Origin of the sequence: Pseudoduganella buxea, from assembly GCF_009720835.1 — a bacterium.
Lineage (GTDB): Bacteria > Pseudomonadota > Gammaproteobacteria > Burkholderiales > Burkholderiaceae_D > Rugamonas > Rugamonas buxea.
Genome location: NZ_WNKZ01000042.1, coordinates 1 through 49,497 on the forward strand (window position 1 = coordinate 1; position 49,497 = coordinate 49,497).

The 49,497-nt window shown below is 66.2% G+C and carries 46 protein-coding genes and 1 pseudogene; 22 read left to right on the forward strand and 25 right to left on the reverse strand.

Annotated elements, in window-relative coordinates; all coding sequences use genetic code 11:
- Positions 1-144 precede the first annotated feature (144 nt).
- The 4 genes from GM672_RS15140 to GM672_RS15155 are packed head-to-tail and all read right to left on the reverse strand — an operon-like array spanning position 145 to position 3,122.
- On the reverse strand, positions 145-624 hold the full coding sequence (locus tag GM672_RS15140; RefSeq protein ID WP_155471370.1) for a hypothetical protein: 480 nt from the start codon (positions 622-624) through the stop codon (positions 145-147).
- 42 nt (positions 625-666) lie between these two features.
- Positions 667-951 (reverse strand): DUF6587 family protein, encoded by a 285-nt coding sequence (locus GM672_RS15145; RefSeq protein WP_155471371.1) that lies wholly within the window; start codon positions 949-951, stop codon positions 667-669.
- Positions 952-961: 10 nt separating this feature from the next.
- A complete protein-coding gene (feoB, locus tag GM672_RS15150) occupies positions 962-2,851 on the reverse strand; it encodes a ferrous iron transporter B (protein ID WP_155471372.1) in 1,890 nt (629 codons plus the stop codon).
- 4 nt (positions 2,852-2,855) lie between these two features.
- A complete protein-coding gene (locus GM672_RS15155) occupies positions 2,856-3,122 on the reverse strand; it encodes a FeoA family protein (RefSeq protein WP_155471373.1) in 267 nt (88 codons plus the stop codon).
- Between the two features lie 203 nt (positions 3,123-3,325).
- On the opposite strand from GM672_RS15155, the gene GM672_RS15160 reads away from it, so the two are divergent.
- Positions 3,326-3,547: a (2Fe-2S)-binding protein gene (locus GM672_RS15160; protein ID WP_155471374.1), complete on the forward strand. Its 222-nt coding sequence runs from the start codon at positions 3,326-3,328 to the stop codon at positions 3,545-3,547.
- Positions 3,548-3,718: 171 nt separating this feature from the next.
- Here GM672_RS15160 and GM672_RS15165 read toward each other — a convergent pair whose 3' ends face one another.
- Positions 3,719-4,399, reverse strand: coding sequence for a Fe2+-dependent dioxygenase (locus tag GM672_RS15165; protein WP_155471375.1), 681 nt, complete (start codon positions 4,397-4,399; stop codon positions 3,719-3,721).
- A 139-nt stretch (positions 4,400-4,538) separates the two neighbouring features.
- Between GM672_RS15165 and bfr the strand changes: the two genes are divergently transcribed.
- Entirely contained in the window at positions 4,539-5,015 is a 477-nt protein-coding gene (gene bfr, locus GM672_RS15170; RefSeq protein WP_155471376.1) for a bacterioferritin, read from the forward strand.
- A gap of 30 nt (positions 5,016-5,045) precedes the next feature.
- Here the strand turns inward: bfr and GM672_RS15175 are convergent, their stop codons facing one another.
- Positions 5,046-6,002: a PfkB family carbohydrate kinase gene (locus GM672_RS15175; RefSeq protein WP_155471377.1), complete on the reverse strand. Its 957-nt coding sequence runs from the start codon at positions 6,000-6,002 to the stop codon at positions 5,046-5,048.
- Positions 6,003-6,088: 86 nt separating this feature from the next.
- Positions 6,089-6,700: a glutathione S-transferase family protein gene (locus GM672_RS15180; protein WP_155471378.1), complete on the reverse strand. Its 612-nt coding sequence runs from the start codon at positions 6,698-6,700 to the stop codon at positions 6,089-6,091.
- A 154-nt stretch (positions 6,701-6,854) separates the two neighbouring features.
- Between GM672_RS15180 and purB the strand changes: the two genes are divergently transcribed.
- The 4 genes from purB (at position 6,855) to GM672_RS15200 (ending at position 10,084) form a co-directional block, all read left to right on the forward strand.
- Positions 6,855-8,228, forward strand: coding sequence for an adenylosuccinate lyase (gene purB / locus GM672_RS15185; protein WP_155471379.1), 1,374 nt, complete (start codon positions 6,855-6,857; stop codon positions 8,226-8,228).
- Between the two features lie 169 nt (positions 8,229-8,397).
- Positions 8,398-8,949, forward strand: a complete 552-nt coding sequence (locus GM672_RS15190; protein WP_170300083.1) for a cytochrome b — start codon at positions 8,398-8,400, stop codon at positions 8,947-8,949.
- Positions 8,946-9,497: a YceI family protein gene (locus GM672_RS15195; RefSeq protein ID WP_155471381.1), complete on the forward strand. Its 552-nt coding sequence runs from the start codon at positions 8,946-8,948 to the stop codon at positions 9,495-9,497. Before GM672_RS15190 ends, GM672_RS15195 begins: the two co-directional genes overlap by 4 nt.
- A gap of 26 nt (positions 9,498-9,523) precedes the next feature.
- Positions 9,524-10,084: a YceI family protein gene (locus GM672_RS15200; protein ID WP_155471382.1), complete on the forward strand. Its 561-nt coding sequence runs from the start codon at positions 9,524-9,526 to the stop codon at positions 10,082-10,084.
- A 71-nt stretch (positions 10,085-10,155) separates the two neighbouring features.
- On the opposite strand, the gene GM672_RS15205 is transcribed toward GM672_RS15200, so the two are convergent.
- Entirely contained in the window at positions 10,156-10,353 is a 198-nt protein-coding gene (locus GM672_RS15205) for a hypothetical protein (RefSeq protein ID WP_155471383.1), read from the reverse strand.
- Positions 10,354-10,494: 141 nt separating this feature from the next.
- Between GM672_RS15205 and GM672_RS15210 the strand changes: the two genes are divergently transcribed.
- A complete protein-coding gene (locus GM672_RS15210) occupies positions 10,495-10,704 on the forward strand; it encodes a helix-turn-helix domain-containing protein (protein WP_155471384.1) in 210 nt (69 codons plus the stop codon).
- An 8-nt stretch (positions 10,705-10,712) separates the two neighbouring features.
- The gene (locus tag GM672_RS15215; protein ID WP_155471385.1) at positions 10,713-11,237 is read left to right on the forward strand and encodes a Clp protease N-terminal domain-containing protein; all 525 of its coding nucleotides are present in this window, start codon (positions 10,713-10,715) and stop codon (positions 11,235-11,237) included.
- Here the strand turns inward: GM672_RS15215 and GM672_RS15220 are convergent.
- Positions 11,234-11,983: an SDR family NAD(P)-dependent oxidoreductase gene (locus GM672_RS15220; protein WP_155471386.1), complete on the reverse strand. Its 750-nt coding sequence runs from the start codon at positions 11,981-11,983 to the stop codon at positions 11,234-11,236. The genes GM672_RS15215 and GM672_RS15220 overlap by 4 nt on opposite strands.
- A 67-nt stretch (positions 11,984-12,050) precedes the next feature.
- Entirely contained in the window at positions 12,051-13,184 is a 1,134-nt protein-coding gene (locus GM672_RS15225) for a hypothetical protein (RefSeq protein WP_155471387.1), read from the reverse strand.
- A 246-nt stretch (positions 13,185-13,430) separates the two neighbouring features.
- Here GM672_RS15225 and GM672_RS15230 point away from each other — a divergent pair, with 246 nt between their 5' ends.
- From GM672_RS15230 to GM672_RS15245, 4 genes are all read left to right on the forward strand, one after another.
- Positions 13,431-13,700 carry a GlsB/YeaQ/YmgE family stress response membrane protein gene (locus tag GM672_RS15230; protein WP_155471388.1) on the forward strand — a complete coding sequence of 90 codons (270 nt, stop codon included), beginning with the start codon at positions 13,431-13,433 and terminating at the stop codon, positions 13,698-13,700.
- A gap of 228 nt (positions 13,701-13,928) precedes the next feature.
- Positions 13,929-16,085: a S46 family peptidase gene (locus GM672_RS15235; protein WP_155471389.1), complete on the forward strand. Its 2,157-nt coding sequence runs from the start codon at positions 13,929-13,931 to the stop codon at positions 16,083-16,085.
- A 192-nt stretch (positions 16,086-16,277) separates the two neighbouring features.
- The gene (locus GM672_RS15240) at positions 16,278-17,651 is read left to right on the forward strand and encodes a ComEC/Rec2 family competence protein (RefSeq protein WP_155471390.1); all 1,374 of its coding nucleotides are present in this window, start codon (positions 16,278-16,280) and stop codon (positions 17,649-17,651) included.
- Between the two features lie 78 nt (positions 17,652-17,729).
- Complete coding sequence (locus GM672_RS15245; RefSeq protein ID WP_155471391.1) at positions 17,730-18,290, forward strand: NADPH-dependent FMN reductase; 561 nt, start codon at positions 17,730-17,732, stop codon at positions 18,288-18,290.
- 2 nt (positions 18,291-18,292) lie between these two features.
- Here GM672_RS15245 and GM672_RS15250 read toward each other — a convergent pair whose 3' ends face one another.
- Positions 18,293-18,952, reverse strand: a complete 660-nt coding sequence (locus tag GM672_RS15250) for a hypothetical protein (RefSeq protein ID WP_155471392.1) — start codon at positions 18,950-18,952, stop codon at positions 18,293-18,295.
- A gap of 222 nt (positions 18,953-19,174) precedes the next feature.
- Between GM672_RS15250 and GM672_RS15255 the strand changes: the two genes are divergently transcribed.
- The 3 genes from GM672_RS15255 to GM672_RS15265 all read left to right on the forward strand — a co-directional run bounded on the left by GM672_RS15255 (position 19,175) and on the right by GM672_RS15265 (position 24,066).
- Positions 19,175-20,863, forward strand: coding sequence for a M14 family zinc carboxypeptidase (locus tag GM672_RS15255; RefSeq protein ID WP_155471393.1), 1,689 nt, complete (start codon positions 19,175-19,177; stop codon positions 20,861-20,863).
- Positions 20,864-20,882: 19 nt separating this feature from the next.
- Positions 20,883-23,048: an FUSC family protein gene (locus GM672_RS15260; protein WP_155471394.1), complete on the forward strand. Its 2,166-nt coding sequence runs from the start codon at positions 20,883-20,885 to the stop codon at positions 23,046-23,048.
- Positions 23,049-23,139: 91 nt separating this feature from the next.
- Entirely contained in the window at positions 23,140-24,066 is a 927-nt protein-coding gene (locus tag GM672_RS15265) for an EamA family transporter (RefSeq protein WP_155471395.1), read from the forward strand.
- Here the strand turns inward: GM672_RS15265 and GM672_RS15270 are convergent.
- Together GM672_RS15270 and GM672_RS28940 are read right to left on the reverse strand one after the other, a co-directional pair.
- Entirely contained in the window at positions 24,053-24,967 is a 915-nt protein-coding gene (locus tag GM672_RS15270; protein ID WP_155471396.1) for a delta(1)-pyrroline-2-carboxylate reductase family protein, read from the reverse strand. The genes GM672_RS15265 and GM672_RS15270 overlap by 14 nt on opposite strands.
- Positions 24,968-25,016: 49 nt before the next feature.
- The gene (locus tag GM672_RS28940) at positions 25,017-25,868 is read right to left on the reverse strand and encodes a PEP-CTERM sorting domain-containing protein (protein ID WP_211517372.1); all 852 of its coding nucleotides are present in this window, start codon (positions 25,866-25,868) and stop codon (positions 25,017-25,019) included.
- Positions 25,869-26,159: 291 nt separating this feature from the next.
- Between GM672_RS28940 and GM672_RS15280 the strand changes: the two genes are divergently transcribed.
- On the forward strand, positions 26,160-26,402 hold the full coding sequence (locus tag GM672_RS15280; RefSeq protein WP_155471397.1) for a hypothetical protein: 243 nt from the start codon (positions 26,160-26,162) through the stop codon (positions 26,400-26,402).
- A gap of 92 nt (positions 26,403-26,494) precedes the next feature.
- Here GM672_RS15280 and GM672_RS15285 read toward each other — a convergent pair whose 3' ends face one another.
- The 4 genes from GM672_RS15285 to GM672_RS15300 form a co-directional block, all read right to left on the reverse strand.
- Entirely contained in the window at positions 26,495-28,429 is a 1,935-nt protein-coding gene (locus GM672_RS15285; RefSeq protein ID WP_155471398.1) for a S9 family peptidase, read from the reverse strand.
- A 1-nt stretch (position 28,430) separates the two neighbouring features.
- The gene (locus tag GM672_RS15290) at positions 28,431-29,915 is read right to left on the reverse strand and encodes an APC family permease (protein ID WP_170300082.1); all 1,485 of its coding nucleotides are present in this window, start codon (positions 29,913-29,915) and stop codon (positions 28,431-28,433) included.
- A gap of 149 nt (positions 29,916-30,064) precedes the next feature.
- The gene (locus GM672_RS15295) at positions 30,065-30,754 is read right to left on the reverse strand and encodes an HAD hydrolase-like protein (protein ID WP_155471400.1); all 690 of its coding nucleotides are present in this window, start codon (positions 30,752-30,754) and stop codon (positions 30,065-30,067) included.
- 10 nt (positions 30,755-30,764) lie between these two features.
- On the reverse strand, positions 30,765-31,877 hold the full coding sequence (locus tag GM672_RS15300) for an NADH:flavin oxidoreductase/NADH oxidase (protein WP_155471401.1): 1,113 nt from the start codon (positions 31,875-31,877) through the stop codon (positions 30,765-30,767).
- A gap of 173 nt (positions 31,878-32,050) precedes the next feature.
- Here GM672_RS15300 and GM672_RS15305 point away from each other — a divergent pair, with 173 nt between their 5' ends.
- Positions 32,051-32,422, forward strand: coding sequence for a hypothetical protein (locus GM672_RS15305; protein ID WP_155471402.1), 372 nt, complete (start codon positions 32,051-32,053; stop codon positions 32,420-32,422).
- Positions 32,423-32,555: 133 nt separating this feature from the next.
- On the opposite strand, the gene GM672_RS15310 is transcribed toward GM672_RS15305, so the two are convergent.
- From GM672_RS15310 to GM672_RS15345, 8 genes are all read right to left on the reverse strand, one after another.
- Positions 32,556-33,557, reverse strand: coding sequence for a succinylglutamate desuccinylase (locus GM672_RS15310; RefSeq protein ID WP_155471403.1), 1,002 nt, complete (start codon positions 33,555-33,557; stop codon positions 32,556-32,558).
- A 1-nt stretch (position 33,558) separates the two neighbouring features.
- Positions 33,559-38,289 carry an NAD-glutamate dehydrogenase domain-containing protein gene (locus tag GM672_RS15315; RefSeq protein ID WP_155471404.1) on the reverse strand — a complete coding sequence of 1,577 codons (4,731 nt, stop codon included), beginning with the start codon at positions 38,287-38,289 and terminating at the stop codon, positions 33,559-33,561.
- 121 nt (positions 38,290-38,410) lie between these two features.
- On the reverse strand, positions 38,411-39,748 hold the full coding sequence (gene astB, locus GM672_RS15320) for an N-succinylarginine dihydrolase (RefSeq protein WP_155471405.1): 1,338 nt from the start codon (positions 39,746-39,748) through the stop codon (positions 38,411-38,413).
- A gap of 9 nt (positions 39,749-39,757) precedes the next feature.
- Positions 39,758-41,233, reverse strand: a complete 1,476-nt coding sequence (astD, locus tag GM672_RS15325; protein ID WP_155471406.1) for a succinylglutamate-semialdehyde dehydrogenase — start codon at positions 41,231-41,233, stop codon at positions 39,758-39,760.
- Positions 41,226-42,275: an arginine N-succinyltransferase gene (gene astA / locus GM672_RS15330; RefSeq protein ID WP_155471407.1), complete on the reverse strand. Its 1,050-nt coding sequence runs from the start codon at positions 42,273-42,275 to the stop codon at positions 41,226-41,228. Before astA ends, astD begins: the two co-directional genes overlap by 8 nt.
- A 34-nt stretch (positions 42,276-42,309) precedes the next feature.
- Positions 42,310-43,344: an arginine N-succinyltransferase gene (locus GM672_RS15335; RefSeq protein WP_155471408.1), complete on the reverse strand. Its 1,035-nt coding sequence runs from the start codon at positions 43,342-43,344 to the stop codon at positions 42,310-42,312.
- Positions 43,345-43,438: 94 nt separating this feature from the next.
- Positions 43,439-44,683 carry an acetylornithine/succinylornithine family transaminase gene (astC, locus tag GM672_RS15340; protein WP_155471409.1) on the reverse strand — a complete coding sequence of 415 codons (1,245 nt, stop codon included), beginning with the start codon at positions 44,681-44,683 and terminating at the stop codon, positions 43,439-43,441.
- Between the two features lie 213 nt (positions 44,684-44,896).
- Positions 44,897-45,838, reverse strand: coding sequence for a GlxA family transcriptional regulator (locus GM672_RS15345; RefSeq protein WP_155471410.1), 942 nt, complete (start codon positions 45,836-45,838; stop codon positions 44,897-44,899).
- Positions 45,839-46,125: 287 nt separating this feature from the next.
- Here GM672_RS15345 and GM672_RS15350 point away from each other — a divergent pair, with 287 nt between their 5' ends.
- From GM672_RS15350 to GM672_RS15370, 5 genes and pseudogenes are all read left to right on the forward strand, one after another.
- A complete protein-coding gene (locus GM672_RS15350) occupies positions 46,126-46,410 on the forward strand; it encodes a hypothetical protein (protein WP_308807443.1) in 285 nt (94 codons plus the stop codon).
- A 97-nt stretch (positions 46,411-46,507) separates the two neighbouring features.
- Complete coding sequence (locus GM672_RS15355) at positions 46,508-47,344, forward strand: HDOD domain-containing protein (protein WP_155471411.1); 837 nt, start codon at positions 46,508-46,510, stop codon at positions 47,342-47,344.
- 57 nt (positions 47,345-47,401) lie between these two features.
- On the forward strand, positions 47,402-48,337 hold the full coding sequence (locus GM672_RS15360) for an alpha/beta hydrolase (protein ID WP_229417751.1): 936 nt from the start codon (positions 47,402-47,404) through the stop codon (positions 48,335-48,337).
- An 80-nt stretch (positions 48,338-48,417) separates the two neighbouring features.
- Positions 48,418-49,089 (forward strand): heavy metal response regulator transcription factor, encoded by a 672-nt coding sequence (locus tag GM672_RS15365; RefSeq protein WP_155471412.1) that lies wholly within the window; start codon positions 48,418-48,420, stop codon positions 49,087-49,089.
- Positions 49,089-49,497, forward strand: a pseudogene (locus tag GM672_RS15370) (heavy metal sensor histidine kinase); the annotation flags it as partial. The gene GM672_RS15365 and the pseudogene GM672_RS15370, both read left to right, overlap by 1 nt.

Genomic DNA, 49,497 nt, shown 5'->3' on the forward strand with positions numbered 1-49,497 from the left:
CTGGGCTGGATACACGGGCTCGACTGTCGTCACCTGAGCACGCCGCAGCAATTTTTACGGGCTGCATTATTCCCGGCAGGAAGTTGAATGCTGAGTGGATAGTTCACTGCGACCGGGTGACAGCGCCTTTTTTTGGGCGTCGCTTCAGTCGGGGTCGATGCCGCCGGCACGCAGCAGGTCAAGATTGTCGTTGCCGAGGATACCGTCGCCAGTGCCACCCTGGCAGGCGATGCGTGCCACCCGCTGGCCATTCCTATCGACGTAGATGCTGTTCATGCCGCCCGCGGTTTCACCGATCGCGTACGTGTACCCGCCGTTGGTGAAAACCAGCGATATCGCGCCAGCGGTGTGGTGCTCCAGCCGGAAACGGCCGGCGGGCGGCTCACGCCTGGCCGGATACGCGAACTCGATACCGGCGGCGGTGCCGGCACGGTACTGCAGGTAGCCACTGGCCGGCGTCAGCGTGGCAGAGGCACACAGCGCATACGTCTTGCCCTTTGCATGGCAGGCCATGATGATTTTTTCCTGCGGTTCGCACAGGGTCGCCTTGCCGGCGCCCTGGGCGCCTCCGGCAAGGCTGGCCAAGACCATAGCGGCAGCAATCTGCATCGATTCTTCGGACATTAAAAAGCCCGCACGCGGCGGGCCTGAAGGTGGACGATCAGCTCAGCGCTGCACATGCAGCTGTATCACCCGCCGGGTCGTTCCCGTATCCCGCGGCGCGTCCGCATCGGCGCCTGCCTTGGCCGGCGTCTCGCACGAGCCGCAGCTGCCGCAGCCGTCGCCGCAGCTGGACTGGGTCTTGAACAGCCTTGCCAGCTTGTCCTGGTTGAAGCCTCGCCGCGACAGGGCGTGGACGATCTGGCGGCGCCATGCCGCCGGCAGGTACTTGGTGCATGCGTGCAGCACGCAGGCCGCGACGATCATTCCGACGATCAGTTCCTGCCACATGGCGCTCTCCTTATGCCCCCAGCAGGCGGGCGGTGTGATACGTGATGAACGAGGCGCCGTAGGCCAGCGCGAACATGTAGCCGGCCATGATGAAGGCGTAGCGCGACTTGCCCGTTTCGCGGCGTACCACGGACAGGGTCGACAGGCACTGGGGCGCGAACACATACCAGGCCAGCAGCGACAGGGCCGTCGCCATCGACCACGATGCGGCCAGCACGGGCGTCAGCGACGTGGCCAGCTCGTCGCCCGTCTGCGACAGCGCGTACACGGTACCCAGGGCGCCGACGGCCACCTCGCGGGCGGCCATGCCCGGCACCAGCGCGATGCAGATTTCCCAGCCGAAGCCGATCGGCGCGAACACCACTTCCAGCGCGCGGCCCAGCATGCCGGCGATGCTGTAGTAGATCGGCGGATGGGTGGCGCCTTCCGGCGCGCCGGGGAAGCTCGACAGGGCCCACAGCAGCACCATCAAGGTGAGGATGACGGTACCGACGCGCATCAGGAAGATCTTGGCGCGTTCCCACAGGCCGATGGCCAGGTTGCGCAGGTGCGGCCAGTGGTAGCGCGGCAGCTCCATCATCAGGGCCTGCTGCGTCTTGGTGCCGGCGGCACGCTTCATGACCCAGGCCACGGCCATCGCCGAGATGATGCCGGCGAAGTACAGCACGAACAGGATCAGGCCCTGCAGGCTGACGGTGCCCCACACTTCGCGCTCCGGGATGAAGGCGGCGATCACCAGCGCATACACGGGCAGGCGCGCCGAACACGTCATCAGCGGCGCGATCATGATCGTCACGAGGCGGTCGCGCGGGTTCTGGATCGTGCGGGCCGCCATCACCCCGGGAATGGCGCAGGCAAAGCTGGACAGCAGCGGAATGAAGGCGCGGCCGGACAGGCCCACGCCGCCCATCAGGCGGTCCAGCAGGAAGGCCGCGCGCGGCAGGTAGCCGACATCTTCCAGCACCAGGATGAAGAAGAACAGGATCAGGATCTGCGGCAGGAACACGAGCACGCTGCCGACGCCGCCCAGGATGCCTTCCACCAGCAGGCTGCGCAGCACGCCTTCGCCCATATAGGTGCCCAGCAGCGCGCCCAGGCTTTCCACGCCGCCGGAGATCATCTCCATCGGCACGGCTGCCCACGTAAACACGGCCTGGAAAATCAGGAACATCAGCACGGCCAGGATCGCCGGGCCCACCACCGGGTGCAGCACGACATTGTCGATCTTCTCGGACAGGTCGTCGGTACGCGCTGCTTCCTTCGATACCAATGCCAGGATGCGGCGCACCTCGCGCTGCGTTTCCTCGACGGAGACGGCATCGATCGCCGCCAGCGCCTTGGGCTTGACGGGCACCACGGGCCACATATCGTCCAGCGCGCGCAGCAGCGACTTCTCGCCGCCGCCCTGCACCGCCACCGTTTCGACGACGGTCATGTGCAGTTCCTGGGCCAACTTCGCCGCATCGATCTCGATGCCGCGCTTCCTGGCCATGTCGACCATGTTCAGGCACAGCACCATCGGCAGGCCGAGGCGCTGGATCTCCAGCACCAGGCGCAGGTTCAGGCGCAGGTTGGTGGCATCGACGACGCAGACGACGACATCGGGCGAACCGTCGCCGGCACGCAGGCCCGCCACCACGTCGCGCGTGATGGCTTCATCCGGCGTTTGCGCCGTCAGGCTGTAGGCACCGGGCAGGTCCAGCACGCGGTAGGGGTGGCCGGCCGGCGAGACGAAATGGCCTTCCTTGCGCTCGATGGTGACGCCGGCGTAGTTGGCCACTTTCTGGCGCGCACCCGTCAGGCGGTTGAACAGTGCCGTCTTGCCGCAGTTGGGATTTCCCAACAAGGCGATCATCGGCGCGTGCGAAACCACCTGCGCCACTTTTTCCGTTACACCCATGTTCTTATTCCGGCTGAATCGCGACCATGGCCGCTTCGTAGCGGCGCAGCGCGAATGTGCTGTTGCCGACCTTGATTGCCAGCGGCTCGCCGCCCGGCATCCCGCGCTTTAACATGCGGATTTTCTCGCCCGGCACGAAGCCCAGCTCCATCAGGCGGCGCACCAGGTCCGCCCCCTCTTCGGTGCCGCCGGCGGGCGTCACATGCACGACCGTGCCGATCTTTCCCACCGCCAGCGTGTCGAGATTGATGAGGGATGGCGCGAGGGTCATGGCAGTTCTTTGAGGAAAGTCAATCTGGTCATTATAAAGGCAATGCGAATGGTTTGTATTTGCAGGATACGCTTGCATTGTACGCTTTGTTGCGTCAGAATAGGAAACGTAATGATAATGATTCTCATTAAGAAACCCTTAAGATTATCGAAAAGATCAACGGGTTTTTGACCGGAATCGCTACCTGCCAGAGGGTGCTTGAAATGATCGTTTGTGTTTGCAACAACATCTCCGACCGTGAAATCCGCCAGGCCATCGACCTGGGTATCAGTTCCATGGACGAGCTGCGCGAAACGCTGGGCGTTGCCACCTGCTGCGGCAACTGCCTGACCTATGCGGTCGAGGTACTGGACAAGCATGTCGCCGCCAACAGCGACGTGCAGATCACGGAAACGGTGCTGAAGCGTCCGACGCTGGCAAGCTGAACTTCCACAGCGCCGCCATGGCGCTGCATGTTGCACCACCATTCAAAGGCTGGGGTCGATTCCGACTCCGGCTTTTTTGCATTCGTATGGCGTACAAAACCGGGGACAGTCCCCTGTTTCCAGGCAACGTTGCTCAGAAACAGGGGACTGTCCCCGGTTTCTGGCCAGTCGTCAGGTCTCCGCCCACATGCGCAGCAGGTTGTGATAGTGCCCCGTCAGGCCGACGGTGGCTTCGTTGTCGCCATGTTCGCCGCGCAGCTTCTGGATGTTCTGGTCCAGGTCCAGCAGCATCGTCCGCTTCCAGTCGTCACGCACCATGCTCTGCGTCCACAGGAACGACGCGACCCGCTCGCCCGCCGTGACGGGATTGACGCGGTGCACGCTCGACGACGGATACACGATGGCGTCGCCGGCCGGCAGCTTCACTTCATGGGCGCCGTACGCGTCCATGACGACCAGCTCGCCCCCTTCGTACTCGTCCGGCTCGCTGAGGAAGACCGTCGTCGACACGTCGGCGCGCAAGGTCGGGCCGTTGCCGGCCGGCGTGCGGATGGCACCGTCGATGTGCAGGCCGTAGTTCTCGCCGCCGGCATAGCTGTTGAAGTACGGCGGCAGGATGCGCAGCGGCAGCGCGGCCGCGAAGAACAGCGGGTTGGCAGTAAGTGCGCGCGCGATGATGCTGCCCAGTTCCACGGCCAGCGGCGAGCCTTCGGCCAGCTGGCGGTTGCGCTTGACCTGGGCCCCTTGCGTGCCCACGCTGGCGCGCCCGTCGACCCAGTCGGCGCCGGCCAGCGCCGCGCGCATCCGGCCCACCTGCTCTGGCGTCAACACGCCGGGAATATGCAGCATCATGGTTTCAACTCACGTTAAGAAGGACACAAATGATAATGGTATTCATTCGTAGTATCAATCGACAGTGCGTCCCTTCTTATGTGCGCCCCTTCGTGGCAGAATGGCGGGACTTTTCATCACAACGAACAAAGGTACACCCATGAAGGGCGATAAAGACGTGCTGCGTCTGCTGAACGCACAGCTGACGAACGAACTCACCGCGATCAACCAGTATTTCCTGCATGCCCGCATGTACCGTCACTGGGGCCTGGAGAAAATCGCCAAGAAGGAATACGAGGAATCGATCGGCGAGATGAAGCACGCCGACAAGCTGATCGACCGCATCCTGATGCTGGACGGCCTGCCGAACCTGCAGGCGCTGCACAAGATCCTGATCGGCGAATCGACCCCGGAAATGCTGGAGGCGGACCTGACCCTGGAACGGGGCGCCCACGTCACCGTCAAGGAAGGCATTGCCCAGGCGGAAAAAGTGGGCGACTACGTGTCGCGCGACCTGCTGCTGGAAATCCTGGAAGACACGGAAGAGCACATCGACTGGCTGGAAACCCAGCTGGACCTGATCGGCAAGATCGGCATCCAGAACTACCTGCAATCGCAGATGTCCACCGACGACTGATGCATCACCGCGACCGCGCGGCCCCGTCGTTCAGGGGCCGCTGAAGGTCGTGCTGCTGTCCTGCTGCCATGGTGTCAGCCATTCCTGGTAGCAGGACAGATCGGCGGGCACCGCACCGGCGTGTCCGCAGGTCGATGCCGCAAAGGCGTTGGCCCGCGCCAAGGTCTGCTCCATCGTCCAGCCCCGCAGGCGCCCCAGCAGGAACACGGCGTTGAACGCATCCCCCGCTCCCACCGCATCGACGAACGAAGTGCCCAGCCCGGTACCGTGATCGGCCACATGTGCGCCATCGGCCGACAGGTACAGCGCGCCGCGCACGCCCATCGTCACCACCAGCGCCGACAGCGAGAAGTTGTGCATCATGGCGCGGCATTCCGTGTCGACCGAAATGCATTCCATGTTCACCGTGTCCGGGCAGGTGTGGCAGTACCACTTGAACAGCTGCTGCAGCTCGCTTTCGTTGACCTTGACGATATCGGCCTGCTGCAGTGAATCGAAGACGATGGTTTCGTCGACAAAGCCCTCGCGCAGGTTCAGGTCGAGAAAGCGCACGGCCTGCGACTGCTCCAGCAGTGCGTGCAGGGCCGCGCGCGAGCGGGGATCGCGCTGGGCCAGGGTGCCGAAGCAGAAGATCGAAGGACGGCTGGCCTGGCTCGCCGCCAACGCCTGGGCGCTGTCGATATGGTCGTAGGCCTGGTCGGGCAGGATGGTGAAGCGGTGGCTGCCATCGACGCCCACTTCAACCTGGACGTGGCCGGTGGCTTCGCCGGGGCCGATCTGCAGCCCCGTTTCAGGCAGACCGAAGCGGGCGAATTCATCGCGCACCAGGGCGCCGTTGGCATCGTCGCCGATGCGGGTGATCATCGTCACGGGCAGGCCGAACCCGGCAAGGTGGCGCGCCAGGTTGAACGGCGCCCCGCCGACTACCCTGGCCGTGCTGAAATCGTCCACCAGTGCTTCGCCGAATACCGTTACCGCTTGTTCCATGGCCGCCCCGTTCGATGGTTGTCCGGCACAGTGTACCCGAACTGCCCCGGCGTTCAGGGCACGAAAGACGCAGTGGAGGCGCGCCTTCAGGCCTGCGGCAGCGAGTCGCGGAAGGAGGGACGCTCGACCAGCTTGTCGAGCAGGCGGCCCAGGTTCGGATGGTCGCCGCGCCAGTCGATTTCAGGGAAGCGGAAGGTCAGCCAGCCCAGCGCGCAGCCCACCGCCACGTCCGCCAGCGAATAATGATTGCCCGCGCACCAGGCCGAATCGCCCAGCCGCGCCGACATCGAGGCCAGGCCCCGCGCCACCTTCGTGAGCTGGCGCTGGCACACGGCTTCGCTCTGCAGCTCGGGCGGGCGCTGGGTGCGCTCCATCCGCACCACGACGGCCGCGTCGATGACGCCGTCGGCCAGCGCTTCCCAGTTCTTGATATCGGCCCGCTCGCGCCCGTTCGGCGGCAGCAGCTTGCACACGGGCGTGAGCGTATCGAGATACTCGACGATCACGCGCGAGTCGTACATCACGTAGCCGTCTTCCATCACGAGGCAGGGCACCTTGCCGAGCGGGTTCAGCTTGTGGATGGTGGTTTCCGGCGCCCACGTGTCTTCCAGCTCGATCTGGTAATCGAGCTTCTTTTCGGCCAGCACGACACGCACCTTGCGCACATACGGACTGGCAAGCGAACCGACTAGTTTCATGGGAATCCGTCAAGGATAGGGGATGAAACCAGTATAGCATCGGCTGCCTGCCGCAAGGAGGGCCCTGGCGCGGCCTTGCGCTGTCGCCAATAGCAGTGGCGCCCGATGGTAAAATCTGTCTTTTTCCCGCCCTCCCTTCTTCTCTTCTGCCACTATGACGACTCCCTACTCCACGCTGTCGGCCCTGTCTCCGCTGGACGGCCGCTACGCCGCCAAGACCGACAAGCTGCGCCCGATCCTGTCCGAAGCCGGCTTCATGCACCACCGTGTCAAGGTCGAGATCGCCTGGCTGCAGGCCCTGTCGCAGGCCGGCTTCGCCGAAATCAAGCCGTTCTCGGCCGATGCCACCGCGCTGCTGGACAAGCTCGCTTCCGGCTTCACGGAAAGCGACGCGGCCCGCATCAAGGAAATCGAAGCCGTCACGAACCATGACGTCAAGGCTGTCGAATACTGGCTGAAGGAGCAGGTCAAGGATGTGCCGGAACTGGTGGCCGCGTCCGAATTCATCCACTTCGCCTGCACCTCCGAGGACATCAACAACACGTCGCACGGCATGATGCTCAAAGCCGCGCGCGACGGCGTGATGCTGCCGGCCCTGAACGGCCTGGTGGCGCGCCTGACGGAAATCGCCCACGTCAACGCCGAGCTGCCGATGCTGTCGCGCACGCACGGCCAGACGGCCAGCCCGACCACGCTGGGCAAGGAATTCGCCAACGTCATCGCCCGCCTGCAGCGCGCCATCGAGCGCATCGCCAAGGTGGAAATCCTGGGCAAGATGAACGGCGCCGTCGGCAACTACAACGCCCACCTGTCCGCCTATCCGTCGTTTGACTGGCCGGCCTTCTCGAAAGCCGTCATCGAACAGCGCCTGGGCCTGGTATTCAATCCGTACACGATCCAGATCGAGCCGCATGACTACATGGCCGAACTGTTCGACGCCTTCGCGCGCGCCAACACGATCCTCTTGGACCTGAACCGCGACATCTGGACCTATGTCTCGCTGGGCTACTTCAAGCAAAAGCTGAAGGCCGGTGAAATCGGCTCGTCGACGATGCCGCACAAGGTCAACCCGATCGACTTCGAAAACTCCGAAGGCAACCTGGGCCTTGCCAACGCCGTGCTGAAGCACCTGTCGGAAAAGCTGCCCGTGTCGCGCATGCAGCGCGACCTGACGGATTCGACCGTGCTGCGCAATATCGGCGTCGGCTTCGGCTACACCCTGCTGGCCTACGACAGCTGCCTGCGCGGCCTGAACAAGCTGGAAGTCAATCCGGCCCGCCTGGCCGCCGACCTGGACGCCAGCTGGGAAGTACTGGCCGAACCGGTACAGACGGTGATGCGCCGCTACGGCATCGAGAACCCGTACGAGCAGCTGAAGGAATTGACGCGCGGCAAAGGCATCACGAAGGACGCGCTGCAGGAATTCATCGGCAAGCTGGCCATTCCCCAGGAAGCGAAGGACCTGCTGCTGGCCATGACGCCGTCGAACTACACGGGCATCGCGGCCCAGTTGGCCAAGACGATTTAAGTCTTCCATAACTTCTGCACCTGTTGCGGCAGCGTTCTATCCGGTAAGGTTAGACCTGCCGCAAAGCGGGCCAGTCACCGGCATGCTTTGCGTTTCCCTGCTATATTTTTAGTTCTAACAAGTACTAAACAGGAAGGACGCCGCGATGCCGGACACCCCCATCACGCCCATCACCCGCTACACCAGGACGGCCATGCTGCTGCACTGGCTGATCGCCATCCTGATCGTGGGCGCCTTCACGATGGGCCTGGTAATGACGGATATTCCCGGCTTCACGCCCACCAAGCTGAAATACTATTCCTGGCACAAATGGGCCGGCGTCACCGTGCTGGCCCTGGCCGCGCTGCGCCTGCTGTGGCGCCGCGCCAACCGCCCGCCGCCGCATCCGCCCGGCTTGCCGGCCTGGCAGGCCAAGGCGGCCGATGCCACCCATGTGCTGCTGTACGTGCTGATGTTCGCCGTGCCCCTGTCGGGCTACCTGTACACGACGGCGGCCGGCGTGCCCGTGGTCTACTTCGGCCTGTTCCCGATTCCCGCCGCCTTCAGCGCCGATCCGGCCCTGAAGGAGCTGCTCAAACCCGTGCATTACTGGCTCAACATGCTGATGGCCGCTGTCGTGCTGCTGCATGTCGCCGCCGCGCTGAAACACCATTTCGTCGACCGCGACGATGTCCTGAAACGCATGCTTCCCTATTTCCAGAAACGGAGTTCCGCCCCATGAAAATCACGCAAAACATTCTGCTCGCTTCCCTGCTGGGCGTATCGCTGGCAGCCGGCGCCGCCGTGCTGAAGACCGATCCGGCCAAGACCACCGTGTCGGCCGTGTTCAAGCAGATGAACGTGCCGGTGGAGTCGAAGTTCACCAGGCACCGCGTGGTGATCGACTATAACGCGGCAGCCGTCGACACCTCGAAGGCGACGGTGGAAGTCGATACCGCCAGCCTGGACCTGGGCGAAGCGGAAATGAACAAGGAAGTGGCGAAGAAGGAGTGGTTCAACGCGGCCCAGTATCCGAAGGCCACCTTCGTCTCCAGCTCGATCAAGAACGCCGGCGCCGGCAAGCTGACCGTGGCCGGCAAGCTGACCATCAAGGGCAAGGCGGCCGACGTCACCTTCCCCGTCACCGTCAAGACCGAAGGCGGCAAGCAGGTCTTCGACGGCGCCGTGCCGATCAAGCGCCTGGCCTTCAATATCGGCGAAGGCGAGTGGAAGGATACCGGCATGGTGGCAGATGAAGTGACCATCAAGTTCCACGTCGTCAGCCAATAAAAACCGCTTTACACCAAGGAGACCCGATGAAATCCACGCTGTTGATTGCCCTCTTCGCCCTGGCCGGTGCCGCCAATGCCGCCACCTACAACATCGACCCGAACCATACCTACCCAAGCTTCGAAGCGGACCACAAGGGCATGTCGCTTTGGCGCGGCAAGTTCAACAGCACCAGCGGCACCATCACGATGGACCGCGCGGCGAAAACGGGCAGCATGAACATCGTCATCGACACGACGTCGATCGATTTCGGCCACGACAAGATGAACACGCATGCCAAGGCGGAAGACATCTTCAACGTGGCGAAGTTCCCCACTGCCACCTACAAGGGCAAGTCCTTCAAGTTCGACGGTGACCGCCTGGTGGCCGTGGACGGCGAGCTGACCCTGATGGGCGTGACGAAACCCCTGCAACTGACGGTGAACCGCTTCAAGTGCGCGGTGGATGCACGCATGAAACGGGAAGTGTGCGGCGCCGACGCCAGCGCCGAATTCAAGCGCACCGATTTCGGCCTGAACTTCGGCATTCCCGCGTTCGCGCCGGAAGTGAAGCTGGCCATCCAGGTGGAGGCCATCGCGGCCGAATAAGTTACTGCGGCCCGTACAGGGCCGCGATGCCCCGCCTTGCGCGGGGCATTTTGCTTGCTGTCAGCGGCGGTTCAGGCCAGCGCTTCCTTGGCCGCTTCCTCCGGCGTCAACGCGGCGCAATACTGGTCCGTGAACCAGTCGACCTGTTCCTCGATATGGTCCTGCGCTTCCTTGACGGTGGCGCCGCCGGCGACCAGGAAGCCTTCCACCTCGATGCACCATTGGATGAACGCCAACGTCTCCTCGTCGAGTTCTTCTTTCTTGGCCATGTCATTCCCCTTCATCAGTAATGGCGGATCGGTGCGATTCGCGCTGCCTCGATTTTACTAGGTCGGCGGCAGGCACGAAGTTTTCGGCCAGTGCCGTCATCTTTTGTTGACGAACCCAAAAACGTCAACTAAGATTGACGCATGATCGATTTCACCCAACTCCCCCACCCCACCGACCCGGCCGACGCGCTGGCGGCCGTGGTCGCCCTGCGCCTGGCGGCGGACAAGCTGGAGCGCCTGGCCGTGGCCCAGGCCATTGCCCAGGGCTGGTCGTGGAGCCAGGTGGCCGACGCGCTGGGCGTGTCGAAACAGGCGGCCCACAAGCGCCTGGCCCCCCTCATCCAACCCTAGGAGAATCCATGCTGCAACGAATCAGACAGCGCCTTGCCGACATGCGCACGATCAAGATACTTGCCGAAGCGGCCGAGCGCCACGCGGGCGCGGCGGGCGAACGCGAACCGGGGCCGGAACACTTCCTGCTGGCTGCGCTGGATTTGCCGGACGGGCTGGCCCAACGGGCATTTGCCCGGCTGGGTGTCGATCCGGCCGGCCTGCGCGGCGCCATCGCGGCCCAGCACGGTGCCGCGCTGGCCGGCATCGGCGCGGACCCGGCCCTGCTGGCGGACACGGCACCGTTGCCGCCGGCCACCGGACCGTATCATGCCAAGGGGTCGATGCAGGAGGTGATGCGGCAGCTGGCCGACTGGCCCCGCGCGCGGCCCACGGAACCGCTGACGGGTGCCCACGTGCTGGCCGTCATCGCGTCAAGCCGGCAGGGCACGGCGGCGCGGGCCCTGCGGACGCTGGGGCTGGATGGCGGGCCGCTGGCCGAGGCGGCCCGGGCAGAGATCGCCGCCCATCACTCCACTCTCCACGCCGGTTAGCGCGCCGTATAACCGCCATCGATCGGATAGAAGCCGCCCGTGCAGAAGGAAGCCCGGTCCGACAGCAGGAAGGCGGCAAATTCCGCCACTTCCTCGCGCGTGGCCAGCCGCTGCAGCGGGTGTGCGGCGGCCATGCCGTCCAGTGCCTCCCGCGGCATTTCCAGCATGCGCGGCGTGGCCACGTAGCCGGGGCCGATTGCATTGACGCGCACCTTCTTTGTCGCATATTCCAGCGCCACCGCCCGTGTCAGCCCCAGCACGCCGTGCTTGGCCGCCGTATAGGCGCCGATGCCAGCGACGCCGACGATGCCGTTGGCCGACGACAGGTTGACGATGGCACCGCCACCGGCGGCCACGATGGCCGGCAGTTCCGCCTTCAGGCTGAGGAACATGCCGGTCAGGTCCGTCTCGATGACGCTGTTCCATGTTTCCAGCGACAAGTCTTCCAGCAGCGTGTCGTGCGGCCCCGTCAAGCCGGCGTTGTTGACGGCCAGGTGCAAGGCGCCGAAGCCGGCGACGGCACGCCGCACTGCATCCTGCATTGCCGCTTCGTCGCGCACGTCGGCCTCGATTGCCAGTGCCCGCCCGCCTTCCGGATCGAGCTCGCCGCGCAGGCGTTCCAATGCAGCGCCGTCGTGCCCCACCAGCGTCACTGCCGCCCCGCCTGCAAACAGCCGCCGGGCGATCTGTTCGCCGATTCCCGTTGCCGCGCCCGTCACGAGGGCGCTTCGTTTGTTGAGCTCCATGCCAGCCTCCCGGAAAAAAAAGAGCCCGCAAAAGCGGGCTCAAATGGCAGACGTCTAGTCGTATTGCTTACTTGCCGTCGCGATCCCAGTCGCCTGGCAAGGCACGTTCCACCTTGTCCCAGGCCGAGCGGGAAGCGTGTTTCGCTTCATCCCACGACAGGCGCGAGTTGCCCTTGCTGCGTTCCCAGTCGCTGCGCAGCGAGGTTTCGTTGGTATCCCAGTCGCCACGGTAGTTGGTGCGGCTGGTGTAGCCCAGCGAATAGGCTGGGTCGTAGTCGTCGTACTGGTAAGCGGGGTTGTAGTAGGACTCGTTGCGGAAATTGTTTTCCCAGTAGACTTTTTCTTCCGCTGGGTTGACCAGGCCGCCGATACCCTTGCCGGCCATGCCGCCAGCCAGGGCACCGATGGCGCCGCCTGCTGCCATGCCGACCGGGCCGCCCACGGCGCCCATCGCCATGCCGGCCATGGCACCGCCGCCGGCACCGACGCCGGTGGCCATGTGGTGATCGGAGAGGTCGTCACCGCTCTTTGGATTCACCACCTCGGCTGCGCCCTTGCCTGCCAGGCCGCCGGCAATGCCGCCGACCACGGCACCAGCGGCCATGCCGATCGGGCCGCCTGGCGTACCGGCCGCCATGCCGGCCATCGCGCCGCCTGCCGCACCGACGCCCGTGCCGATGACGTGCTGGCCTGCGCTGTCTTTCCAGCTCGATTCGATATGGGCTGCGTCCTCGTCGGAACGGGCATTGACGCCCATGACGATGCCGCCCGACTTCAGGCCTTCTTCATAATGCTTGACGCGTTCTTCCGGAATACCGGCACCGATCAGCGCGCCCAGCAGGCCGCCCGTGACGCCGCCTGCACCGGCACCGGCCAGCGCCGCCGCCAGGGGACCGGCCACGACAATGCCCAGGCCCGGCAGGACCAGGGTCGTGCCCACGGCCGCCACGGCGGCCAGTGCGGCGCCGATGGCACCGCCAACGCCGGCACCGATGCCCGCGCCTTCGGCAGCCTTGCTGCCCAATTCCGTGTCCGCCGTCTCACTGCCGAAATGACGCTTGCGGGTGTCGTCCGACATCAGCACATTGACGTCGTCCTTGCCGTAGCCGCGCGACGTCACGTGCTGATAGGCACGCTCGGCGCTCTCACGGTCGTTGAACAGGCCGGTTACCAAGCGGGAATTTTTTGTCTCGTTGTTCATGGTAATTCCTTTCTAGTGGTTGGGGATACCGGTCCACGATACCCCCCGCACCGCTGGCCTTCTGTACGTTTCCGCACCATACAGTCTGCGTTCCTGCAGGCATGTTTTCCACCCGGCAGGTGCCATCCAACAGAAACCGGTTCTCCGTTCGCTGGCGCACGGACCAGCCCTGCGGCGGCGCATACACTTTTTTCTCGGCAGGGCAACCTGCCCGGTCTCTCAATTAACGATATAAGGGGAATGAGCATGAACTTTATTATCTGGATCGTTATCGGCGGCATTATTGGCTGGCTCGCCAGCCTGGTGATGAAAACGGACGCCCAACAAGGGATGTTCCTGAACGTGGTTGTCGGTATCGTCGGTGCACTGCTGGGTGGTTGGCTGCTCTCGCCTCTGTTCGGTACGGGTACCATCAATGCTGACGACTTCAGCCCGTTGTCGTTGCTCGTCTCCTTCCTCGGCGCAGTCATCCTGCTGGCCATCGTGAACCTCGTGTTCCGCGGTCGCGCGCGCTAAGAAACACGTCCTACCTGGTCGTACCCGAAGCCAACGCCGCGGCGTTGGCTTTTTCACGTCTGGCCTTTCTCCAGCTTATTGCTGCGACGCAGCATCCCGACGCCGAATTTCCTTCAGTTTTCAGGGCAAAATTTGCAATTGACGGATCGCTACGTGAACCGGATACTTCGCGTGCCCGGGCTGGCACGTCGCCACGCCTGCCTGCCTTTACCACTCATCCAGACTCGCATGAAAAAAACTCTTCTCGCGCTTGCAATCCTGTCCGCCACGTCCGCGTATGCCGACGAAGGCATGTGGATGCCGCAGCAACTGCCCCAGATCGCCAAGCAGCTCAAGGCCGCCGGCCTGAAACTGGACCCCGCCAGCCTGACCAAGCTGACCGAATTCCCCGGTGGCGCCATCGTCAGCCTGGGCGGCTGCTCGGCCTCGTTCGTGTCGCCACAGGGCCTGGTCGTCACCAACCACCACTGCGTGTATGACAGCGTGGCGCAGAACTCCACGCCGGAGCGGGACCTGCTGGCCAACGGCTTCGTGGCCCGCTCGCTGGCCGAGGAAGTGCCGGCCGCGCCGGGCACCCGCGTGTTCGTGACCAAGGAAGTCATCGACGTCACGTCCAAGGTGGTGACGCCGGACGTGGCGAAACTGTCCGGTAAGGCGCGCAGCGACGCGATCGAGAAGAACCAGAAGGCCCTCGTGGCCGCCTGCGAACAGGACGCCGGCCACCGCTGCACCGTGCCGTCGTTCTACGGCGGCCTGGAGTTCTACCAGATCAAGCAGCTGGAAATCCGCGACGTGCGCCTGGTGCACGCGCCACCGGCCGGCGTGGGCAAATTCGGCGGCGACACGGACAACTGGATGTGGCCGCGCCACACGGGCGACTACGGCTTCTACCGCGCCTATGTCAGCCCGGACGGCAAGGCCGCCGACTTCAGCAAGGACAACGTGCCGTACGCACCGAAACACGTGCTGAAGCTGGCCAGGGAAGGCGTCAAGGAAGGCGACTTCGTCATGGCCATGGGCTACCCGGGCCGCACCAACCGCCACCGCCTGCCGTCGGAAGTGCAGTTCACCTTCGACTGGCTGTACCCGGCCTTCGTCAAGGCGTCGGGCGAGACGCTGGCCATCATCGACCGCGAAACGAAGGACAACAAGGACACGGCGCTGAAGTATGCCGGCCAGGTCGCCAGCATCAACAACTACTACAAGAACCGCCAGGGCATGCTGGACTCGTATGCCGGCAGCGACTTCCTGGCGCGCAAGACGGCCCAGCACGAAGAGCTGAAGGCCTGGGTCAACGCCGATGCCAAGCGCAAGGCCGAATTCGCCGCCGACATCGGCAAGGTCGAGCACCTGATCGCCGAGCGCGATGCCGCCGTCAAGGCCAACTTCAACTTCAGCTACGCCCAGCCGAAACTGCTGTCGACGGCCGCCATGCTGTATCGCCTGTCGGTCGAGTCGCAGAAGCCGGACGCCGAGCGCAAGGCCGGCTACCAGACGCGTGACCTGCCCCGCATCAAGGCCCGCGTGGCGTCGCTGGTACGCACCTATGACGCCAAGGTCGACAAGGCCCTCGTCATGCACCACCTGAAGAACTACCTGGCGCAACCGGCGGCCGAGCAGAAGAGCGCCTTCAACGCGGCACTGGGCATCAAGGCCGGCATGAGCGAGGCCGAACTGTCGGCCGCGCTGGACAAGCTGTACGCCGGCAGCAAGCTCGGTGTCGATGCCGAGCGCAATGCATGGCTGGACAAGAAGCCGGCCGACTTCCAGGCCAGCGGCGATGCCTTCATCAAGGCTGCCGTCGCCACCTTCGACGCCTTCATGAAGGACGAAGCGGAGGAGGAAGAACTGGGCGGCAAGCTGCAGCAGGCCTACGGCAGCTACATGAAGGCCAAGATTGCCTTCATGAAGAGCCGCGGCCAGGCCGTGTACCCGGATGCCAACAGCACCCTGCGCGTCACCTACGGCAATGTCGCCGGCCGCCCGCACGGCGCCGACGGTACCGCCTGGACCGCCTTCACCACCGTCCAGGGTGTGGCCGCCAAGGCCACCGGCCAGGGCGAGTTCAACGCACCGAAAGCCCAGCTCGCCGCCATCAAGGCCAAGGACTTCGGCAAGTTCGTCGATCCGAAGCTGAAAGCCGTGCCGGTCAACTTCCTGGCCACGCTGGACATCACGGGCGGCAACTCCGGTTCGGCGGCACTGAACGCCAAGGGTGAACTGATCGGCCTGGCCTTCGACGGCACGCTCGATTCGATCATCTCGGACTGGGACTTCAACAAGGCCAACACGCGCGACATCCAGGTCGACCTGCGCTACATGCTGTGGAATATGAAGCACGTCGACAAGGCCGACAACCTGCTGAAGGAAATGGGCGCGGAGTAATCGCCCGGCCTCGACCGTTTTACGTTGTGCATGCAGCCACGCCTTCGGGCGTGGTTTTTTTTCGCCCGCTGCATCGGTCTTCGGACCGGCGCCATCGGCGGCCGCGCTTCTTCCTCGTTATTTTTGGTGAGTTTTGGTGCCTGGCAAAAGCGATATAGTTAGCCCCGTTCTTTTTCCGGAAAGCGACTATTCATGCAACGAATTACCGTGGAACGCACACAGCATGCGATCGGCCAGGGCGGCTTTCACACTGCAATCCTGCGGGCCGGCGGCCGCCGCTTTTCCGTCGTCTATGACTGCGGCGGCGGTACGGCCGAGCGCAGAAGCCGAATTATCGACAGCATCGTCGATGCATATCCCCTGGCGCATGACTGGCTCGTCATTTCACACCTGGATGAAGACCATATCAATGGCATCGCGCGGCTTGAAGAAAAAGGCATCCGGTTCGCGAACGTATTCCTGCCGCACGTCGATCTGGCCCACAGCGTCTTCATGATGCTGCTGAAAATTGTCGGCGAGAGTGCTGGCGCCATTGCCGATGAGCGGCTGGAGTCGGTCCGGATCGCGGGCCGGCTCTACTCCGGTGCGTACGGCCGCCCCATCATCATCGCCCGAAACAGGAACGTGCCGGGAAACGACGCCGTGCGGTCCCTGGATAACCTGGAAGACCTGGCGCCGCACGACTTGCCGCCGCCGTCCGGTTTTTTCCTGACGCCGGCGTGGCAGGAGGCCCTGGCGCCAGCCCGTCGCGGCGCGATTCTGTCCGACGCCAGGTCCATCCACCTGCACCGGCTGGACTGGACGTTCCGCTTTTATTCCCAGGAATGGGCGACACCGCAGGTCGTCGCCGACTTGTGGAACCTGCCTGTGCTCGCCGGCCTGCGTCATGCAATCGATGACCTCGCCCAACTGGGCACCAGGGCTGGCAGGACTTTTACCGACGGTATCCAGGCGGCGCTGGAAACGCCGGTCTCGCAGGCTGACGCCAATGCCGCGCTTCGTGCCAGCCACGCCGGCCACGCAACGGTGAGAAAACGCATCACCGTCAATGCGCTGCTCAAGCTCCTGTACAAGGAGCTGCCCGCTCTGCACGACTACAACAGCAGCTCGCTGTGTCTGTACTCCGGCCCTGCCGGCATCGGCGGCGGGCCGCGGCAGTGGTTTCAAAGAAGGACCAGCCTGACGCAGCATGAAGCGGGCCACCGCTATCTGACGCGCGCCGTCGGCTGGCTCGGAATGGGCGACGCACATCTGGGGAAGCCCGCCGACCTGGCAGCATTCGTCGAGCACTACGGAGGTGAACTGCGCCTGACGTCGACGTTGATGCTGCCGCATCATGGCTCCCGCCTTAACTACGATGATGAGCGGATTACCCTGCATGGCCTCCTGGACACGCTGCCGGCATCGCCTGACCTGACCTTGATCGCCGCGTCCAATCCGGATCATCAGAAATACAGGCATCCGCACAGGCAAGTGGTCGATATCGCCGCCCGCTATGGAAAAGTTCACAACGTGAACCTGGACTGGCGTTCGATGTCCGAGGAATCGGTGGTTTCCGAAGGCTGAACGTTGCCGCCTGCACGCTTCGGCGGCATGAGGTACATTGCATATTCCATATCATTGCAACCACCGGAGCCCACCGCCATGACCAAGAAAGTCGCTGTCCTGATCGGCAGCCTGCGCAAGGAATCGCTGACCCGTAAATACGCCCACGCCATCGCCGCCGTGCTGCCGCCGGAACTGCAATGCGAATTCGTCGAGTTGGGCGACCTGCCCCTGTATAACCAGGACCTGGACGATGCGGGCACGCCGCCGGCCGCCTGGACGGCGTTTCGCGCCACCCTGGGCAGCGCCGATGCGGTGCTGTTCGTCACGCCCGAATACAACCGCTCGATCCCCGGCGCGCTGAAGAACGGCATCGACGTCGGTTCGCGCCCCTGGGGCAAGAGCATCTGGGACGGCCGGCCGTCGGCCGTCGTGTCGCAGTCGCCCGGCGCCATCGGCGGCTTTGGCGCCAACCACCACGTGCGCCAGACCATGGTGGCGCTCAACTCGCCCGTGCAGCCCGGCCCGGAAATGTACATCGGCGGCTCGGCCAAGTTCCTGGCGGACGACGGCACCGTCAACAACGACCAGACCCGCGAGCTGCTGACCACCTTCGGCGCCGCGTTTGCCAAGTGGGTCGAGGCCAACGCAAAGCGCTAAGCTCAGCGGCAGGAAGGTGTGCCGAAGCGGTGGACTTCACCGCGCAGCCCACGCCGCAGCGTGGCCTGGGCCCCGTCCACGGCCAGCAGCACCGGTTCGCCCTCGTCGCGCAGCAGCGCCAGGCGGGCACCGGGAAAATGCCGGGGGATGCCTTCGATCTCGCGCAGCCCCAGCGTCTCGCCGTGCACGAGGATGCGGCAGGGTTCGCCAAAATCGAGCATCACCGTCAGCGCGGCCGGGGCGGCGCCGTGCCCGCGCGGGTCCGGCAGGGCCGTGATGCGCAGCAGCGTCGCGCCCTTGCGCACCGTCAGGGCCTGCCACGTGTCGAGCGCGTACACCGGTTCAGCGCCCGTCTGCGTCACCGTGCCAGCAGGCGCGACGACGGGGATCGCGTGCCGCGTGGCCGGCAAGGCCTGGCCCGGCCGCGACAGCAGGATCAGGTCCGCCGTGAAGGGCACGTCTGCCGGCGGGTCGAGCGCCACCACCAGGGCGCCGACCCGCACTTCGGCCGCGGCGGCGTTGGAAAACACGATGGCGCCGCCCTCTTCGCGCGCGCCGGCGCCGGCCGGGAGGGTCAGCCGGTAACGCGACAGGTCGCCGGCCACCGCCAGTGGATGGAAAAAGGCCGCGGCCAACAGGCCGGCAAGGATCGAGCACTTCATCGGACGCCCTCGGGTGATATGCCAGCCGCCGTGATAGCACGGTGCCCGGGACGGCGATGCGAGCTGGCGCAAAGAGGCGTCGCAAGCGCCTTGCAAGCGGTGGCGGCGCGCCGTTTCGGCGCCCCCCCGCAGGCGGAACGGCCCATGCTGCAGTGCTACAATTCCACACCCGGCAGCCTACCCGGCGCGCCGCTTTTCCCCCTTGCTCCTGAGATCCAGACCATGCACCCAGAACTGCCGACGCCCTACGAACGGGGCAACCAGAACCAGACCACCCTTTGGACCGACTGCATCGCCTTCTACGAAACCCTGGCGCGGCGCTTTCCCGGGGTGTTGAAGTTCGAGCAGGCCGGGGTGTCCGACGGCGGCATTCCCCTGCACGTTGGCGTGGTCAGCGCGGACGGCGTGTTCGACCGGGAGCAGATCAAGCGTGCCGGCCGCACGGTCTTCTTCAACAATAACGGCATCCACCCGGGCGAACCGGAAGGCATCGACGCCTGCATGGCCATGGTGCGCGACCTGTGCTTCGACCCAAGCCGCCTGGCCGCGCTGGGCGACACGGTGCTGCTGTTCGTCCCCGTCTACAACGTCGACGGCTGCCTCAATCGTGCCAGCACGTCGCGCCCGAACCAGGACGGCCCGGAGCTGTTCGGCTTTCGCGGCAACAGCCGCCACCTGGACCTGAACCGCGACTTCATCAAGTGCGACACCCTGAACGCGCGCTTCTTCAACCAGCTGGTTACGGCCTGGGACCCGGACGTGATGGTCGACACCCATACGTCGAACGGCGCCGACTACAGCTACACGATGACCCTGATCCACACCCAGGCCGACAAGCTGGGCAGCGGCCTGGGACCCTTCCTGCGCGACACCATGCTGCCGCATATCTTCAGCGAGATGGATGCGCGCGGTTGGCCGACCTGCCCCTACGTCAACCCGATCGCGGAAACGCCGGATGACGGCATCGTCGAATTCCTCGAAGTGCCGCGTTTCTCGACCGGCTTTACGACCCTGCACAACATCATCGGCTTCATGCCCGAGACGCATATGCTCAAGCCCTACCGGGACCGCTATGCATCGATGCGCACCCTGGTCGAGGTGACGATGGCCTTCACCGTGCAGCATGGCGCACGGATTCGCGCCCTGCGCGCGGAGGCGAAGGCAAGCCAGCGCCGCCAGGCCGCGTGGCCCGTGACGTGGAAGCTGGACGAAGCGCGTCCCACCACGTTCCGCTTCAAGGGCTATGAAGCGCGCCGCCACCCCAGCGTGCTGGGGAACTACACGCGCCTGTCGTACGACCGCAGCAAGCCGTATGAAAAGGACATCCCGTACTACAGCAACTTCGTGGCCGATACCGTGGTCCAGGCACCGAAGGCGTATATCGTGCCGCAGGCCTGGCGCGAAGTGATCGAGCGGCTGCAGTGGAACGGCGTGCAGATGACGCGCATCGAAGCGCCCACCACCGTCACGGCCCGCTACTACCAGCTGGGCGATCTGGCGACCCGCGCCACGGCATACGAAGGCCATATGTTCCATGACGAGGTGCAGGTCGAGCAGCGCACGGGCAGCTTCACGCTGGCCGCCGGCGACTGGTATATCCCGCTGGACCAGGACAATGCCCGCTACGCCGTCGAGACGCTGGAGCCGCAGGGCCACGACAGCTTCTTCCGCTGGGGCTTCTTCAACGCCGTCCTGGAGCGCAAGGAAGCCATTTCCGATTACGTGTTCGAGGACCTGGCCGTCGAGCTGCTGCGCACCGAGCCGGAACTGAAGGCCAGGTTCGACGCCTGGAAGGAGGCCAATCCCGACAAGCTGTCGGACCAGGACGCGGTGCTGCAGTTTATCCTGCACAACTGCGCGGCCCACGCCGAGCCGGAATGGCGCCGTTACCCGATCCTGTCGATCGCGTGAGATGGCCGGGTCCTCACCGATGCACTATGCATTAAACCCGCGCACCTTCTTCTACAGTCACTATTTCCACCTGGGCCTGCGCTTCGGCGCCGGCCTGGTGGGCATCATCTGGCTGACCCTGGCCGTCTCCGACATGCACACGGCCATGTCGGTCGGCATCGGCGCGCTGTGCACGGCGCTGATGGACCTGCCCAGCCCATTGCGCCACAAGCTCAACGAGATGCTGGCGTCGGTACTGTTGTGCAGCATCGTCACTCTCGTGGTGAGCCTGTGCGCGCCCTATTTCTGGCTGCTGATGGTGGTGCTCGTGCTGCTCAGCTTCTTCGCCAGCATGATGGTGGTGTACGGGAAGAAGTCGATGCCGCTGCAGCTGGCTACCCTGTTCATCATGACGATGTCGATGGAGCACCAGATGGCGCCGTTGCAGGCGCTGACGCATGCCGGCCTGTTCACCCTGGGCGGCCTGGCCTACCTGGCCTATGCGATGGCGATCTCCTGGCTGCTGCGCCACCGCATCAAGCAGCAGGTGCTGGCCGAGGCCCTGTTCGAGCTGGCCGCGTATATCGACATCAAGGCCGATTTCTACGACACCCGCTACAACCTGACGGAGCAGTTCAACAAGCTGGTACGCCACCAGGCCTTGCTGGCCGACCGCCAGCAGGCCTCGCGCGACCTGATCCTGCGCGCGCACCAGAACCGCAAGGACGCCATTGTCGTGCAGGTGCACGTCTGCATGCTCGACCTGTATGAGCTGATCCTGTCGACCCACACGGACTACGCCCAGCTGCGCGTGCACCTGGTCGATTCGCCGGCACTGAAATCGCTGCACGACCTGGCCTTCAAGGCCGCGCGCGACATCGAATCGGTGGCGTATGCCGTCACGCGCAAGCTCGCTTCCTATGCGCAGATCAGCTACGCCCCCGAACTGGAAGCGATCGAGGCGGAACTGGCCGTGCTGCAGGCGCGCATCGACGCCGGCAAGCCGCAGCACGAGGCACTGGCCGTGCTGCGCGCCCAGCGCAACAAGGTACGCGCCATCATACGCATGATCGGCGAACTGCACGTGGCCAGCCAGAAGGCCTACGACAGCACGCCGTTCTGGCGCGACGCCGACATGCAGCCCTTCCTGTCGCAGCAGAAGTACGAGCTGCAGGTGCTGCTGTCGCACCTGCGCATGGATTCGCCGATCTTCCGCTTCTCGCTGCGGGTGGCGATGGCCATCGCCGTCGGGCTGGCCATCGGCACCTTGCTGCCGTATGCGGCGCACAACTACTGGATCATCCTGACCATCGTCATCATCCTGCGGCCCAGTTTTTCGATGACGAAGCAGCGCCGGGGCGACCGCATCATCGGTACCGTCATCGGCTGCGTCATCACGGCGGTGATCCTGAAGTGGTTCGATTACCCGGCCGTCATCCTGGCCGTGCTGATCGTCGCCACCGTGGCCACGCCCACCTTCGTCTACCTGCGCTACCGCTACACGGCCATTGCCGTCTCGATCATGATCCTGCTGCAGATGCACCTGGCGGCCGGCGGCAGCGACAACGTCATCACCGAGCGCCTGGTCGACACCTTCATCGGCGCGGCCATCGCCACCGTGTTCAGCTTCGTGCTGGCCAGCTGGGAATACCAGTCGCTGCCGAAACTGATCCAGCAGGTGCTGGCGGCCAACCTGCGCTATATGGAAGCGAGCTTCGAACTGCTGCAGGGGAAGTGCCGCAACGACTTCCCCTACCGCATCCAGCGCAAGGGACTGATGGACAGCCTGGCCGGCCTGTCGGCCGCGCTCGTGCGCATGCTCGACGAACCGGCCAGCAAGCAGCGCGCCGTGGAGGACATCAACCTCTTCATCGTGCAGAACTACCTGCTGGTGGCGCACGTGGCGGCGCTGCGGGCGATCCTGCGCCGCCACGTGACGGACATCCCGGCGCAGGAGGTCAATGCGATGCTGGCCGTGAGCCACCGGCAGGTCTGCCATACCTTGACGGCAGCGCTGGCCCGGCATGGCGTCAGCGTCACGATGCCCGGTTCCGGCGCGCCGGCAGTCCCGGCGCATGCCGATACCGGCTCGGTCAACTGGTCCGGCTGGCCTGTCGTGCAGCGCCGCATCCGCCTGCTGCAGGCCGACGCCGAGAAAATCATCGTGCACAGCGAAGCCATCGAACGCAACGTCGTGCAGGCGTGAAGGCGGGGCCCGCGCCAGCGGGCCCCCGGTGCATCGCGTAGAATCGTTTCGTCGGTGACTCCTCGCCGCGCGAAAGGAATCCGGTATCACCATGAGCAATTCAGGGAGCGCCCATGTGGCGCTGACGGGCCGCGACCTGCTGGCCGCGCTGGCCGTCGTCGTCATCTGGGGCACCAATTTCGTCGCGATGAAATACGGCCTGCGCCAGTTGACGCCGTTCCAGCTGGGTGCGGGGCGCTATGTCTTCGCCGTGCTGCCGCTGGTGCTGTTCCTGCGCCCGCCCGCGCTGCCGGTCCGCTGGATACTGATGTACGGCCTGTTCCAGGGCGTCGGCCAGTTCGGCTTCGTGTTCCTGTCGCTGAAGGTCGGCATGTCCGCCTCGCTCGCTTCCGTGCTGCTGCAGACGCAGATCTTCTTTACCGCCGTGTATGGCTTCGTGCTGTTGAACGAACGGCCCAGCCGCCAGTTGCTGGCGGGGCTGTTCCTGGCCGCGCTGGGCCTGGTCTGCTTCGGCATGAACTATGTCGGCGCGGCCGCGCTGGCCACGGAAACCACGGTGGCGGGCTTCCTCCTCGTGCTGGCCGGCGCCGCCATGTGGGCCGCGTCGAATATCGTCGTGCGGCTCGCACAGAAGGCCGCGCCCGGCTTCGATCCGCTGGCCTTCCTGGTGTGGAGCAGCCTGACGCCGATCCTGCCCTTCATCGCCCTGTCGCTCGCCTTCGATCCGCCCGCCACGCGCTGGGCATGGGTGGACGCGCCGTGGAGCATGTGGCTGGCGCTGGCCTACCTGGGCTGGATGGCCACCATCGTCGGCTACGGCTTGTGGACGTCGCTGCTGAAGCGCTACCCGGCCAACCGCGTGGCCCCGTTCAGCCTGGGCGTGCCGGTGGTCGGCATTACGTCGGGCATGGTGGTGCTGGGCGAATCGATCACGGCCTGGCAATGGTCCGGCATCGCGCTGATCGTGGCGGCGCTGGGCTGCGTGATGTTCGGCGGGCGCCTGTTCAGGCGTCCATGAAGCCTTCGGCCGCCATCGTCGCCAGCGCCACGCGCGCGGCCGCCAGGTCCCAGGCGGCGCAGCCAACCGTCTTGAACAGCACCGCTTCCCGGTCCGCCTGCGGCAGGCGCCCGATGGCCGCGGCCAGCGCATGCACCTTGGCAGGGTCGACGCCGGCGCGGATCAGGTCTCCCGCCTCGTGGCTTGCACCGGCGGCGTCGTCGACATAGATCCGGCTGGCGCGTACCGTGTCCGGGCCGATTTCGGCCTGGTCCGGCTTGAACACGCCGACGGCGATCACCAGCCGGCCCGCCCGCGCCGCGTCGAGGTACACGGGCTCGCGGCTGGTGGTGCACGTGATGACGACATCCACGTCCGGCTCGGGCTTGGCCAGCAGCGCCGGCCGCGCATCGATGCCGTCCAGGTCCGCGCAGAAGCGCACCGCCGCTTCGGCCGAGCGGCCGGCCACGCCCAGCAGCGCCTGCGGGTACAGCTCGGCCAGCGCCAGCGCGTGGTGCCGGGCCTGCGTGCCGGTGCCGGCCAGCAGCACATGGCGGGGCGCGCGGCCCAGCAAGGTGGCGATGCCCAGCATGGACAGCGCGGCGGTCCGGCGTGCCGTGACGGTGGCGCCGTCGAGCACGACCCGCACGGCACCGGTCCCGCCGTCGATGACGCTGACCTGGCCGGCAATCGTCGGCAGGCCCCGCGCCGGATTGTCCGGCACGACGGCGATGAGCTTGTGGATGGCCAGGTCGGGCGCCGTGGCCAGCATCGACAGCAGCACGCCCTCGCGCTGCAGCACGCCAACCTGTCGGGGCGGGCAGTGGATATGGCCGGCGGCAAGCTCCATCACGGCCGTGCCCAGGGCGGCGACGAGGTCTGACCACGGCAACAGCCGGGCGGTGATGTCCTGGTCCAGCATGACGGCTCCCGAAGCGTGATCGATGCCGCCATCTTAGCGTGGCGCGCCCTCAGTTCGCAGCACGAATGAGCAGGCGCCTGCGCCGGGCCGCCAGGGCCACGACGCCCGCGCCGGCCAGCAGCATGGCCAGGCTGCCCGGTTCCGGCACGGGCGGCGCGAAGTCCAGCAGCAGTCCGGACGACGTGTAGGCCGCATACCCGGGCGGCAGCACCAGCGCGATGGACGCGGTGTGACCGAAGTCGACCAGGCCTTCCTGCAGGCCCGGCATCCCCAACGTCATCGTCACCTCGGCCATGGTGGGCAGCGCGGCACCCGGACCGTAATAATTGAAGTTGACGAAGCCCGTGACGGTTTCCCGGAACGTGCCGGTGGCGGTGACGCTGCCGTAAGTGCCGAACATGGCATGGAAAGGCGGGTCGGGAATCGGTGCCGAATACAGGTCGCGCACCGCCAGCGCATAGTCGAAGTAACGATTGAAGCCGCTGACGGAACCGGGCGCGACAAAGCCTTCGATGGTCAGCACGACCGGAATGCCGATCTTGCCGATGGCGGTGCCGGCGGGGACGTCGATCCGCCACTGGTCCATGTATTGCAGCTGCGCCGCGACCTGGCTGCTGCCGGCGATGGCCGAGCTGCCGGTGGCATGGCCGGACAGGCCGCCCGTGCCGGTAGCCGCATCGGCGTGCACCGCGCCGCCGGCACTGCCGCCTGCGCAGGCGGTGGCGGCACTGAGAGCGAAGCTGTCCTGCGCCGTCGTTCCCGGCACGCTGTGCGTGTCGCTGCACTGGCCGGACCCCGACAAGGCCGTGACGATGCCCCCCAGGTTCGCCGTCGCCGACGCCGGCCCGGCCAGGCACCCCACCCACAGAAAACTGCTCGCCAGACGGCGGACAATGCTCATATCGACTCCTTGCAAAGGTGAAGGATCTGCTGCGCTCTCCGACTCTACGCCGGCAGGTGGCGAAGTCAAGCGCAAAGAGGCCACACTGGCGCCGCTGCAACGGTGCCCAGATATATGAATGACGCATGAACAGATATACGAATTTCCTGTGGGAAATTCAATAAGATCGGCGGACATATACTTTTTGTGAATGCCGAACATCACAAATCAAAAGTTTATTTATGTCTCGGCCAGACCTATACTGCACTGCATCAAAGGTCAAAACGATCAACCGGTCAAAAGGAGTCTGCCATGTCCACCGCTATCATCACCACCCAAGCCACGGGCGGCTATCTCGACAACGTCGGCCGCGCCGCCATGAATTTCCTGCGTGCCCTGGTCGCCGCGGCACCGGCCACCGCCGCCGCCTCGCACGGCAGCGCCTCGCAGCCGAGCGTGCATGACCGCGCCGGCCTGCTGCACTTTGCCCGCCAGTTCGACGAGTTCTCGCCGAACCAGGCCGCCGAACTGCGCAGCCTCGCCAACCGCGACTAAGCTCGCAACCGCGATCCGTAACGGACCGCGCCAATGAAAAGAGCCGGCATTGCCGGCTCTTTGTCATTACGGGCTCTCTACCCTCAGTGGTGCTACAGATAGCGGTTGAACCACGCCACCGTGCGCCGCCGCAGGTCCACCTGGTGCGCACTCTTGCGGATACCGTGGCCTTCGTCTTCATAGATCACCAGAGAGGTCGGCACGTTCAGGGCCTTGAGCGCGTGCCAGAACTCCATCGACTGGGCCGCCGGCGTCTCGACATCGCGCTCGCCCACGTAGATGAAGGTGGGCGTCTTCGCCACCTTGACCGATTCGAGCGGCGACAGCTGGCGGTAGATGGCGGGGTCATCGTACATGGTGGCGCCGAAGAAGGGCACCATCCACTGGTCGATGCCGTTCTGGCCGTAGTAGCTGATCCAGTTGGCGATGCCGGCGCCAGCCACCGCGGCCTTGAAGCGCTGGCTGTGCGTGACGCCCCACATCGTCATGAAGCCGCCGTACGAATGGCCCATCAGGCCGAGACGCTGCGGATCGACCGGCGCCGCTTTCGCGGCTGCGTCCACGCCGGCCAGGATGTCGCGCAGGTCGCCGCCGCCGAAATCGCGTCGGTTGGCCCGGGTGAACGCCTGGCCCTGGCCGAAGCTGCCGCGCGGATTCGGCATGAAGACGAAGTAGCCCGCTTCCACCAGGTCACGCACCAGCGGGTTGCCCGTATCGCCTGCGGCGATATAGCGCGGCGTGACGGCCGATGCCGGCCCGCCGTGCACCTGCACGATCATCGGATACCGTTTGCCGGCCACCGGCTGGCGCGGCCCCACCAGCCAGCCCTGCATGGTGAAGCCTTCGTTGGTCCAGCCGACGTTCTGCACGGCGACCTGGGCACCCAGCGCGTCGTTGTCGCGCGTGATGGGCGTCATTTGCGGCAGGCGCCCGGCTACCAGACGTGGCGCCTGCGTGAAGTCCTCGACGGCGCCGGCCGCCATCGCACCGTCGGCGCTGAAGGACAAGCGCCCGTCCGAGCCGTTGGCCGTGACGGCGGCGGACCACAGCCTGTTCGTCGCGCCGCTGGCCGCGTCGACCGTCAGCGCCGCCAACTGGTCATCCATCAGCGCGGTGGCGACGATGCCGCCCGCCTTCCAGGCCACGCCGTTGAACGAGCCCTTGAAGCCTGGGGTCAGGTTCTTCGGCTCGCCTCCCGCCAGCGGCACCGTGTACAGGTCGCCGCCAATGGCGCCGAAATCGCTCATCAGGCCGCCGATGTACACCACCGTGGCCCCGTCCGGCGACACGCGCGGCATGTTCAGCTGCGTCGACGGCGAAGCGATCACACGCAGTGCGCCCGATGCCGCATCGACGTGGGCCAGCTTGGCCACCCACCAGTTGTTGTCGCCGTTGCCCTTGGCGCCGGTGGCCACGAAGCCTTTGCCGTCCGGAGCCCAGTCGTATTCGTAGATGAAGGTGTCCTCGGGCGAGAGCAGCTTCAGGCGCCCGCCAGCCACGGCCACGGTGGCGATGCGCTGGGCATCGTCGCGCGAACCGATTTCGCCCACCAGCCGGGCACCGGCCGCCGTGGCGCCGGTTTCCTTCGAGGCGCCGACAGTGGCCAGCAGCGCCACCTGGCTGCCGTCCGGCGACCAGCGCGCCGAGTTGGCCACGCCCTTGACGGTGGCCAGCGGCCGGGCGCGGCTGCCCGTCGCCACGTACAGCGCCGCGCTGCCTGGCTCGCTGCCGATAAAGGCCACGCTGCGCCCGTCCGGCGACCAGCCGGGCCGGTCGTAGCTGCAGTGGCTGCACGGATCGTACTGGTGCAGGATGCGGCCCGTGGCGGCGTCGCGCACCACCACCACGGCATGGGACTTCTGCTCGCCCGGACCGCCTGCGCTTTCCAGCGCGACGATGCGTTCGCCGTTGCCGGACAGGGCGACGGCCTTGTATTCCCGCGGCGCCGGTTCGGCCCCCTGGGCCAGCGCCCCGCCGAAGACGGCGGTGGCAAGAAGGGTGTGGCGGGCGATGGCGGCGATGCGCATATCAGCCCTTGTTCAGGCGCGAGTGGCGCATCCCGTACGCGAAGTAGGTCAGCACGGAAGCGGCCATCCAGATGGCGAAGATCACGCGCGTGGTGTGCGACAGGTCCTTCATGATGTACAGGCAGGCCAGCACCGACAGGCCGGGAATCAGGTAGGGGCCGAATGGCACGCGGAAACCGCCCTTCTTGTACGTGCCCAGTGCGCGTTCCTTGCGGCGCATGACCGGCACGGCGATCGAGACGACGATGAAGGCCGTCAGCGTGCCCATGCTGACCATATCCCACAGGAAGGTGGCGTCGACGAAGCCGGCGACCAGGCCCACCACCACGCAGACGATCATCGTGTTGGCGACCGGCGACGCGGTGCGTGCATCGACCTTGTGGAACACCTTCGAGATCAGGCCGTCGCGCGAAATGGCGTACAGGATGCGGGTCTGGCCGTAGATCGTCACCAGTGTCACGGAGAACACGGAAATGACGGCGCCGGCCGACAGCACCAGCGCGGGCCAGGCCTTGCCCGTGACGTTCTGCAGGATGACGGCCAGGCCAGCCTCCTGGTGTTCGAACATATGGGCCGGTTGCGCGCCGACGGCGGCCACCGCCACCAGCAGGTAGAACACGGTGACGATGACGAGCGCCGCCAGGATGCCCAGCGGGACGTTGCGCTTCGGGTTGCGCACTTCCTCGCCGGCCGTCGCCACCGTGTCGAGGCCGATGAAGGAGAAGAACACGGTGCCCGCGGCGGCCGTCACGCCGGCCATGCCGGCATGGCCGGCCAGGCCGCCCGCGCTTTCCGGCTTGAAGAAGGGCTTGAAGTTGTTGATGTCGAAGCCCTGCAGTGCGATGGCGACGAAGAACACGAGGATGGCCAGTTTGACCAGCACCATCACGGCGTTCATCGTGGCCGATTCCTTGGTGCCCCTGACCAGCAGCAGGCCGCACAAGGTCACCAGGATCAGCGGCGGCAGGTTCATGTGCCCGATATTGAACACGACGCCATCCTGGGTCGAGACGATCATCGGTGAGCGCAAGGCTGTCGGTATATGCCAGTTGAAGGCATTGCCGAGGAAGTTATTCAGGTAGTCGGACCAGCCGATCGCCGTGGCGCTGGCCGCCAGCCCGTATTCGAGCAGCAGGCAGGCCGCCATGATAAAGGCGAGGAACTCGCCCACCGTGGCGTAGGCGAAGGAATACGAGGAGCCCGACGCGGGGATGCGGAACGACAGCTCGGCGTAGCACAGCGCCGTCAGGCCGGCCGTCAGCGCGGCCATCAGGAAGGACAGGATGACGGCGGGACCGGCCTTCGGTACCGCTTCGACCATCGTGAAGAAAATGCCGGTGCCGATCGTGGCGCCCACGCCGATCATCGTCAGGGGGAACAGGCCGATCGAGCGCGTCAGGCCGCCGGCTTGGGCGGGGTGATCGTCTTCGGCGGCGACATCGACGGGCTTGGTACGGGTCAGTTTCTGGACCAGCGTTTGGCTCACAGGCATTCCTTTTCGGGTGTTGGCGGTTGCGGCGCTTGTGCCGCCGCCCTGCTATCGCGATTTCGGTAAAAAAACCTGACGATTATAGGGCCAGAGCCGATCACATCCCTACTCAATTTTTGGTTGGAATGACAAGTGGTGGAGAAAAATTAGCAACCGTCGGTCGCGCGCGACACCAGCCCTGCCTGCAGGTCGGCCACGCTGCCGAACATCAGCCGCGGCCCATGCGCCAGCAGCGCCTCGGGCTTCGAATAACCCCAGCCGACGGCGCCGAAGTCGAGGCCCTCGGCATGGGCGGCGGCGATGTCGCGCACCTCGTCGCCCAGGCACAGCACGCGCTCGTCGGGCACGCCGCTGCCCTGCACGACGCGGCGCAGCCGGCGCCGTTTGCCGAACAGCGCGGCACCGCATTCGAAGTGGCAGAACAGCCGCGCATCCTCGCCCAGCACGGCGCGCACGTTCGCTTCCGAATTGGACGAGACGATGGCCAGGCGCACACCCCGCGCGGCCAGGGCGCGCAGCAGCTCGCGCATGCCGTCGAACAGGCGGATGCTGGCGATGCTCTGGGCCATCAGCGCGCGAAACTGCAGCGCCACGGGCACCAGCTTCCAGCGCGGCATGCCCAGGTGCCGCATCAGTTGCGGCAGGTCGAAGCCGCGCAGCTCGTCGATGCGGTCGCGCTCGAGCCGGCGGAAGCGGTGCGTGTCGGCCAGCGTGTCGAACACCTGCAGGAAAAAGGGAAAGCTGTCCGCCAGGGTGCCGTCGAAATCGAAGATCAGCAGGTCGTAGCGCCGCGCCTGCGGCGGCGCCTGGTGACCGGGCGGACGGAGGTCGTTCATGGCAGCTTTTTTAACGCTGGCCCAGCTGCGTGTCGCCGAACAGCGCCTTGTATTCGCGCGGCTGCGAACGCCAATACTGGGGCGGTGCATCAACCTGCGCGCCCAACCTGGCCGCAGCATGCCAGGGCCAGCGCGGGTCATACAGGATGCCCCGCGCCAGCGCCACCATGTCGGCCTGGCCCTGCAGGATGATGGACTCGGCCTGTTCGGCCTCGGTGATCAGGCCGACCCCGATGGTGGGCAGGCCGGTCGCCTCGCGGATGCGCGCGGCGAACTGGATCTGGTAGCCGGGCCCGACGGGAATCTTCTGCAGCGGCGAAATGCCGCCGCTGGAGACGTGCATAAAGTGCGTGCCACGCTCCTTCAATGCATTGGCGAAGGCAATGCTCTGTTCCACGTCCCAGCCGCCGTCGACCCAGTCGCTGGCCGAGATGCGCACGCCCACCGCCACCGTCTCTGGCACGGCCGCGCGCACGGCGTCGAAGACTTCGAGGGGAAAGCGCATGCGGTTTTCCAGCGAGCCGCCGTAACGGTCGGTACGCCGGTTCGCCAGCGGCGACAGGAACTGGTGCAGCAGGTAGCCGTGCGCCGCATGCAGCTCGATGGCCTCGATGCCCAGCGCATGGACGCGGCGCGCGGCGGCGACGAAATCGTCCTTCACCTTTTGCAGGCCGGCCTCGTCCAGCGCCAGCGGCACCGTCTCGCCTTCGGCATGGGGTACGGCCGACGGCGCCACTGTCTGCCAGCCCACCGGGCCCGGGGCGATATTGGCGCCGCCTTCCCACGGCACGGCCGACGACGCCTTGCGGCCCGCATGGGCCAGCTGCACGGCCAGCACGATGGGCGAATACTTGCGGATGGCGGCGATGACGGGCGCCAGCGCCCCCTGGTGCCCGTCCGACCACAGGCCCAGGTCGGCCGGCGAGATGCGTGCCTCCGGCGACACGGCCGTCGCCTCCAGCATCAGCAGCGCCGCGCCCGACAGGGCCAGGTGGCCCAGGTGGATCATGTGCCAGTCCGTGGCGAGGCCTTCGACGGCGGAATACTGGCACATCGGTGCGATGGCGATGCGGTTTTTCAGCTGGACCGACCCCAGCGCATACGGCGAGAACAACCTGCTCATATTTCCTCCCTGTTCGATAGGAAGGAGTGTAACGAGGTTTTGCACCGGGCACCTGTCCAGTTACCGGACCCCGTTACAGATGCTTACTTTTGATACAGCCAAATGCTAGCTTGCGGATAATCAAATCGTTAATCTTGCACTACCCCAATACCAAACATGACGTGGAGTTTCCCATGATGCTGCACCAGAAGATCCCGACCACCTCCGCGCGCCTCCACCCGCTGATGGCGGGCGCCGCCGTCGCCGTCATCCTGTTCAGCGTCGTGGCCACGGTGGCAATCGTGCGCTGGTTGCCCGCTGCGGGACGCAGCGCCGACGCGGGTGTCGACGCGGGTGTCGATGCGAGCGTGGATGTCGCTGTCGATACCGGTATCGCTGCCGGGCTGCCGGCCGGGTACGTCACAGTTTCGTCGCCTGTCCCGGCCACGGCCGCGCGGGCATCGTCTGCCACGGCCGCCGCGGCCGAAACGCAAGCGGCGCCGTCGAAGGCCAAGCCGCCCCGCCAGCAGCCCCAGGCGCTGCTGGCGCAACAGTCCGCCGTCTGACCCAAGTTCGCCCGCGCCAACGACAAAGCCGCCCTCGGGCGGCTTTCGTTTTGCTCCACCTTACAGCAGAGACCGTGTCCACCGTGGGGTCAGACCCCGACATGGACACGAGCTGGGCAGTGGTGGCGGGGGATCAGTCGGCGCGGGTGATCATCAGGCCGGCGCGCAGGCCGATGCGGACGTCCGGATTGGGGAAGACCACCAGCTCTTCGTCGTGCTGCACCGTGTAGACGGTGTCGCCGTCGCGGGCGATTTCGTCGCCTTTCCTTAATGGCGTGAAGTTCTGCGTGTCCTTGCCGAAGGCCATCGTGAAGGCGTCCGACAGCTTGATGATGTTGCGCGCGACCTTGTACACATGCGGTTGCGACGCCGTGCCTGGCGCCGGCATGCCGCGCAGCAGCCGGTCCAGCGCGTGCGAGGCGGCGGCGAACTGCGACAGGTCGTTCTGCCCCAGGGTGCCGATGCGGCCCAGTTCCACCGTCGTGCCGGCCGCGCCGTGGTGCTCGGCGCTGTAGTAGCTGTAGGTGCCCACCGATTCCGGATTCATGATGATGGCGCCGATGCCCGCCTCGCCCAGCCAGTCGACCAGGGCGCGGCGGGCGCCTGCTTCGATCAGGTCCGGCACGATGGCGAAGGTGGGGTAGACCGACGGCCGGATCGCCGTGTGCAGGTCCAGGTGCCAGCGCTGCGGCCCGGTGCCGTCGAAGAAGGCCGCCGTGGCGGCGACCATCGCGTCGGCCCTTGCTGCTTCGGCGGTGCCAGACAGGGCGCCGCGTTCGACCCGAAACATGCGATTCAGGTCGGCATCGATGAAGCGCTTGCCGGCCCGGATCGCGCCGATATTGCCGACGCAGACCATCAGGTCCACGGCCAGCGCCTGCGGCTCGCGCGACAGCGCATCGAGCAGGTAGGCCGTCAATTCGATCGGCCCCGTCTCGTCGCCGTGCACGCCCACCGACACCAGAACCGCCGGCCGCTCGCCACGCACCGTGGCATTGCGGCGGATGGTCAGGATGCCGTCGGCCGGTTGCGCGACATCGAAGCCGGCGCCCGTGAAACTGCGGGCGACGTCATCGAAGTCGGCTTCGGCCAGCCTGCGCACTGCCTCGGGCAGTGCTCCAGCAGCTTGCACCATCTCAGGCTGCCTTTGCCAGCGGCGCGTTACCTGCTTCCGACAGGGTCCAGACATCGAGCATCGCCTGTTCCAGGTCGGTCGGCACGGCGAACGTCGGCAGGTTCAGCGAACCGACGACGGCGTCCACCGCCGCGTCGCCGCCGTTACCGGCCGCCGCCAGCACTTGCGCCAGCAGGCGTTGCTGCGTGCGGCGCAGGGCTTGCTGGGCGTAGCTGCGCAGCTGTTCCTGCGACCGGCTCGTCGCCGGCAGCTTCAGGCCCCGCTCCAGCGCATCGATGCCGGCCTTGCTGCGCAAGGTCATGCCGATGTGGATGAAGCCCGGCAGGTCCATGCCGGTTGGACGCTTGACCGACAGTGCCGCGAACAGGAAGGCCGCCACGCTTTCGATCGCATCGACCGTCTTCCACGCCTGGACGAACTCGGTGCGCAGGGCCGGCTGGCCTTCCGCTTCCCACTTGCCGTCGGCCGGCATCAGCTTGGCCAGCATGGACGGTTCGGCGAACAGGCGCTTCAGTTCGGCCATGCCCTCGGCACCGCGCAACTGCTCCTTCGGCACCGCCAGCACGCCTTCCATCACGGCGCGCAGCATGCCGCGGGTGCGCGCATCGACCTTGATCGACACGTCGCGCGGCACGTTCAGCGCGTCGGCGTCGAGCGTGTCGAACACGGGCGCCAGGTTCAGCGCGGACCAGGCCTGGCCCCACGCCAGGATCACGTCCGTTTCCGGCACGTTGTGCTCGGCCGCCAGGCGGCGCAGCATCAGCGGGCCGCAGCGGTTGACCACTTCATTGGCCAGCACGGTGGCCAGGATGGCATTGGCCAGCGGGTGCGCCAATGCAGGACGGGTCGCCACCAGCAGGTCCGGGAAGTACGGCTTCAACACGGATTCGGCCCAGCTTTCCTCCGTCAGCGGCAGCGCCGACAGGGTACGCTTGTAGCGATTCTTTACGTTGGCGATGACGACGGCCAGTTCCGGCGTCGTCAGGCCGCGGTTGTCGGTCTTGCGGCGTGCCAGTTCGGCCACCGTCGGCAGCTGCTCCAGCTCGCGCGACAGGGCGCCCTCTTCTTCCAGGCTGGCGATCAGCGCTGCATAGCCGTCCTGCACCCAGCCCTCGGACTGGGCCTGCTGCTCGCGCACCAGCAGGTGCGTCTGCTGCGTGTTGTCGCGCAGGACCAGGCGCTCGATATCGCCCGTCATGTCGTTCAGCACGCGGTTGCGGTCTTCTTCCGTCAGCTGGCCGGCGTTCACTTCCACGTCCAGCCAGATCTTGGCGTTCACTTCATGGTCGGAGCAATCCACGCCGGCCGAGTTGTCGATCGCATCGGTGAAGATGCGTCCGCCCGTCAGCGCGAACTCGATGCGGCCGGCCTGGGTCGCGCCCAGGTTGCCGCCTTCGGCCACGACCTTGCAGCGCAGCTCATTGCCGTTGACGCGGATATGGTCGTTGGCGCGGTCCTTGACCTGGGCGTGCGTTTCGGTCGACGCCTTGATGTAGGTGCCGATGCCGCCGTTGTAGAACAGGTCGACGGGAGCCAGCAGGATGCGGTGCATCAGCTCTTCCGGCGACAGGCTGGTCTCGGCGATATCGAGGGCCGCGCGGATTTCCGGCGACAGCTCGATGCTGCGGGCCGAGCGGGGGAACACGCCGCCACCCTGCGAGATCAGCGCCTTGTCGTAGTCTTCCCACGACGAGCGGGGCAGCGCGAACATGCGCTGGCGTTCGGCGAACGAGGTGGCGGTATCGGGATTCGGGTCCAGGAAGATATGGCGGTGGTCGAACGCGGCCAGCAGCTTGATCTGGCGCGACAGCAGCACGCCGTTGCCGAACACGTCGCCCGACATGTCGCCCACGCCGACGACGGTAAACGGCGTCGTGTTCATGTCGTGGCCCATCTCGTAGAAGTGGCGCTTGACGGCTTCGAACGCGCCCTTGGCGGTGATGCCCAGCTTCTTGTGGTCGTAACCGTTCGAGCCGCCCGAGGCAAAGGCGTCGCCCAGCCAGAAGCCGCGCTTGACGGCGATGCTGTTGGCGATGTCGGAGAAGGTTGCCGTGCCCTTGTCGGCGGCCACCACCAGGTAGGGGTCGTCGTTGTCGTAGCGGACCGTGTCGGCCGGCGGCACGATCTTGCCCAGCACGCGGTTGTCCGTCACTTCCAGCAGGCTGGCGATGAACAGGCGGTAGACGGCTTCGCCTTCGGCCGCGATGACTTCACGGGGCGCGCCGGCGGGCATCTGCTTGCAGACGAAACCACCCTTGGCGCCGGCCGGCACGATGACGGCGTTCTTCACCATCTGCGCCTTCACCAGGCCCAGCACCTCGGTGCGGTAGTCTTCCATCCGGTCGGACCAGCGCAGGCCGCCGCGGGCGACCGGGCCGCCGCGCAGGTGCACGCCTTCGAAGCGGCGCGAGAACACGTAGATCTCGCGGTACGGGCGCGGCTCCGGCACCAGTGCCAGGTTGCTCGTATCGATCTTGAAGATGATCTTGTCGCCCTGGCCGGCATCCTGGAAGTAATTGGTGCGAACCGTCGCCAGCATCAGGTCGATCAGCGCGGCCAGGATCACTTCCGTGTCGGCGTGGTTGATCGTGGCCAGGCGCGATTTCAGGCCCGTCAGCGCGTCACGCGCCGAGGCATGCTGGCCGTCGTCCAGTTTCGGATCGAAGCGCTGCTCGAACGCGTCGACGATCTGCTTGACCATGGACGGCTGGCGGCGCAGGCTTTCGGCGATATAGCGCACCGAGAACTGGGTACCGGTCTGGCGCCAGTAGCTCATGTACGCGCGCACCAGCTGCACCTGGCGCGCGTGCAGGCCGCCCTCGACCACCAGGCCGTTCAGGCGGCCATCCTCGACGTCGTCGTTGAACAGGGCACCGAACAGGTGTTCGGCCACCTGGACCACACCGTCCTTGCCCAGCTTGGCGGCACTGGCGGCGTCCACCGTCAGGCTGGTGACGTAATGACGCTTGCCGTCGGCCGTGCGGATCGAATGCGAGCGCTCGCGGTCGATCAGTACGCCCGCGTTGTGCAGGGCCGGCAGGATCGACGACAGGGTCGGCACCTTGTCGACCGAGTAGATACGGATGGTGGTGGAAGGCTCGGTTTCCGTGGCCATCTCGACACGCACCGCAACGCGGCCATCGGCGCCGTTGCGCAGGATGGTGTCGAGGTCATGGAAGGCGACGGCCGGCGACGTGGCGCTGACGTAGTCGACCGGCAGGGTCGAGCACAGGCGGCGCAGGTCGTTGCGCAGCGGCTCGTCCGGCACGGCATCGGCCAGCTCGGAGAAGCTGTCGTGCCAGCCGTCCAGGATCGACAGCAGCGGGCGCTGGATATCGCTTTCCAGGTCGAGCGGATAACGGGCCGCGTGGGCGATCAGGTACAGGCGGGCCAGGGGGCCGTCGGCCACCAGGGTCTGCGAGCTGACATTGGTGGCGCCGGCGCTTTCCTGCAGTGCGCGCGACAGCGCATTGGCGACGGTGGCGCTGTAGCGCTCGCGCGGCAGGTAGACCAGCACATTCAGGTGGCGCGAGTAGACGTCGCGGCGCGCGAACACCTTGGTGCGCGGCTGCTTGTACAGCGACACGACCGAGCCGCACACTTCGGCCAGCCACTCCGGGTCCGCTTCCAGCGCTTCGGTGCGCGGCAGCGATTCCAGGATCTCGATGAATTTCTCGGCGCGGAAGCCTTCCTGGCGCAGGTTGGCGATCTTCAGCACTTGCGCAATGCGGCCGCGCGCGAACGGCAGGCGGGCCAGCGGCGTCAGGTTGGCGGCGCGGGTGAACAGGCCGATGAAGCAGTGTTCCCCCAGCAGGTTGCCGGCGGCGTCCGTGGCGCGCACGCCGATGAAGTCCAGCTGCTGGTCGCGGTGCAGGGTGCCGCCGACGTCGGCCTTGACGATCGACAGCACGTGGGCGCGCTTGGCCAAGGTATCGAGGTCGCCCGGGATATTGGCCAGGCAGGTGCCATAGACGGGGTGGGCGGTGTCCTGCAGCACGCCGATGCGGCTTGGCAGGTCGCGTTCCAGTTCCTTCACGCCCGGCTTGACGTGGTAGTAGGCATAGCCGTGCACTTCGAAGCCTTCGTCGCGCGCCCATTGCAGGAAGGCTGCCGCTTCGGCGCCCTCCTCGCCCTGCGCGGCGGCGGCGGTGGCGACGGCGGTGAAGCGGTCCTTCATCGCGCCCAGGTCGCGTTTCACGACGGCGGCGTCGCGCGCCACCATTTCGATGCGGGCCACCAGCTCCTGCAGGGGCGCGTGCTCCAGCGCTTCCGACAGCAGGCACAGGACGTACGATTCGAGCTTGCTGCCGCTTTCGCCGACGGCGGTCACGGTGCCGTTGGCATCGCGCGTGACGGGCAGCACGGCATTGAGCACGCCGCTGGCGACGACTTTCTGCTTGCGCAGCGCCATGACGATCGAATCGACCAGGTAAGGCATGTCGTCGTTCAGGATCAGCAGCGCGGTGGCCATGCCGCCACGGCCGTCCGCGTAACGCAAGGTGGCGATCTGCGGGCCGCCGGCGCGGCGCTGCGCGGCCTGCGAGAAGCCTTCCACAAGCACCGGCGCGAGACTGTCGGGCGAGGTGTCGGCCAGGTCTTCATCGTCCAGCGACTTGAGCCAGGCGGCGATCAGCGCCCGGGCCTGGCCCGTCTCCTGGCTACCATCGGCCGGCTTGCCGGCATTGACGAGATCCAGCGTCTCTTTACGCAGGTCTTGTGGCATTTTGGTCATCGATCTTCTCCAATAATTGTTGTTCGCGCGGCCTGGGCTTGTGGCTGGCCGGGGGCGACGTGTGCCGATCGGGCCGAGGATCGCTCGACCCTATCTGGGGTTGGGTCAAAGAATTGCAAACTTACAGATCATACAGCCCTGGCAGGCCGAGGATGCGCGACAGTTCCTCCAGTGCGGCATGCACCTCGACGGCCAGCGACGGGTCGGCCAGGTCCTGCGGCGCCAGGCGGTCGCGGTAGTGCTTCTCGACCCAGGCCACCAGCGTGTGATACAGCGCTTCCGTCATCACCACGCCCTGGTGCATCGCCTGCGCCTCGCGCTCGTCGAGCGCCACGCGCAGGCGCAGGCAGGCCGGCCCGCCGCCGTTGCGCATGCTCTGGCGCAGGTCGAAGTGAATCAGTTCGTCGACCTTGCCGCCGCTGGCGACCAGGCCTTCCAGGTAACGCGCCACGGCGGCGTTTTCCTGGCATTCCTGGGGAATCACCAGCGCCATCTTGCCGTCCGCCTTGGACAGCAGCTGGCTGTTGAACAGGTAGCTGTGTACGGCGTCCTGCACCGACACCATGCTTGTCTCGACGCGGATCGGGGTCAGCTCGGCATCGACGCCGGCCATGGCCTGGCGCAGCTGGAACAGCGCGCCCTGCTCGTCGGCGAAAGCCTGCTCGTGATAGAACAGCACATCGGCATTGCCGACCGCGATGACGTCGTTGTGGAACACGCCCTGGTCGATCACGTCCGGATTCTGCTGCACGAATACGGTGCGCGCGTCGGCCAGGCCGTGCAGGCGGGCCACGGCCTGCGACGCTTCCAGCGTCTGGCGGGCCGGGAAGCGCTTCGGCGCCGGCGCCTGCGGGTCGAATTCGACACGGCCGTAGACGAACAGCTCGACCGCCTCGGCGCCGTGGTGGGCGCCCAGGCGCGTGTGGTTGGCCGCGCCCTCGTCGCCGAAGGCCGGCGTCGACGGCAAGGTGTCGTGTACGGCGAAGTGACGTTCATCGCCGAAGATGGCGCGCAAGGTGCGCGACGTCTGCACGTGTTCCAGCGCGCGGTGCAGCTTGTTGTTCAGGTTCGCCGGCGTGAAGTGCACGCGCCCGTCCGCCGTGTCGCGCGACGGGCTGACGGTGGCGGCATTGGCCGTCCACATGGGCGAGGCCGAGTAGGCGCACGCCAGGATCACCGGGGATTCCTTGAATGCGCGGGCCAGCACGTCGGCATCGCTGCCCGTAAAGCCCAGGCTGCGCAGCAGGCGGAAGTTGGGCCGGTCCTGCGGCGGCAGCACGGCCTGGGCGAAGCCGCGCGCGGCCAGCGCCCGCATCTTGGCCAGGCCCTGCAGGGCCGCTTCCTTCGGATTCGAGGCGCTCTTGACGTTGTTGAACGAGGCCACGTTGCCGAACGAGAGGCCGGCGTAGTTGTGCGACGGCCCGACCAGGCCGTCGAAGTTGAATTCACGTGCGCTCATGGCAGTCACTTAGAAGGTCAGGCCGGGCGACAGCTTGGCCGGCATTTCAAGGGCGCGGTTCTCGATCGAGGCGACCGGGTAGGCGCAGTAGTCGGCCGCGTAATAGGCGCTGGGGCGGTGGTTGCCGGACTTGCCGACGCCGCCGAACGGCGCCGAGCTGGCCGCGCCCGTGGTGGGGCGGTTCCAGTTGACGATGCCGGCGCGGGCGCGCACCTGGAAGCTCTGCCACAGCGCCGCGTCGTTCGACAGCAGCGCGGCGGCCAGGCCGAATTCGGTGTTGTTGGCGATGCGCAGGGCCGCGTCGAAATCGTCGGCGCGGTAGATCTGCAGCAGGGGGCCGAACCATTCCTCGTCCGGGATGCCTTGTGCGTCGGTGACGTCGACGATGCCGGCCGAGACGAAACCGGTGCCGGGCTGCAGCTGCTGCATTTCCAGCAGCAGCTTGCCGCCCTTGGCGACCATGTCGCGCTGCGCCTGCAGCAGCTTGTCGGCCACGGCGGCGGACACCACTGGGCCCATGAAGGGCTGCGGCTCGGCATGCGACTCGCCGACAACGATCTGCGAGGCCACCTGCACCAGGCGCTGGACGAAGGCATCACCTTGAGCACCCGTCTGCACCACCATGCGGCGCGCGCAGGTACAGCGCTGGCCGGCGGAGATGAAGGCCGACTGGATCGCCATGAAGACGGCGGCGTCGATGTCCTGCACGTCCCACACCACCAGCGGGTTGTTGCCGCCCATTTCCAGCGCCAGCAGCTTGCCCGGCTGGCCGCCGAACTGACGGTGCAGCGCGGCGCCGGTCTGGCTGCTGCCGGTGAACAGCACGCCGTCGATGTCCTGGTTCTGGCCCAGCGCGACACCCGTCTCGCGCCCGCCGTTGACCAGGTTGACGACACCGGCGGGCACCCCGGCCTGTTCCCACAGCTCGACCGTCTTGATGGCCGTGCGCGGCGCGTATTCGCTCGGCTTGAACACCACCGTGTTCCCCGCGATCAGGGCCGGAACGATATGGCCGTTGGGCAGGTGGCCGGGGAAGTTGTACGGGCCGAACACGCCGAACACGCCGTGCGGACGATGGCGCAGCACCGCTTCGCCGTCCGCCACCTTGGCGTGGTTCTCGCCGGTGCGCGCGCCATAGGCCTGGATCGAGATATCGACCTTGTTGGCCATCGTCGTCACTTCCGTGCGGGCTTCCCACATGGGTTTGCCAACTTCCTCGGCGATCAGCTGCGCCAGCTGTTCGTTGTTTTCCTTCAGCAGGTCGCGGAACTTCGTGACGATGGCGATGCGCTGCTCCAACGGCAGGAAGGCCCAGGCTTCGAAGGCATCGCGGGCGGCCTGGCAGGCTTCGGCCACGTCGGCGGTGGTGGCCTCGCGGCTGGCCCACGTCTGCGCGCCGGTGGCGGGATTGACCGTGACGAGTTCGACGCCGCTGCCGGCCTTCCATTGGCCGTTGATGAAATTGCTCAGGGCTTGTTCAGACATTGTTCTTCCTCACATTGAGTGGCAGCGTGCGCACGGTATCGCCGGCATGGCAGCGCAGCAGTTGTTGGTCCAGGGTCGACAGGTCGATGGCGCCGTTGACGGGCGTGGCCTGCGTGACGATCATGCGGAAGTCCTTCAGAATCGTGTTCGATACCAGGGTCGGTTCCGGATGCGCCGGCGCGCAGGCATGCGTCATGTCGGTGTCCGGCGAGACGACGGCCAGGTCACTGTCGCGGATGGCGCGCAGTTCCGACACGCGCGCCTGCAGCACGGGGCCGGCGTCGAAGATGTCGACATAGCCTTCATAGTGCATGCCTTCCTGCTCCAGCAGGCGGCGCGCCGGCGCCGTCGACTTGTGCACGGCGCCCACCACGTCCTGCGCCTCTTTGGGCAGGTAGTCGATGTACAGCGGCTGGCGCGGCATCAGTTCGGCGATGAAGGACTTCTTGCCCAGCGCCGTCAGGTCGTCCACGTGGTGGAAGTCCATCTTGAAGAAGTGGCGGCCCAGGCCCTCGTAGAACGGCGAGCTGCCGTCCTCGGCCTGGTAGCCGCGCATCTCGGCGATGATCTTCTGCGTGAACAGGTGGGGGAACTGGGCGATGAACAGGAAGCGGCTCTTCGACAGCAGCTTGCCGTTGTGGCCCTGGCGGTAGTCGGGATGCAGGAACAGCGAGCACAGTTCGGAAGAACCGGTCAGGTCGTTCGACAGGTACAGCGTGTCCATCTTGGTGAACACGTTCAGTTCGCGGCTGGAGTGCACCAGGGTGCCGATGCGGTAGTTATAGAACGGTTCCGTCAGGCCCACCGCGCCCTTGATGGCGCACACGCCGGCCAGGCGGCCGTTGCTGGTGTCTTCCATCACGAACATGTAGTCGCGCTGTTCCGGCGGGATCGTTTCGGCGAACGAGGCGCAGGCCGTGGCCAGGCGGTCGCCCAGCATCTGCATGTCCGGCTTCAGGGTGGTCATGCCGGTGCCGACCTGCGTGGCCATGCTGTACAGGGCATCCAGGTCGTTCTCGTTGATGGCGCGGACAACTAGCATAGATGTTCTCGATTCTTTCGGTACGGTCGGGCGGTCAAAGCCGCACGCAGGTCACGCTGTCGCCGTCGGCGACACGCAGGATGTCCTGGATTTCCGGGCTCAGGGCCACCGCTTCACAGCCTTCCAGCTCGGCGCTGGCGATGGTGACGGCGCGGAAACCCGGCCCGGCGTTGTTGGCGATGGCGTAGTCGTACAACGGGCCTTCGGCCGGTGCGGCGTCAAGGCTGGTGCGCACGCGCAGCGTCTGCGAGCCGGTGAAGGTACGCAGCGCGTGCTTGTGCGCCTGCAGGATCGGGCCGCCGTCGAAGATGTCGATGTATTCGTCGGCCTCGAAGCCCTCTTCCGTCAGCAGGTCGAAGGCCTGCTCGCCGGATGGATGGATCTGGCCCATGGCGGCCTGCGCGTCGCCCGGCAGCAGCGGCACGTACACGGGGTAGTGCGGCATCAGTTCGACGATCAGGGTGCGGTTGCGGGCGCCGCCGATGGTGCGCTCGGCATCGAGGAAGTCCATCTTGAAGAACTTGCGGCCCAGCGCGTCCCAGAACGGCGAGCCGCCGTGTTCGTCGGTGACGCCGGCCAGCGGCACGAAGAAGCGGTCGCCGAAGCGTTGCGGCTGCTGCACGGCGAACAGCAGGCGTGAGCGCGACAGCAGCGCCGGCGCGGGCCCTTCCGGCACCGAGGCGTCCAGGTAGAACGATGACAGCTGCGAATACGCCGTCAGTTCCGAGCACAGGGTCAGCGCGTGCACGCTGTGGCTGATGTTCAGGTCGCGCGAGACCTGCTGGATGACGTCGTTACGGAAGGAGAAGTAGGTGCCGTTCGAACCGGCCGAGGCGAAGATGGCGGCGGTGCCGACGATCTTGCGCTCGGCCAGCGATTCCAGCACGAACAGGTAGGATTCTTCGCTGGGGATATCGACCTGCGCGGCGAACGAGGCGAGCGAGCGTTCGACGGCCTGCTCGATCTTGTCGCGCGTCTTGGGCAGGGTATGCACCCCCGGCATGGTGACCGCGGCCAGCGCTTCGAGGGCTGCAATATCGCCGGCTTCCACCGGTCGGACGACGTACATATCGACTCCTCAATTTCAATGGAAAAGCCCACCGCGCCCGGCGGCATTGGCTGCGGCGCCGGACGACGGGAAGGCAGGGCCGCAGCCCGGCGGCTTACTTGGCCGCGAGCAGGGTATCCAGGCCCTTGCGCAGCAGGCGCACCGCCTCGTCGATCTGGGCGTCGGTGACGATCAGCGCCGGCGCCAGGCGCAGCACGTCGGGGCCGGCGATCAGCACCATCAGGCCTTCGGCTTCGGCCGCGCGCTGGATGTCCTTCGAGCGGCCCTTGAACGCCTCGCCCACGACCATGCCCAGCAGCAGGCCGGCGCCGCGCACGGCGGTGAACACCTGCGGGTAGTCGCGGATGATTTCCTCGAGCTTGTCGATCAGGTACAGGCTCGCTTCCTTGACGCGCGCCAGGAAGGCCGGCTGGTTGATCGTCTCGAGCACCGTCAGCGCGACGGTGGCGGCCAGCGGGTTGCCGCCGTAGGTGGTGCCGTGGGTACCGACCGACAGCGTCTGCGCCAGTTCTTCCGTCGTCAGCATGGCGGCGACGGGGTAGCCGTTGCCCAGCGCCTTGGCCGAGGTCAGGATGTCCGGCGTGACGCCGTAGCCCATGTAGGCGAACAGCGAGCCGGTACGGCCCATGCCGCACTGGACTTCGTCGAAGATCAGGATGGCGCCGGTCTTGTCGCACAGGGCGCGCAGCTCTTTCAGGTATTCGGGATTGCCGGGCATGACACCGCCCTCGCCCTGCACCGGCTCGACCACCACGGCGCAGACGTCGTCACCGATGGCCGCGCGGGCCGCTTCGATGTCGTTGTACGGGATATGGTCGATCGACGGTGGCAGCGGCTCGAAGCCCTCGGTGTACTTCGACTGGCCGCCGACGGAAACAGTGAACAGCGTACGGCCGTGGAAGGAGTTGAAGCACGAGACGATGCGCGACTTGTGCGGGCCGAACTTGGTGTGCGCGTGCTTGCGCGCGAGCTTGAAGGCCGCTTCGTTCGCTTCCGCGCCGGAGTTGCAGAAGAAGGCGCGGTCGGCGAAGGTTGCTTCCGTCAGCGCCAGCGCCAGGCGCAGCACGGGTTCGTTGGTGTAGCCGTTACCCAGGTGCCACAGCGTATTGGCCTGGCGCGTCAGGGCTTCGACGACGACGGGATTGCAGTGGCCCAGCGCGGCGACGGCGATGCCGGAGGTGAAGTCCAGGTAATGCTTGCCGCTCTGGTCCCACAGGTCCAGGCCGGAAGCACGCACGGGTACCATCGCGGCGGGTGCATACGTCGGCACGAGCACTTCGTCAAAAGTCTGCCTGGTGACAGGGCGGGTGGTAACAGTCGTATCCAGCTTGGCGTTCATGGCAATCCCCATCGAGTTAAGAGGTACGGCCGCAGCAGAGCCGCTGCGGGTGTACAGCATTGTAAAAGCGGGGATGCTAAAACTCTTTTGAATCTGCGACAAGGTTTTTCAAATTCCATCAGGAACAAAAAAAACCGAAAAAACCGGGGACAGTCCCCTGTATCGAGGCAATAGTTTCCCGAAAAATGGGGTCTGTCCCCATTTTTTCGGCAACTACGCGGCGGCGAGCTTGCGCTGGCGCTCTTCGCGCGGGGTGTTGCCGAACAGGGTCCCGAAGGCGGTGGAAAAATGCGAGCCGCTGGAGAAGCCGCACATCAGGCCGACTTGCACGATGGAATGGTTAGTTTCCAACAGCAATTGGCGGGCCCGCTGCAGGCGCAGCTCCAGGTAGTAGCGCGACGGCAGGCTGCCCAGGTATTGCTTGAACAGGCGTTCCAGCTGGCGGCGCGACAGGCCGACCAGGTTGGCGATGTCGTCGGTCGACAGGGGCTCCTCGATATTGGCTTCCATCAGGGTGACGGCCTCGGACAGTTTCGGCTGCAACGCGCCGAAGCGGGCCTGCAGGGCCACGCGCTGGCGTTCGTCGGCGCTGCGCACGCGGTCGATGCACAGGGTTTCCTTGACGGCCGCCTGCACGCCGGCGCCGCACAGGGCCTCGATCAGGGTCAGCGCGAAATCGATGCTGGCCGCGCCGCCGCAGCAGCTCAGGTGGCGGCCGTCGATCTCGAACAGGTGCGGCGTCAGGATGGCGCGCGCGGTGATTTCCTCGGTGTCGGCATACAGGGCCCACGGCAGCGCAATGCGGATGCCGCCCAGTACGCCGGCATCGGCCAGCCACAGCACGGCGCCGCCGACGCCGCCCCAGTAGGCGGCCTGGCGGCACCGCTCGATGACGGCACGCAGCATGGGCGCGGCGGGGCGCGGCAGGTGCTCGTCCGCCACCAGCAGGGCCACGTGCCAGTCGCCGTCGTGGGCGCTGGCGGCCTGCTCCAGGGTGCGCACGTCGAGCACGAAGTCCTGGCCCAGCAGGCGTTGGGCCAGGCGCAGCGGCTGGACCAGTCCGGACCAGGACAGGCTGTCCGTGTCGCCGGCATCGACCAGCAGCACGCGCAGCGGCTGCTCCCGGGCCAGGCGGGTCAGGTCAGCGAAGGACATCGGCGAAGGACAACACGGACAATACGGGCATCGGATTGGTGAGCAATCGGGAAATTGGGCGCGGCCGGTTTCATCGGCTGCCTATGATACTGGAGATTGCGCGGTCGGCGGCAATGGCGCCCGGCGCTATAATCAGCGGATGGGGGAACGCTATCTGAAAAGTATCCGGCCGCTGGCGCCGTGCCTGCAAGGCTTCGAGCAGCTGTCGGTCGGCATGTGCGCGACCGCGGCCTGAAGTCCGTCCTCAACGCCGAACCTCAACCCAACAACGACAACCGACAAGACCAATGCTGAAAACAACCCTGATCGACGGCGTGACGCCGGCCAAATTCGACAAGCAAATCACCGGCAACCTGCTGCTGGAAACCACGTCCACCGACGAAGTGCGCAAGGAAAAGCTGCTGATCGGTGTGCGCAACGAAGACGGCGACATCTACCGCCTGATCGGCGCCACCAAGCACAACAGCTTCACCAATGCCGTCGAAGAGCTGGAAGACCTGGAACTGGTCGACGAGCTGAGCGAAGTGGAAGGCACACAGGAAGGCTGCGACGCCATTTTCCGCCAGGAGTAAGCCCGGCACGGCAATCCCTCTGGGCGTTCGTACAACATCGGCGAAATAAATCGCCACAAAATAATTCCATACGGAAATATTTGGGTATAATTTTTCGATGGACAGACTGGACGCCCTCAAAACCATCGCAGCTCAGGCGAGCCGCGGCGAACTCGCATTTCCCGCCAATGTCGAAGCGTCGATCCGCCTGCAACAAGCCTTGCAGGACCCGGACTGCCACGCCGACCTGGCCACGCGCCTGATCCAGGCCGATCCCCTGCTGGCCGCGCGCACCGTGGCCATCGCCAATTCGGTGGCCTACAACCGCTCCGGCACGGAAATCTCCAGCGTGCGCTCGGCCGTCCAGCGCCTGGGCGTGCGCACCTTGCAGTCGCTGGTGGCGGCCGTGATCGTGCGCCAGATCGGCAGCCGCCAGGCCGATCCCGCACTACAGGCGAAAGTCAACCTGCTGTGGCAGCACACGGCCCACGTGGCCGCGCTGGCGATGGTGATCGCCCGCCGCGTCACCCATGTCGATCCCGATACGGCGCTGTTCGCTGGCATCGTGCACGAGGTGGGCGCCTTTTACCTGCTGTCGCGCGCGGCGGAATTTCCCGGCATCCTCGATGGCGAACCGGAAGAATGGATCGGCCACGGCGAAATCGACATCGGCCACGCCGTGCTGGACCGGCTGATGGTGCCCGAACCAGTGATGGCGGCCATTGCCGCGATGTGGGGCGGCATGCGCGCGCTGCCGCCGGAAAACCTGGGCGACACCCTGCTGCTGGCGGACGACCTGGCACCAGTGCCCTCGCCCATGCACACGCGCCCCGGCGCTACCACGCCGCAGGCGGCGCGCACGATCGACTTCGCCATCGGCGAAGGCACGTTCGACCAGGTGCTGCGTGAATCGGCGCACGAGGTCGAGGCGCTGTACGCGGTGCTGATGCTGTAGCCACGCCGTCGCGGCCCGGCGTTTCGGCGATAATTAGCTTTTTTGCACGCCGAATCGATGACCATGACTTCTCACGCCATGCGGCGCCTGACGGCGGCCGTGCTCCTGGCCGGCAGCGCCGCGCTGGCCTTTGCGCAGGGCGGAACCATCGCGCTGGAAGGCGCGCCGTATGTGCTGGAGGGAACCGAGGTGCGCAGCATCCGCGCGGCCGCCCTGCAGCGCGACTACCAGATCTATGTCAGCCTGCCGCCGTCGTACGCCAGGTCCGGCCGCAGCTATCCCGTCGTCTTCGTTACCGACGCGCCGTATGCCTTCCCCGTCTGCCGCGCCATCGGCCTGCGCGCCGGGCGCGGCGGCAAGGCCATCGAGGAATTCATCCTGGTCGGCCTGTCGTACGCCCGCGGCGACACGGCGGAATACAGCCGCCGGCGCGACTACACGCCCACCGCCACGGCCGATACCACGCTGGTGTCGGACATGCCGGGCCGCGAACCGAAGTTCGGCGAGGCGGCCGCCTACCGCCGCTTTATCGCCGGCGAAGTGTTCCCCTTCGTGGCCAGGCACTACCGCGCCGACATGGGCCGCAAGACCTTCATCGGCCACTCCTACGGCTCGCTGCTGGGCCTGGACATGCTGCTCAACGACCCGTCCATGTTCGAGAACTACGTGCTGGGCAGCCCGTCGCTGTGGTTCAACCGGCGCGTGCTGTTCGACCAGGAGAAGGCCTACGCGGCCACGCACAAGGACCTGCGCGCCAACGTCTTCTTCGCCGTCGGCAGTTACGAGGCGGTGCGGCATGGCCCGCGCTACAACAAGGACGACGATATGGTGCGCGACCTGCGCGCCTTCACCGCCGCGCTGAAGTCGCGCAACTACCCGGGCCTGGAGATGACGAGCATCGTCATTCCCGACGAGGACCACCTGACGGTGGCGCCCATCATCATGACGCGCGGCCTGCGCTGGGCCCTGCCGGGCAGCGAACGAAAGCCGTAGCGGGCCTGGCGCGGATGACAATTTCGTCATCCCGGCGCCGCGTCGGATGGTGCACACTGCTGTGGTGACGGGAGAACACGATGCACATACTGGTGGTGGAAGACGAACCGAAGACCGGCACCCACCTGCTGCAGGGGCTGCAGGAGGCGGGCTACGACACGGCCCTGGCGCGCACGGGACCGGAGGGCCTGCGCCTGGCGCTGGCGCACGACTACGACCTGATCGTGCTGGACGTGATGCTGCCGGCGATGGACGGCTGGACCGTGCTGCGCACGCTGCGCGAGCGCAAGGACACGCCGGTGCTGTTCCTGACCGCGCGCGACGAGATCCCCGACCGCGTGCGCGGGCTGGAGCTGGGCGCGGACGACTACCTGGTCAAGCCCTTCGCCTTTGCCGAACTGCTGGCGCGCATCCGCACCCTGCTGCGGCGCGGCCCCGTGCGCGAGGAAGCGCTGATCCGCGTGGCCGACCTGGAGATCGACGTGCTGCGCCACAAGGTCACGCGCGCGGACGGGCGCATCGACCTGACACCGAAGGAATTCGCACTGCTGCACCTGCTGGCAAAACGGCGCGGCGAAGTGCTGTCGCGCCGGCTGATCGCGGCCCAGGTGTGGGACATGAACTTCGATTCGGACACCAATGTCGTCGACGTGGCGATCCGGCGCCTGCGCGCCAAGCTCGACGACCCGTATTCCGTCAAGCTGGTGCACACGGTACGCGGCATCGGCTACACGGTCGACGTCAAGAGCTGATGCGGCCCCCGTCGATCGCGCTGCGCCTGGCGCTGCTGTTCTCGGCCATCGCGGCAGCCGTGTTCGTCGCCGTCGGCGCCTACCTGTACCAGGCCCTGTGGCAGCAGATGTCCGAACGGGATGACGTCGCGCTGCTGAACAAGGTGGTGCTGATCCGTCACCTGCTGGCCAGCCAGCCGATGCCGCTGGCCATGCCGGAAGAACTGCAGATGGTGCTCGATAACGTGTTCGGCCAGGACGGCATGCAGCTGCGCCTGACCGATGCGGCCGGGCGCACCGTGGTGCTCACGCCGGCCCAGGACAGCCATGCCGGCACGCCGGTACCCTCGTGGCCGGCCGTGCCGCTGGCCCGGGCGCCGGCAAGAAGCGATATCCGCGACTGGCAGTTGCCGGCCGGCCCGGGGCGGG

Coding starts and splice junctions, on each gene's coding strand:
- GM672_RS15305 (WP_155471402.1), top strand. CDS start 32,051: ATGATGCTGCACCAGAAGATCCCGACCACCTCCGCGCGCCTCCACCCG.
- GM672_RS15165 (WP_155471375.1), bottom strand. CDS start 4,399: ATGATGCTGCATATTCCCGGCGTGTTGACGCCAGAGCAGGTGGGCCGG.
- GM672_RS15225 (WP_155471387.1), bottom strand. CDS start 13,184: ATGAACAACGAGACAAAAAATTCCCGCTTGGTAACCGGCCTGTTCAAC.
- GM672_RS15310 (WP_155471403.1), bottom strand. CDS start 33,557: ATGGTGCAAGCTGCTGGAGCACTGCCCGAGGCAGTGCGCAGGCTGGCC.
- GM672_RS15235 (WP_155471389.1), top strand. CDS start 13,929: ATGAAAAAAACTCTTCTCGCGCTTGCAATCCTGTCCGCCACGTCCGCG.
- GM672_RS15200 (WP_155471382.1), top strand. CDS start 9,524: ATGAAATCCACGCTGTTGATTGCCCTCTTCGCCCTGGCCGGTGCCGCC.
- purB (WP_155471379.1), top strand. CDS start 6,855: ATGACGACTCCCTACTCCACGCTGTCGGCCCTGTCTCCGCTGGACGGC.
- GM672_RS15145 (WP_155471371.1), bottom strand. CDS start 951: ATGTGGCAGGAACTGATCGTCGGAATGATCGTCGCGGCCTGCGTGCTG.
- astB (WP_155471405.1), bottom strand. CDS start 39,748: ATGAGCGCACGTGAATTCAACTTCGACGGCCTGGTCGGGCCGTCGCAC.
- GM672_RS15345 (WP_155471410.1), bottom strand. CDS start 45,838: ATGTCCTTCGCTGACCTGACCCGCCTGGCCCGGGAGCAGCCGCTGCGC.
- GM672_RS15210 (WP_155471384.1), top strand. CDS start 10,495: ATGATCGATTTCACCCAACTCCCCCACCCCACCGACCCGGCCGACGCG.
- GM672_RS15160 (WP_155471374.1), top strand. CDS start 3,326: ATGATCGTTTGTGTTTGCAACAACATCTCCGACCGTGAAATCCGCCAG.
- GM672_RS15140 (WP_155471370.1), bottom strand. CDS start 624: ATGTCCGAAGAATCGATGCAGATTGCTGCCGCTATGGTCTTGGCCAGC.
- GM672_RS15230 (WP_155471388.1), top strand. CDS start 13,431: ATGAACTTTATTATCTGGATCGTTATCGGCGGCATTATTGGCTGGCTC.
- GM672_RS15300 (WP_155471401.1), bottom strand. CDS start 31,877: ATGAGCAGGTTGTTCTCGCCGTATGCGCTGGGGTCGGTCCAGCTGAAA.
- astA (WP_155471407.1), bottom strand. CDS start 42,275: ATGCTAGTTGTCCGCGCCATCAACGAGAACGACCTGGATGCCCTGTAC.
- GM672_RS15335 (WP_155471408.1), bottom strand. CDS start 43,344: ATGTACGTCGTCCGACCGGTGGAAGCCGGCGATATTGCAGCCCTCGAA.
- GM672_RS15220 (WP_155471386.1), bottom strand. CDS start 11,983: ATGGAGCTCAACAAACGAAGCGCCCTCGTGACGGGCGCGGCAACGGGA.
- GM672_RS15355 (WP_155471411.1), top strand. CDS start 46,508: ATGGACAGACTGGACGCCCTCAAAACCATCGCAGCTCAGGCGAGCCGC.
- GM672_RS15260 (WP_155471394.1), top strand. CDS start 20,883: ATGCACTATGCATTAAACCCGCGCACCTTCTTCTACAGTCACTATTTC.
- astD (WP_155471406.1), bottom strand. CDS start 41,233: ATGTCTGAACAAGCCCTGAGCAATTTCATCAACGGCCAATGGAAGGCC.
- GM672_RS15295 (WP_155471400.1), bottom strand. CDS start 30,754: ATGAACGACCTCCGTCCGCCCGGTCACCAGGCGCCGCCGCAGGCGCGG.
- GM672_RS15240 (WP_155471390.1), top strand. CDS start 16,278: ATGCAACGAATTACCGTGGAACGCACACAGCATGCGATCGGCCAGGGC.
- GM672_RS15350 (WP_308807443.1), top strand. CDS start 46,126: ATGCTGAAAACAACCCTGATCGACGGCGTGACGCCGGCCAAATTCGAC.
- GM672_RS15315 (WP_155471404.1), bottom strand. CDS start 38,289: ATGACCAAAATGCCACAAGACCTGCGTAAAGAGACGCTGGATCTCGTC.
- GM672_RS15175 (WP_155471377.1), bottom strand. CDS start 6,002: ATGGAACAAGCGGTAACGGTATTCGGCGAAGCACTGGTGGACGATTTC.
- feoB (WP_155471372.1), bottom strand. CDS start 2,851: ATGGGTGTAACGGAAAAAGTGGCGCAGGTGGTTTCGCACGCGCCGATG.
- bfr (WP_155471376.1), top strand. CDS start 4,539: ATGAAGGGCGATAAAGACGTGCTGCGTCTGCTGAACGCACAGCTGACG.
- GM672_RS15250 (WP_155471392.1), bottom strand. CDS start 18,952: ATGAAGTGCTCGATCCTTGCCGGCCTGTTGGCCGCGGCCTTTTTCCAT.
- GM672_RS15245 (WP_155471391.1), top strand. CDS start 17,730: ATGACCAAGAAAGTCGCTGTCCTGATCGGCAGCCTGCGCAAGGAATCG.
- GM672_RS15205 (WP_155471383.1), bottom strand. CDS start 10,353: ATGGCCAAGAAAGAAGAACTCGACGAGGAGACGTTGGCGTTCATCCAA.
- GM672_RS15360 (WP_229417751.1), top strand. CDS start 47,402: ATGACCATGACTTCTCACGCCATGCGGCGCCTGACGGCGGCCGTGCTC.
- GM672_RS15265 (WP_155471395.1), top strand. CDS start 23,140: ATGAGCAATTCAGGGAGCGCCCATGTGGCGCTGACGGGCCGCGACCTG.
- GM672_RS15215 (WP_155471385.1), top strand. CDS start 10,713: ATGCTGCAACGAATCAGACAGCGCCTTGCCGACATGCGCACGATCAAG.
- GM672_RS15180 (WP_155471378.1), bottom strand. CDS start 6,700: ATGAAACTAGTCGGTTCGCTTGCCAGTCCGTATGTGCGCAAGGTGCGT.
- GM672_RS15270 (WP_155471396.1), bottom strand. CDS start 24,967: ATGCTGGACCAGGACATCACCGCCCGGCTGTTGCCGTGGTCAGACCTC.
- astC (WP_155471409.1), bottom strand. CDS start 44,683: ATGAACGCCAAGCTGGATACGACTGTTACCACCCGCCCTGTCACCAGG.
- GM672_RS15285 (WP_155471398.1), bottom strand. CDS start 28,429: ATGCGCATCGCCGCCATCGCCCGCCACACCCTTCTTGCCACCGCCGTC.
- GM672_RS15365 (WP_155471412.1), top strand. CDS start 48,418: ATGCACATACTGGTGGTGGAAGACGAACCGAAGACCGGCACCCACCTG.
- GM672_RS15255 (WP_155471393.1), top strand. CDS start 19,175: ATGCACCCAGAACTGCCGACGCCCTACGAACGGGGCAACCAGAACCAG.
- GM672_RS15195 (WP_155471381.1), top strand. CDS start 8,946: ATGAAAATCACGCAAAACATTCTGCTCGCTTCCCTGCTGGGCGTATCG.
- GM672_RS28940 (WP_211517372.1), bottom strand. CDS start 25,868: ATGAGCATTGTCCGCCGTCTGGCGAGCAGTTTTCTGTGGGTGGGGTGC.
- GM672_RS15280 (WP_155471397.1), top strand. CDS start 26,160: ATGTCCACCGCTATCATCACCACCCAAGCCACGGGCGGCTATCTCGAC.
- GM672_RS15155 (WP_155471373.1), bottom strand. CDS start 3,122: ATGACCCTCGCGCCATCCCTCATCAATCTCGACACGCTGGCGGTGGGA.